We start from the raw sequence: 55558 nt of genomic DNA on the forward strand, positions 1-55558 counted from the left end.
AGGTGAAGGTCGAGGTTGCGATCGACGAGGCCCGACTGGACAGCGTGCTGGAAGCCATCTGCAACGCGGCCAACAGCGGCAAGATCGGTGACGGCAAGGTGTTCGTCACGCCGCTGGAAGACGTCATCCGCATTCGCACCGGCGAGCGCGGCTCCGACGCGGTCTGATCCCCGTCCCCTGACCCGACTTCCGATAAAAATATAGCGAGACACTTCCATGGTCGATATCAGTGAACTCAGCTACGCGCTGGACACCTTCTACTTCCTTATCTGCGGCGCCCTGGTCATGTGGATGGCCGCCGGTTTTGCCATGCTCGAGGCCGGCCTGGTCCGGGCCAAGAACACCGCCGAGATTCTGACCAAGAACATCGTGCTGTTCGCGGTCGCCTGCACCATGTATCTGCTGGTGGGCTACGCCCTGATGTACTCCTCCGACGCCGGCGGCTTCATCCCCAACTTCGGCTTCTTGATCGGCGCCGAAAACAGCGTCGATGCGGTGCTCGCAGGTGGTGAAGACGCACCCTACTACTCGGCCCGCGCCGACTTCTTCTTCCAGGTCGTGTTCGTGGCCACCGCCATGTCGATCGTCTCCGGCGCTGTCGCCGAGCGCATGAAGCTGTGGGCCTTCCTGGCCTTCGCCGTGGTCATGACCGCCGTGATCTACCCGGTCTCCGGCTACTGGACCTGGGGCGGCGGCTGGTTGTCCGAAGCAGGCTTCTCCGACTACGCAGGTTCCGGCATTGTCCACATGGCGGGTGCCGCTGCAGCCCTGGCCGGTGTGCTGGTGCTCGGTCCGCGCAAGGGCAAGTACGGCAAGAACGGCGCCATCTACGCCATCCCCGGTGCCAACATGCCGCTGGCGACCCTGGGTACCTTCGTCCTGTGGCTGGGCTGGTTCGGCTTCAACGGCGGCTCCGAGCTCAAGCTCTCCGACGTGTCTTCCGCCAACAACATGGCCCAGGTGCTGGTGAACACCAACGCTGCCGCCGCCGGGGGTGTCCTCGCCGCGCTGATCCTGGCCAAGATCTGGTTCCGCAAGGCCGACCTGACCATGGCCCTGAACGGCGCTATCGCTGGCCTGGTCTCCATCACCGCCGACCCGCTGTCCTCCACGGCCCTCGGCGCCACCCTGATCGGTGCAGTCGGCGGTGTCCTGGTGGTAGTCGCCATCGTGGTCCTCGACAAGCTGCGCCTGGACGATCCGGTCGGTGCCATCTCCGCCCACGGTGTGGCCGGTATCTGGGGTGTCCTGGCGGTCCCGCTGAACAACGCCGACGCCACCTTCGGCGCCCAGATGCTCGGCATCATCGGCATCTTCGCCTGGGTCTTCACCGCCAGCCTGGTCGTGTGGCTGATCATCAAGGCAATCATGGGTGTGCGTGTCAGCGAAGAAGAAGAATACGAAGGCGTCGACCTGGCCGAATGCGGTCTCGAAGCCTACCCCGAGTTTAACGTCGCCAAGAAGTAAGCCTGAGCTTACCCGCGACACCAGTGAGCTGGCGTGCTCCTCCTGGCCCCTTCGGGGGCCTTTTTTATTGCTGTTCGCCAGGGGTATGCTTTGTCACACTAGTCAGGACAGGCGCAACGGCGCGCCGCCAACGGGTTGGCGCCAGGCACGACCGACGCCGCCCCCACACGGACAGGATGAGGAACCCGCCATGAAACTGGTGACCGCGATTATCAAGCCATTCAAGCTCGACGACGTCCGCGAGTCGCTCTCCGAGATCGGTGTTCAGGGCATCACCGTCACTGAAGTGAAGGGCTTTGGCCGTCAGAAGGGCCACACCGAGCTGTACCGGGGAGCCGAGTACGTGGTCGACTTTCTGCCCAAGGTGAAGCTTGAGGTGGCGGTCGACGACGGTATGACCGAGCAGGTCATCGAAGCCATCGTCCAGGTCGCCAACACCGGCAAGATCGGTGATGGCAAGATCTTCGTCACCCCGCTGGAACAGGTCATTCGTATCCGTACCGGCGAGACCGACAAGGACGCTGTCTGACCGACGATGGCAGCTGTCTTTAGCCACCCCCCTTGAGCAAGTCATTCGCATCCGTACCGGCGAGACCGACAAGGACGCTGTCTGACCGACGATGGCAGCTGTCTTCAGCCACCCCGCTGGAACAGGTCATTCGTATCCGACCCGGCGTGACCGACAAGGATGCTGTCTGACCTCGACCGACAAGGACGCTGTCTGACGACGGCGACCGGTTCTCCCCGCCAGGTGGCGCCGCTCAGCCGCGGCGTCGCAACGGCTCCAGCAGGTCGCTCAGGCCGTTGTGGTCGATCTCGTGCATCAGCGCCAGCAGGCGTCCGATCTCTCCGGGGGGAAACCCGACCCGGGCAAACCACGCCAGGTAAGGCCCGGGCAGATCGGCGATCAAGGTGCCTTGATGCTTGCCGAAAGGCATCGGCAAGGTAACCAGGCGTTCCAGGTCCTGAGGATTCATCGCTGCTCCTGAGCGGGTGGGTGAGGGAAAGACGCACAGGGTACTGGCCTGCGGGCGGCGTCGCCATCGATTCGCCTCCCCATTGAAAGTCTCCCCCGTTGAAAGTCTCCCCCGTTGAAAGTCTTCCCCATCGACGCCATGGTTATTTCCAGGTATCGACAAGGAGGCCGACATGACCACACTCGTGATAGGTGCCAACGGCCAGATCGGCCGCCAGGTCTGCGCCATCGCCCACCGCCAGGGACATCCGATTCGCGCCATGATCCGTAGCGCCGAGCAACGCGACTGGTTCGAGCAACAAGGTATCGAGACGGTCGTCGCCGACCTGGAGGGCGACTTCGCCTCCGCCTTCGAAGGTTGCGATCAGGTGCTGTTCACCGCCGGCTCCGGCCCGAACACCGGGCCCGACAAGACGCTGTTGATCGACCTCTACGCCGCTACGCGGGTGGCGGACGAGGCCAGCCGCCAGGGGCTGGATCGCATGCTGATGGTCAGCGCCATGCGTGCCGAGCAGCCGCTGCAAGCGCCGGAGAAGCTCAGGCCCTACATGGCCGCCAAGTTCGCTGCCGATGCCTACCTGCGCAGCAGCAAGGTGGACCATGTCATCGTCAAGCCAGGCCGGCTCACCGACGACGACGCCACCGGCCGCGTGGCCACGTCGCTGGACGAGACCGGGGGCAACAACCAGATATCCCGAGCCAACGTGGCCCAGGCCCTGGTCTATCTATTGGGGCAACGAAAGATCCGTAATCACGAGACGGTGCTCCTGGACGGCGAACGCGAGATCGCCGAGGCTCTCGGCGACTGACCACCGCCACCCCGGCCAGGCGATTCAATCCGCCAGCACCAACGACGACGCCGATGGCAAGTGGCCATCGGCGTCGTCGTTTGCGGCGTTCTGTCGTGGGGTCTTACTTCTCCACGAAGGCACGCTCGATGACGTAGTCACCGGGCTCGCCCATGCGCGGGGAAATATTGAAGCCAAGCTCGTCGAGCAATGCACTGGTGTCGTCGAGCATGGCCGGGCTGCCGCAGATCATGGCCCGGTCCTGCTTGGGATCGATGGGCGGAAGCCCCTTGTCGTCGGTCAGCTTGCCGGTGCGGATGTGATCGGTCAGGCGGCCCATGGTGTGGAAGTCTTCACGGGTCACGGTGGGGTAGTAGACCAGCTTCTCGCTGATCTCCTCGCCCAGGTACTCGTGCGCCGGCAACTCCTTGGTGATGAAGTCGGCGTAGGCCAGCTCGTTGACGTGGCGCACGCCGTGCACCAGCACTACCTTTTCGAAGCGCTCGTAGACCTCGGGGTCCTGGATCAGGCTGAGGAAGGGCGCCAGACCGGTGCCGGTGGACAGCATGTAGAGATTGCGCCCAGGCAGCAGGTCGTCACATACCAGGGTACCGGTAGGCTTGCGGCTGACCATGATCTGATCACCCACCTGCAGGTGCTGCAGGCGAGAGGTCAGGGGACCATCGGGTACCTTGATGCTGAAGAACTCGAGGTGGTCCTCGTAGTTGGGGCTGGCCACGGAGTAGGCACGCATCAGCGGCTTGCCGTTGACCTCGAGACCGATCATCACGAACTGGCCGTTCTTGAAACGCAGGCTACGCTCACGGGTCGTGCGGAAGGTGAACAGGGAGTCGTTCCAGTGATGAACGCTCAGCACTTCTTCCAGGGCAAACTTGCTCATGCCAACTCCTTAAAATGCGTGGGCTTATTCCTGAAGCGAATAAAGCCCGATATCAAGTCTTGCGGATAATTCTAAGACCGGCCATATTATCTGTTAAATGGATTGTATGGATAACGCTTATCCAATTCATTGATATAGATGCCCATCGCCGACGTCTTTACCCCTATCGCGCCGGAGAGCCCGTGCCATGCGCTACACCCTTCGACAGCTGGAAGTCTTTGTTGCGGTCGCCCAGCACGAGAGCGTGTCCAAGGCGGCGCGCGCCCTGGCCCTGTCGCAGTCGGCGGCCAGTACCGCGCTGTCCGAACTCGAGCGCCAATTCGACTGCCAGCTGCTCGATCGCATCGGCAAGCGCCTCAAGCTCAATGCACTGGGCTTCCAGCTGCTGCCCAAGGCGGTCGCCCTGCTCGATCGGGCCGAAGAAGTGGAAGAACTGCTCAGAGGCCAGCAGGGCATCGGCAATCTGGATGTCGGCGCCACCCTGACCATCGGCAACTATCTGGCGACGCTGTTGATCAGCGACTTCATGCAGCGCCACCCCGGCAGCCGGGTAAGGCTACAGGTCCGCAACACTCGCTCGATCATCGATGCGGTTCGCCATCACCAGCTCGACCTGGGGCTAATCGAGGGGCAGTGCGAGGAGGACGAGGTCATCACCCAGCCCTGGGTCGAAGACGACCTGGTGGTGTTCTGTTCGCCCCGTCATCCGCTGGCCAACCGCGGGCCGGTGGAGCTCGACCGCCTGCTGCGTGAAGACTGGATCATGCGAGAGGAGGGCTCAGGCACGCGCCTGACCCTCGAACAGGCAGCCCGCCATCGACGTGGTCGCTTCAATATCCTGCTCGAACTGGAGCATACCGAGGGCATCAAGCGTGCGGTGGAGTCGGGGCTGGGAATCGGCTGTGTCTCACGCCTGGCGCTGCGCGACGCCTTTCGGCGTGGCAGCCTGACCCCACTGCCCACGCCGGAACTGGACCTGAGTCGGCAGTTCACCTTTATCTGGCACCGGCACAAGTACCTCACCGCAGGCATGCGCGAATTTCTACGCCAGTGCCGGCAGATGACGGAGGGGATCCAGCGCAGCGACGAGATCGATCTGCCGCAGGTGCCCTGAACGGAAACGACTAGCGCTATGCAGGAGAGAGCCCGCCGCGGACGGCGGGCGGCACAGATCAGCGCAGATCGTCGACGGCGTCGGTGATCTTGTCGCAGTCGGCCTTGGTCAGATCCTTGGAGAGGGAGTGGATGACCAGTTTGGCGGTGGGAGCATCGAGCTTGTCGCGCAGGTGGCCAAGAAAGCGCGGCGGCGCCACCATGATCAGCTTTTCCATGCTGTTGTCGACACGGGCACGATACAGTCGATCGGCTACCTCTCGGGCAAAGATGACTTCATGGTGCTGGGTCGCCACCTCCTCGCCGCCAGCCTGACGCGAGGCGGTAGCACTGGATTCATGAACGTCACCGCCCTTGTCGGTCACCAGATCGCCTTCGTGGAGCCGCCCTTCGGCGTGCACCAGGCTCTCGACTTCATTCAGCTTGCGTCCTGTCCGAGTGAAGATTCGCGCACGCGACGCATCGGCTACCACGATATAAGTCGTCGTCATGGTCGGTCCTCGCCTCCCTGTGTTCAGACTTCCCGGCACAATGACCGGTACAAAGTCACCATGGCAACGGACCCCGGCAGCGTCAACTGGTGGTTATTGGCGACACCGGCGTCGCCCTCCACGGACACTGACGAGCCCTGCCACCTTTGGGGTAGCATGCAGGCATCTGTTACACGCCCCGGCGGCCTGCGGCCCTGTCCGGTTATCGCCTTTGCCTGCGCCGCACCGCTGATACTCGCGGGCCGCCCATCCTGGCGCCCTGCGAGTTCCCCTGCTGGAGGACCTCGACCATGCGCCAGTTCTTCTTTCCCCGCGCCCCACTGGCCCGGCGCACCCTGCTGAGCTGTCATTTCATTGCACAGCTCGGCGTTCTCGCCGCCGGTCTGTGGTGGCTGATCCCCCGCACCCCCTGGGTCGCCATGACCACCTGGAGTGAGAGCTGGCCTCCCCTGGCGCTGGGCGCCGGCCTCACCCTGCTGACCATGGTCGCACTACGCCTGCTGGCCGAGCTGTGGTTGCTGCCCCATCACCTGGGCAGTCAACGGCCCGGCTTCGCCCCCGGCGCGGTGGTCACCCGCTCCTACGATCGTCGTCCGGCGGTGCATGATGACGACAAGGCCTGGACCTCCCAGGCCCGGCCGCTGGAGGACGACGACGCGGTGGTCGGCGATGCTCGGGTGACGCGCAAGGCCGAACCGCTGAGCAAACGCGGACATCGCGAGCCCGGCCTCGACCTGAACCGTTCGTCTACCGGCGAGCCCGAATCACAAAGGGTCCAGAAGCCGAGTCGCCAGGAGCCAAGTCTCTGACGCGGTCGACGCCTTGACCGGGAAGGCAATCAGCGGCGAGCGCGCTGGCGACCTCGACACCACAGCCAGACCGACCCGGCATCGAGCCCTGCACCCATGGGAAGTTGGCGACGACGTCCCAGACATCGCCGCCGAGTCACTTGGGAAGGCAGTCAGCGGCGAGTTCGCGGAAGGCAATCAGCGACGAGCGCGCTCGCGCCCTCGATGCACCAGCCAGACCGACCCGACACCAAGCCCTGCACCCAGGGTATTGGCGACGATGTCCCAGACATCGCCGCCAAGACGCCCGGGTACCGGGATCTGGGCGAACTCGATGGCGACGCCGTAGGCCACCGCCAGTGCCATGGACAGCCCGCTGCGCCCGCTCGCCAACGCCAGCAGTGTTGCCAGGCCGGCGTAGGCGATCAGATGGTTGGCCTTGTCCCAGGGCAGGTCTTCCGGCAATTCGCTGGCAGGCATCAGACTGCCCCAGGCGATGACCAGGGCGGCGGCGGCGGCCAGCCCCCACCACCACCGCACGAATGCAGACCGCCTGCCCGAGACTTCAGCCTGAGGCGATCTGGGCATGATAGGCCGGGCTCAACTCGTGCAGCGCCTCCATGAAGGCGGTGACGTTGTCGGGGTCGGTGAACTGGCTGATGCCGTGGCCGAGATTGAAGATGTGGCCCGGGCCGTGACCGTAGCTGTCGAGGATACGGCCGACCTCGGCACGAATCGCCGAAGGGTTGGCGAACAGCACATTGGGGTCCATGTTGCCCTGCAGTGCCACCTTGCGGCCCACCCGGCTGCGCGCGCTGGACAGTTCAGTGGTCCAGTCCAGCCCCAGGGCGTCGGCGCCGGTGTCGGCCAGATCCTCGAGCCACTGGCCGCCGTTCTTGGTGAACAGGATCACCGGTACCCGGCGCCCATCCTGTTCGCGAATCAGCCCCGCCACGATCTGTTCCATGTAGCGCAGCGAGAACTCGCGATAGGCCGGCGTGGACAGCGTCCCTCCCCAGGTATCGAAGATCTGTACCGCCTGTGCGCCAGCTCGGATCTGCGCATTGAGGTAGTCGGTTACCGCGGTGGCCAGGGTATCGAGCAGCTGATGCATCACGTCGGGGCTTGAGTAGAGCATGCCCTTGACGTGGCGAAAGTCCTTGCTGGAGGCGCCTTCGACCATATAGGTCGCCAGGGTCCAGGGACTGCCGGAGAAACCGATCAGCGGCACCCGACCGTTGAGCTCGCGACGGATGGTCGAGACCGCGCGCATCACGTAGTCGAGGTCGCGTTCGGCGTCGGGCGCCGTCAGCGCGGCCACGTCTTCTGCGCTGCGCACCGGCTTGCGGAACTTGGGACCCTCGCCGGTCTCGAAGTACAAGCCCAGCCCCATGGCATCGGGGATGGTCAGAATATCGGAGAACAGGATGGCGGCGTCCAGCGGATAGCGTTCCAGCGGCTGCAGGGTGACCTCACAGGCGCGGGCGGTATCACGACACAGGTCCATGAAGCTTCCCGCCTGGGCGCGCACTTCCTTGTACTCCGGCAGGTAGCGACCGGCCTGGCGCATCATCCAGACCGGAGTGCGATCCACCGGTTGACGCGCGAGAGCGCGCAGAAATCGATCGTTCTTCAGTTCCATGCAGGCGTCATCCAGGGAAAATGTGCGACTCATTGTACCGCAATGACTCCCGAACGCGTGGCCTCCTGCGACCCTGTGTCGTCGGCAAGGTGTCGTGAGCCTTGCACGACTTCCTGATAAACTGGGCGCCCCCTTGACGGCGCTGCCGTTGTTTCGACTCCGAGGTACCCCGTGACGATTCGCTTTATCGCCGCCTCTCGCCTGCCCACCCCCTGGGCGACCTTCACCATGCACGGCTTCGAAGACGAGGCCACGGGCAAGGATCATATCGCCCTGACCCTGGGGGAGATCGACGATGGCGCTCCTGTGCTGGGACGGGTGCACTCTGAATGCCTGACCGGCGACGCCCTGTTCTCGATGCGCTGCGACTGCGGCTATCAGCTTCAGGAAGCGCTCAAGCGTATCGCCAGCGAAGGCCGCGGTGTCATCCTCTACCTGCGTCAGGAAGGCCGCGGCATCGGCCTGCTCAACAAGATTCGCGCCTACCACCTGCAGGACCAGGGGGCCGACACCGTTGAGGCCAACGAGCGCCTGGGCTTCGCCGCCGACCTGCGCCGCTATGACCTGTGCGTGCCGATGCTCGAACACCTGGGTGTCGAGGGGCTCAAGCTGATGACCAACAACCCGCGCAAGGTCGACGCCCTGACCCAGGCCGGCGTTCAGGTGGTGGAACGCGTCGCCCTGACCACCGGGCTCAATCCCCACAACGAGCACTACCTGTCCACCAAGGCAGGCAAGCTCGGTCACATGATGGCGCTGGGTGACTTTACCCAGGCTGACGACGTGGATATCGAAAAAAAGTCATAGGCCGCGTAAGGAATCCGGCCCACCCTCGACTCAAGATCAAACGCAACATTACGCTCCATTGATCTTGACCTTCGAGGTGCCGACATGAAACTCAAGCTGCTTTCGATTGCCGCCATTGCCGCCGTGACCACACTTCCGCTGACGGCCCAGGCCGACGCCCGTGCCACCGACCTGGCCCGCGCGCTGAACAGCCAACCCCTGTCCATGCGCGACGCCATGCCCCAGCAGGGCCATGAAGTGATCAATGCCCACATCGCCAGCGACAGCACCGAAGCCCTGCGCAAGGCTCGCCTGCGGCTGCAGTCTCGCCATGTGGAAATGACCGACTTCATGCTCAATCTCGACCTCGGTCGCGCCGCCACCAAGTAACAGCAAGAAAAAAATGCCTTTGTTTTTGCACCGCTACAGACATACGACCGTTTTAATAGAGCCGCATTATCGAAGCCATAAAAGCGATTACCTGGCGCTTTCGATAGAACGCTAACAAAATACACACATCGACAGCGGGTGACGCCACCCGCTGATACCGGAAGGAGCTTCGACATGAAACCCACCTTGATCCTCGCTGCCCTGATCGTCGCCTCTCTGCCCGCTCTGGCCCAGGCTGCACCACCCAAGTACGCCCTGGCCCTGAACGAATCGCCCTTGACCGACCAGGCCCCGTTGGCCGATGACGTGCTGGGGCAGCAAGTCGCCGATGTCGAGCCTCTGGCTATCGGTGGTCAACGTATCGGCAACACCGCCGTCTCGACCCATGATGGCAAGACGCTGGCAAACGCCAGGCTGCAATTGCATCGCGACCAGGCCCAGGCCGCTCGCTTTCTGCAGCAGGACGGACGACGTGTCGCGGTGACCATCTAGGCTGCGCCGTGTAAAGGCGACTTAGGCCAAGGTCAAATCGGCATTTGACAATCCGTTAGCCTGTTAATATTATTACCGCAAGTTTTCATGCAGTACCCGTTGGATACATCCTTCGAACGCAGGACAGAGTCAGCAAGGTCCAGGCAGACAAGGATGACAAGCTGCAGAAAAGGCAGGCCCTGAGGGGCCAAAAAATGCCACCAAAATTAAAACGACCGTTTTATTTTGAATCGGTCGAATTCAAGAGAGACAAGGGCCACGAGGCCCAATAGGAGAGACACCATGAAAGCCACTACCAAGATCGCCGCTACTGCCCTGCTCGCCGCTGCCCTGCCGCTGACCGCCCAGGCCGACCGCGCCAGTGACCGTGCCCAGGCGCTCAACGCCGAGCCGCTGTCCAGCCTCAGTGTCGCCGCCCTCGACGCCGCCCATCAGGTCGGCAACGCCCATATCGCCGACAACGGCAGCAATGCGATGGCCAACGCCCGCCTGGAGCTGCTGCGCGAACAGGCCAAGCGTACCGACTTCGCCATGAGCGAGCATGACCTGGACCTGGCCCGTCAGGCCACCACCGGCTAATTTTTGTCGACCAGATTAAAACGACCGTTTGACTTGATGATGACCGGCAACGTCCAAATGACGCCCGGCGTCATCTCTAACAGACGATCGCGAAGGCCAGCAACACAGGCCCTTCGACAAAGACTGCAAGACGACCGCTGAAACCGACATACGCGATGGCCAAGGGCTCACCCAGAAGCCCATCAGGCCTACAGGAGAGACACCATGAAAGCCACTACCAAGATCGCCGCTACTGCCCTGCTCGCCGCTGCCCTGCCGCTGACCGCCCAGGCCGACCGCGCCACTGACCGCGCCCAGGAGCTCAACGCCGAGCCGTTGGCTCAGGTCAGCGCCAGCGCGCTGGAGGCCGCCCATCAGGTCGGCAACGCCCATATCGCCGACAACGGCAGCAACGCCATGGCCAATGCCCGGCTGGAGCTGTTGCGGGTTCAGGCCAAGCGCACCGACTTCGCCATGAGCGAGCACGACCTGGACCTGGCCCGTCAGGCCACCACCGGCTAAGCGCGCCGAGCCGATGGGTGCCCGCGGGTAAAGACCCCGGGAACCAACGCAGAGGCCCCGCCGACGTGATGTCGGCGGGGCCTTTTTATGTGCCGGGTCTTTTTGTGCTCGGCCTGGGGGAGGGCCTACCGGACACGGGGCCAGGTGCGGGACCAGGCACTCAGCGATCCAGCCGTCGAGCCTGCGTCAGCGTGTCTGAGGCGCGGAATCGACCTGCCGAGGCTGCCACAGCGCCTTCATCACCAGCGCGATGGTCAACATCACTGCGACACCGCTGATCGCTCCGATCCAGGTGGTACCGGTGACGCCGGCCACGAAGAAGGCCACCAGTCCTGCGACACCGGCTGTCACCGCGTAGGGCAGCTGCGTGCGCACATGGTCGATATGGTCGCAGCTCGACCCCGCCGACGACAGAATGGTGGTATCGGAAATCGGCGAGCAATGATCGCCGAAGATGCCGCCGCTCAGCACCGAGGCGATGGCCAGCGCCATGGGCAGGTCCATGGCCGCCGCCACCGGCATGGCGATCGGAATCATGATGGCGAAGGTGCCGTAGGAGGTGCCGGTGGTGAAGGCCACCACGGCGCCGATCAGGAACAGCAGCACCGGTACCAGGCTGGGCGGAATGCTGGCCTCGGTCAGGCTGACCAGGTAGTCGGCGGTGCCAAGCTCGGAGGTGACGCTGCCGATGGACCAGGCCAGCGCCAGGATGATGTAGACCAAGGTCATGCTCTTGATGCCCTCGACCACGATATCCATGGCCTCGCGGAAGTCGAACAGCCGCTGACTCATGCCCATGGCCAGCCCCGTCATCACCGCCACCAGGGTGGCGATCAGGATCGACTGACCGCCGTCGGCGTTGCCCACCGCAGTCACCAGGTCATTTTCCGGGAAGTTGCCGGTCCACAGAAACAGCGGCGGAATCATCGCCAGCAACACCCCGATCGGCACCAGCATGTTGCGCTTGCGAGCGGTGTCTTCCGGCGCCTTGAGCTCCATGGCGTCGGTCTCGGAAGGCGGCTTGGCGGTGTCTTCCATCAGCTTGCCGGTCTCCCGGGCGCGACGTTCTGCCCGCGCCATGGGACCGAAGTCCCACTGGGTGACGACGATATAGAAGATCATCCCCAGCGCCAGCCAGGCGTAGAAGTTCAGCGGAATCGAGGACAGGTAGATCAGGTACTCCGAGCCGCTCACCTCCATCTCGCCCAGCTGAGTGCCGATCAGCCCCATGACGAAGACCACCCAGGTGGACACCGGGCCCAGCAGGCACATGGGGGCCGAGGTGGAATCGACGATGTAGGCGAGCTTCTCGCGGGAGACCTTCATGCGATCGGTGATCGGACGCATCACGCTGCCCACGGTGAGGGCGTTGAAATAGTCCTCGAAGAAGATCAGCATGCCAAGGCCAAGCGTGCTGCCCTGGGCGCCACGGGCGCTGGCGACCTTGCGCGAGATGGCGCGGGCGATGGCGTGGGCGCCACCGGTACGCTGCAGCACGCTGATCAAGACCCCGAACAGGCCACAGTAGATCAGCACGGTGGCGTTCCACTCGTCGCCGATGCTCGGCACGATAAAGTCAGAAAAACTGTTGTAGAGGCCGGCGGCAGGGTTGTAGCCGGCGAGCATGGTCGCCCCGAGCCAGACGCCGCAGAACAGCGCGGGAATGACGTTGCGCGTCGCCAATGCCAGCAGGATGGCCAGCAGCGGCGGCAACAGGGATAAGAGTCCGAAGGACATCGGGAGTCTCCTGGGTTCTTGTCGGTCTTGGCCCGAGGGGATGACGCCGGACGGCGTCGTGCGGGCAGCGGGGCATCCTAGGCGCTTGCGGCACAAACGGCAACCGCGCTGTCACATCCCCGCAACCGCCGTTCCAGAAGTACAAGCCAGCGCCGGCCTGCAGCTAGCTGACCACCCTGAAAATTCCCCTCGGACATCGGGTGACGGAGCCGACAGATACCTCCATCACCCCGCGACCCGCCTCCCCAACACCGACAGCCGATACCCTCTCTGGAGATACACCAGGCATCGCCCCGACGGCCCTCGCCTCAGTCAGGACGCCGCGTCTCCACCTCCACCCCCTTCATGCCCTGTGCCGTGTAGCGCTCGCCGGCAACGACGTCAGGCGCCAGGCCAGTGCCACTTGGCCCTGGGGCCGTCAGGCCTGACCGCGGGCCTGGCGAATACGCTGGTAGGCGTTGCCGATCTCGACGGTGCGGGCCTCGGCGACCTCGCGCATGCTGTCGGGCAGGCCACGACTGGCCAGCTTGTCCGGGTGGTTCTCGCTCATCAGCTTGCGGTAGGCGCGCTTGACCTCGGCGTCACTGGCCTCGTCGCTGACACCGAGCACCTTGTAGGCATCTTCCAGCGGGCTCTGGCTCTCCTGGGTCGCGCCGGCACCGTGGGAGGCGCCGCCCCGCAGCATGGCCTCAATCTGGGCGATCTCGGCCTCGCTGCAGCCAAGCCCGCGAGCCACCCGCATCAGCATGCTGTGCTCGGCCGGGTGCAGCACCCCATCGGCGGCGATGGCGGAAAGCTGCACCTGCAGGAAGATCTGGCGCAGCGCACTGCGCCCGCGCGTCAGCCGGGCCACCCGTGCGATCTCGCCGTCGAGGTCGAAGTCACTGGCGCGCCCGCGCTCGAAGGCGGCGCGGGCGCTGGCACGGGTGTTTTCCGGCAGACGCAGACGCACCAGCAATTGCTCCAGGACCTGGCGTTCCTCGCCGCTGACCTGACCATCGGCCTGGCACACCGCCCCCATCACCGCAAAGGTGGAGTCCATGAACTGACGCTGCATCTCTGCCAGGCCCTTGCTGAGCATCAGACCGCCGCGCAGGCGCCCGCCCAGCCACCAGCCGATACCGCCGCCGATCAGCATGCCCAGCGGCCCACCGGCCAGGAAGCCCACTACCGCGCCAATCACGATGATGGTCAGCATAAAATCCTCTCTTGTGCGCTACGTCGCCAAGCGGCGGCGCCACGTCTTTTTCTGTTTCGGCCCTGGCCAACCGTTGCGGCTATGCCAGGTCCCGCCAAAGGGGTATGAGCAGGCAGCATACCATCGCCGTCGAGCCGGCGGCGAAGGTCCAGCCTTCGCTGTTTCATCGAATGGTCATCTGCAAGCGCGACACTGCACGCCATTTCAAGCCGCTCGGTTCACACTCCCATGCGACTCTCGATCACGCGCCTTGCCATCGTCGGCGCCATCGCTTCCGCCAGCATCAGCGTCAGTCTGGCCTCCAATGCTTCGGTATTCCCCTGGCAAGGCTTGCTGGGGGTGGACACGCCGCCATCTGACACTGCCAGGTCCGTCATCGAACGCCTGGTCGAAAGCGCCAGCCATCGCTGAGCCTGCTCCCATACGCCATCGGCCCCCTGGAGCGGGGGCCGATGGCATGACGGACATACTTGCGCCGTGCGCGACGCAGGCGCCCTCGCTCAGCGCTTTCGGTGCTTGTCCAGACGCCGACGAATCGCCGCCTCGATACCCTCGGCATCGAGGCCACAGTCGCGCAGCAGCTCCGCCGGCTTGCCGTGTTCGGCAAAGACATCGGGCAGGCCCAGGTTGAGCACCGGCACCGCGATACCCTCGGCCAGCAGCAGTTCGTTGACGCCACTGCCGGCGCCTCCGGCCACCACGTTTTCTTCCAGTGTGACCAGCAGGTCGTGGTTGCGGGCGGCCTCTAGCACGGCGTCACGATCCAGCGGTTTGACGCTGCGCATATTGATGTGAGTGGCGTCTAGCCGCTCGGCCACCACCCCGGCGGGGTCATTGAGGCTACCGAAGGCCAGCAGCGCCACGCCCTTGCCCTGACGCCGCGGCTCGGCCACGCCGATGGGCAGCGGTTCGAGGTCGGCGGGAATGGGCACACCGGGACCGGTACCGCGGGGATAGCGCACCGCCGCTGGCCCCGGATGATGGTAGGCGGCGCTGAGCATGGCGCGACACTCGGCCTCGTCCGCCGGCGCGAGCACCACCATGCCCGGTACGCAGCGCAGGTAGGTCAAATCCAGGGCGCCGTGGTGGGTCGGGCCATCCTCACCGACCAGGCCGGCACGATCGATGGCGAAGGTCACGTCCAGCTCCTGCACCGCCACGTCATGGATCAACTGGTCATAGCCGCGTTGCAGGAAGGTCGAGTAGATCGCCACCACCGGCTTCATTGCCTCGCAGGCCATACCGGCGGCCAGGGTCACCGAGTGCTGTTCGGCGATGGCCACGTCGTAGTAGCGCTCGGAGTACTCCTTGGAGAAACGGATTAAATCCGACCCCTCGCGCATGGCCGGGGTAATACCGATCAGACGTTCGTCGGCGGCGGCCATGTCACAGATCCAGTCGCCGAACACGCTGCAGTACTTCTTCTTCGGCGGCGCATTCGACGCGGTCGCCGGGGGCTTGGCCTTGGCGGCCTCCGGCGTCTCCAGCTTGGTGATGGCGTGGTAGCCGATGGGATCGGACTCCGCCGGCAGGAAGCCCCGGCCCTTGCACGTCTTCACGTGCAGAAACTGTGGTCCGTCCAGCTCACGCATGCTGGTGAGGGCATCGGTCAGGGCGTCGATATCGTGGCCGTCGATGGGCCCGACATAATTGAAGCCCATCTCCTCGAACAGGGTGGCCGGACTGACCATGCCCTTGACGTGCTCCTCGGTACGCCGCGCCAGCTCCAGCGCACCCGGCAGGTGGGACAGCACCCGCTTGCCGTTCTCGCGCATGCTCAGATAGGGCTTGCTGACCAGAATCCGTGCCAGGTAGCTGGCCACGCCACCGACGTTCTCGGAGATCGACATCTCGTTGTCGTTGAGCACGACCAGCAGGTTGGCGTTGACGTGGCCGGCGTGGGCCAGGGCCTCGAAGGCCATGCCCGCGGTCAGGGCGCCGTCGCCGATGACGGCACAGACGCGCCGCTCCTGCTTCTGCGTGCGCGCCGCCAGAGCCATGCCCAGGGCCGCCGAGATGGAGGTGCTGGAATGGCCGACGCCAAAGGTGTCGTACTCCGACTCGGCACGCCGGGGAAAGGCGGCCAGACCACCGTAGCGACGAATGCTGGTCATGGCCTCGCGGCGGCCGGTCAGAATCTTGTGGGGATAGGCCTGGTGGCCCACGTCCCACACCAGGCGATCGTGGGGCGTGCGGAAGGCGTGGTGCAGCGCCACGGTCAGCTCGACCACACCAAGGCCGGCGCCGAAGTGGCCGCCGGAAACGCCGACGCTATACAGCAGGTAGGCGCGCAGCTCGTCGGCCACGCGCTTGAGCTGCTCTGCGCTCATGGCACGCAGCGCAGCCGGGGTATCCAGAGTATCGAGCAGCGGTGTCGCCGGCCGCTCGGTGGGAATCGTGTCGAACAGCTTCATGTTAGCCCTGTGGTCGTCAGTGATCGCGCTCGATCATGTAGCGGGCAAGCCCGGCCAGAGGCGCCGCCGCCTCGCCCAGCGGGGCGATGGCGTCGAGTGCCTCGTCGATCAGCGCACCGGCCTTGGCTCGGGCGCCGTCAAGCCCGAGCAGGGCGGGATAGGTCGGCTTGTCGCGGGCCGCGTCGGCCCCCGAGGTCTTGCCGAGGGTATCGGTGTCGCCGGTGACGTCCAGCACGTCGTCATGCACCTGAAACGCCAGGCCCATGGCCGCAGCATAGGTGTCCAACGCCCCCAGACGCGAATCGTCCTCGGCCACCGCCACCAGCCCACCGAGGCGAACCGCGGCGCGAATCAGCGCACCGGTCTTGTGGCGGTGCATGGTTTCCAGCATCGCCAGGTCGGGACGTTCGCCCACCACCGCCAGATCCAGCGCCTGGCCGGCGGCCATGCCGTCGCGACCAGACGCCTTGGCCAGGGTCGCCACCAGGGCACCCAGGCGGGGCGAGCGAGAGCTCGCCAGCAGCTCGAATGCCAGCGTCTGCAGGGCGTCACCGGCAAGAATCGCCGAGGCCTCATCGAAGGCCTTGTGCACCGTGGGCTGGCCACGTCGCAGGTCGTCGTCATCCATCGCCGGCAGATCATCGTGGACCAGCGAGTAGGCGTGGATCAGCTCGATCGCGGCGGCGGGGATATCCAGCTCGTCGTCGTCGGCCCCCAGCGCACGCCCTGCGGCGTAGACCAGGATGGGACGCAGGCGCTTTCCCCCGACCAGCAGGCCGTGGCGCATCGCCGCCTCGAGCCGGGGTTCGACGACGTGGCGCTGTTCGAACAGCCCCTCGAGGCAGCGGTCTACCCGCGCCCGGTCTGCGGCCAAGCGGGCCAGCATGGTGTCAGCGTTCACCCGGTTCCTCCCCGATATCAAAAGGCGACAGCTGCATGCCACCGTCGGCGTTCTCCGTCAGGCTGCGCACCTTGAGTTCGGCCTCGTCGAGCCGCTTCTGGGCATCTCGCGTCAAGGCCACGCCCTGCTCGAAGGCCTTGAGCGACTCCTCCAGCGTCAGCTCGCCGGACTCCAGGCGCTCGACCAGTGTCTCCAGCTGGGTCATGGCCGAGGCGAAGTCGAGCGACTCGTCATCTTTCTGTGTTGGCTGGCGGTCCTGCGTTGCCATGCGCCCCTCCAGGCGGCGGGTCAAAGGCTGACCCGAGATTGCGAGTTCACGGCCGACGATGGGCCACCCGGGAAACGCAGGCTCGCTGACGACGTCCGGCCTTTCCCCAAAGGGCGACAGTATACACGCTCTCCCCCCGGGGTCGTCTGCCCTGGCCCTTATCCGCCGCCCGTGAAGCGCCCCTCGAAAGGACGGCGGTACATGCAGATGGCTCATGCTGCGGTGCAAGGATTTTCAACGTGAAAATGCCGCCCTGTGGTACTCTATGGACCCTGATTTTTCGCCTGCCCCACCACACAGCCGCTGGCTGCCGCCAACTCCAAGAGGTTGATTCGACCATGGCCAAAACGTCCCTGGACAAGAGCAAGATCAAGATCCTGCTGCTCGAGGGCGTCCACCAGAGTGCAGTGGACAATTTTCTCAACGCCGGATACACCAATATCGAGCATATGCCGACCTCGCTCGACGAAGAGTCGCTGATCGAGAAGATCCGTGATGTTCACTTCATCGGCATTCGCTCCCGCACCCAGCTCACCGAGCGGGTGTTCGCGGCGGCCGAGAAGCTGGTGGCGGTCGGTTGCTTCTGCATCGGTACCAATCAGGTCGATCTCACGGCGGCGCTGGTGCGCGGCATTCCGGTGTTCAACGCCCCCTACTCCAACACCCGCTCGGTGGCGGAGCTGGTGCTGGCCGAGGCCATCATGCTGCTGCGCGGGATTCCCGAGAAGAACGCCCGTGCCCACCAGGGCGGCTGGCTGAAGAGCGCCAAGAACAGCCACGAGGCCCGCGGCAAGACCCTCGGCATCGTCGGCTACGGCAGCATCGGCTCGCAATTGTCGGTGCTGGCCGAGGCGCTTGGCTTCGACGTCATCTACTACGACGTCATCACCAAGCTGGCCATGGGCAACTCGCGCCAGGTCGCCAGCCTCGAGGAGCTGCTCGCCCGCTCCGACGTGGTCAGCCTGCACGTGCCCGACCTGCCGTCCACCCGCTGGATGATCGGCGAGGAGCAGATCAGCCTGATGAAGCCCGGCGCCATCCTGATCAACGCCGCCCGTGGCAGCGTGGTAGTGATCGAGGCCCTGGCCGAGGCGATCAAGGAAGGCCGACTCAACGGCGCCGCCATCGACGTCTTCCCGGTGGAGCCCAAGGGCAACGCCGACGAGTTCGAAAGCCCGCTGCGTGGCCTCGAGAATGTCATCCTCACCCCGCATATCGGTGGTTCCACCCTGGAGGCCCAGGAGAACATCGGCGTCGAGGTGTCCGAGAAGCTGGTGACCTTCTCCGACAACGGCACCAGCATCACCTCGGTCAACTTCCCCGAGGTGGCACTGCCGGCCCACCCGGACAAGCACCGCCTGCTGCACATCCACGAGAACGTGCCCGGCGTGATGTCCGAGATCAACCGGGTGCTGTCGGAAAACGACATCAACATCTCCGGCCAGTACCTGCAGACCAACGAAAAGGTCGGCTACGTGGTCATCGACGTCGACAAGGCCTACGGTCCCCAGGCGCTCGCAGCCCTGCGCGAGGTGAACCACACCCTGCGCACCCGGGTGCTGTACTCCGAGACCAACTACGCCGACTGAGCGGCGGACGTAGCGCCTGCACGCGGCGAGCTATCCCGCGAGGCAGCTATCGCGCTCGGGATGACGATGAGGCGCCGCTCTCCTTCGGGAGGGTGGCGCCTTTTTACTCGTAGGCCTTTTTACTCGCTGCACGCTCACGGTCCCCGTTCCCGACCATCACAAGCCGACGCCCAAAAGCCTGTGGCGCAGCGAGAAAACGCCTATCCTGAGCGTCTTCCCGATGACCTCTTCAAAGGATGCACGATGCCAACCGGACTGGCCTATCTGATCGTGGTGCTGGTGTGGGCCTCCACCCCGCTGGCCATCAAGTGGAGCGCCGAGGCCGGCGCCCCCATCGGCAGCGTGATGCTGCGCATGGGCCTGGCACTGGTCGCCGGCGCTCTGATCCTGCTGGTACTTAGACGCGGCGTCCGCCTCGATCGCCGCGCCCTTGCCAGCTACGCCGCCGCGGTGCCGGGGGTGTTCGGCGCCATGGCGCTGAGCTACCACGCCTCCCAGTTTCTGCCTTCGGGCCTGCTGTCGGTGATGTTCGGCATGGCGCCGTTGATCTCCGGCTTCATCCTCCAGGCCCTGCCCGGCAGCACCCGGCTCAGGCGCTGGCACTGGATCGGCTGCGGCCTGGGGGTGGCGGGGCTGGCGGTGGTGTTCGCCGACAGCCTGACACTCGGCGGCGGCGCCCAGGTGCTGGCACTGGCCATGATGCTGTCGGCGGTGACCCTGTTCAGCGCCAGCGGCATCGCCGTACAGCGGGTGGCCGCCGGGCTCGACCCCTTGCAACAGACCGTGGGGGCGCTGGCCGGCTCCATGCCCTGCTTTCTGGTGTTATGGCTCGCCAGCGGTGAACCGCTGATGATTCCTCTCAGCCCCCGCGGGCTGTGGGCGGTGCTATACCTGGCGCTGTTCGGCTCGCTGATCGGCTTCCTCTGCTACTACTTGATCCTGTCTCGGCTGCACGCCGCCAGCGTCGCCCTGGTGACCCTGATCACCCCGGTGCTGGCGCTGACCCTCGGCATGCTGCTCAATCAGGAAACCCCTTCACCTTCGATGCTGCTGGGCGCGCTACTGATTCTGGTGGCGCTGGGTGCCTACCTGTTCGGGGATCGTCTGAGCCGGCGCCGAGCCGCCCGCGAGGCCGCCAGGCCCTGAAGCAGAGGGGCACTTGACAAGCCCAGGCGTCACGGCCATTTTGTACACAATAACGGTCATATATTGCGCACCACAATGGTACACAGGCCGCTCGATATCGGTGCAGCGCGAACCGTGAAACTGATGACGCTCACCGCCCTCGGCGGCTGTTTCTGAAGGCACCTGAACCAGGTATCCGCTACGCGACGAGCCCTCGCCCTCCTTGACCAAGGGACGGCGTCGGGAGCAGGGCACGATGCTTGGGTAACCCTTCGCTCGGCGAAGCCAACCCAGGAGAACTGCATGAGCTCACATCCCCCCGTCACTTGGATCAAGCATCCACTGGCCGCCAGCGACCCTGACGCGGCCGGTGGTGTCGTCGTTGAGGGCGGCCGGATCATTGAAGCCGTGGCCGCCGGCCAGACGCCCCGAACCCGCGTCGAGCAGACCTTCGATGCCTCCCGCCACGTGCTGCTGCCGGGCCTGGTCAACACCCACCACCACTTCTACCAGACCCTGACCCGGGCCTACTCGCCGGCGCTCAATAAGGAGCTGTTTCCCTGGCTCACCACCCTTTACGACGTCTGGGCCAACCTCGACGAGGCCCAGCTGGCGCTGGCCAGTGAGCTGGCGATGGTGGAGCTGCTGATGAGCGGCTGTACCACCGTCGCCGACCATCACTACGTGTTCTCCGGCGCGCTCGAGCACGCCATCGACGTCCAGGTGGAGACCGCGCGTCAGCTCGGCGTGCGCGCCGCCCTGACCCGCGGCTCGATGAGCGTGGGGCGCGAGCAGGGCGGGCTGCCGCCCCAGTCGGTGGTGCAGGACGAGGCGACCATCCTCGACGAGAGCACCCGTCTGATCGACGCCTACCATCAGCGCGGCGAGGGGGCCATGGTGACCCTGGCGCTGGCGCCCTGCTCGCCTTTCTCGGTCAGCCGTGAGCTGATGGTCGACAGCGCTCGTCTGGCCGAGCAGAAGGACGTGCGCCTGCACACCCACCTGGCAGAAACAGAGGACGAGACGCAGTACTGTCAGAAGCTGTTCGGGATGCGACCGCTGGACTACCTCGAGGCCACCGGCTGGCTCAGCGATCGCACCTGGCTGGCCCACGGCATCCACTTCAACGACGACGAGGTCGCCCGCCTCGGCCAAGCCGGCACCGGCATCGCCCACTGCCCCTCATCCAACATGGTGCTGGGCTCTGGCATGTGCCGCACCCTGGAACTCGAGGCCGCCGGCTGCCCGGTAGGCCTGGCGGTGGACGGCTCGGCCTCGGCGGATCACTCCAACCTGGCCGAGGAGATGCGCCAGGCGATGCTGATCGGCCGCCTGCGCTACTCGCCCAGCCAGGTACGTCACCAGGACGTCATCCGCTGGGCCACCGAAGGCTCCGCGCGTTGTCTGGGGCGCAGCGACATCGGCGGACTGAAGGTTGGCCAGCAGGCCGATCTGGCGCTGTTCCGGCTGGACGAGCCGCGCTTCTCGGGCGCCGAGAACCCGCTGGCCGCGCTGCTGCTGTGCGGTGCCCACCGTGCCGACCGAGTGATGGTGGCCGGCCAGTGGCGGGTGGCCGACGGCCAGCCGCTCGACGTCGATCTGGGCGAGCTGATGGCCCGCCACAACGCGGCGGCGGTGCGGCTAAGGCGCGCGGTCTAGGAGGCTCGGGGCTAGCCTGGACGCACACCTTCGAACAGGACGACGGGAAGACAAAAGGCAACAACAGCGAACGACGAACGGATCTCGAGCGCAGCGCGGCACCACGGGCCAGGGCCGACGCTGCCGCCCCCTGACAACGGTCGCCGTGCCACGGCAGTCAGCACAGACGGTCTGACACCTGTCACGGTCTCCGGGGTTTCGCCGCCGACGCTCCGACAAGGACGCCGGTGCTACAACGACAACAGGAGAAAACCCTGCCATGCCCACCCACGACTCCTCCGGGGACACCCTGGAAAGCGCATCTGTGCGCTCGACCCATGACGTCAACGCCATGCCGCCCCTGGGGCGCGCCATTCCGCTGGGCCTGCAGCACGTGCTGGCGATGTTCGTCGGCAACGTCACGGTGCCGATCATCATCGCCGGCGCCGCCGACCTGCCGGCGGACCAGACCGCCTTCATGATCCAGGCGGCGATGTTCGTGGCCGGTGTCGCCACCCTGGTGCAGTCGCTGGGGATAGGCCCCATCGGCGCCCGCCTGCCCATCGTCATGGGCACCAGCTTCGGCTTCGTCCCGGTGCTGATTCCCATTGCCGTGGGCATGGGACTTCCGGCGGCCCTTGGCGCGGCCCTGTGTGGCGGGGTCGCCATGGCCCTGGTGGGCATGTTTCTGCCGGTGTTCCGGTTTCTGTTCCCGCCGGTGGTCACCGGCACCTTCGTGGTCATGCTCGGCACCCTGCTGATGCCGGTAGGCTTCGCCTACTGGGGCGGAGGCTTCGGCGCCGCCGACTTCGGCGCCACCCACCACCTGCTGCTGGGGGCGCTGGTACTGGTGGTGACCCTGGGTCTGCACCAGTACGGCCGCGGTATCTGGTCCGAAGCGGCGCCGCTGATCGGCCTGATCACCGGTTACGTAGTGGCCACCATGTTCGGCTATATCGACTTCTCCACCATCGGTGACGCCGACTGGCTGTCACTGCCGGTGCCGCTGACCATCGGGCTTGAATTCCATCTGGCGGCGATCCTGCCGGTGGTGCTGCTGGCCGTGGTCACCTGCGCCGAGTCCATCGGCGACATCGTCGGCACCACCGCCGGCGGCATGGACCGCGAGCCGACCCACAAGGAGCTCTCCGGAGGGGTCATGGCCGACGGCCTGTCCAGTGTGTTCGCCGCGATCTTCAACGCCTTCCCCCAGATCAGCTTCAGCCAGAACGTGGGCATGGTGGCGCTGACCGGTGTGGTCAGCCGCTATGTGGTGGCCATCGGCGGCGCCTTTCTGCTGCTGGCGGGCCTGATCCCCAAGCTGGGTGCCATCGTTTCCAGCATCCCCAATTCGGTGCTGGGCGGGGCGGTACTGATCATGTTCGGCATGATCGCCAGCGCCGGGATCAAGATGCTTTCCCATATCGACTTCAACAAGCGCAACATGGTGATCATCGGGGTCTCGCTGTCCGCCGCGGTGGGCCTGCCGGCCCAGGAAGGGCTCTACGCCAACCTGAGCGACAACCTCCAGGCCATCATCGAGTCAGGGCTGATCCCCGGCGCGCTGTTTGCCATCGTGCTCAATCTGGTGCTGCCCAAGGCCGATCGGGTCTTCCGCGACAGCGTCTGAGACGCCACACCGTCCCCTCGAGGACACCATGACGCCACTTTCGGGCCCGCCACGCGGGCCCGCTTCGTTTCCCCAGGACAGAGACGCAGCCCAGGCTCAGCAGCTTCTGACCTCACGGTAGCGGTGACGCCTGTAGACCTTCACTCGCTGGCCCTCGAGCGTGGTCATGCCTTCCCACACGAAGCCCGCGTTCTGTGCCACTCGGCTCGACGGCACATTGGTGGGATCGACCACCGCCACCAGCGACTCGCAGTCGGTGATGGCAAAGGCGTGGGCCACCACCGCCAGGGCCACCTCGGTGGCAAGCCCTCTACCCCAATGATGCACGGCGTAACGATAGCCGATGGCCAACTCCCGCTCGCCGTCGAGGATCTCGTGATCGAAGCCGCAGAAGCCCATCAACGCTCGCGATACCGGGTGCACCACCGCCCAGTAGCCAAAGCCCTTGTCGGCGTAGCTCGCGCGACAGGCATCGAGAAAGCGACGGCTACCCGCCATGTCCTGCACACCGTGGAGCGAGTGACGCATCACCCGGGGATCGGCCAGCAGTCGGCTCAAGCCAGGCAGATCATAACGCTCGAACGGGCGCAGCCGGCTACGCGGCGTGGCCAGCACGTCGCCCTGCATCGGCCTGGGCCTCAGCCTGTCGTCCTGCATCATGCGCCTCTCGCGTCGTGGATCGCTTGTGCGAATGTACGCCATCCTCCACGGCCATGACCACGGACGCTGGCCGCCAGCAAGCCGCCCCTGTCGTCGTCCTGGCGCTACTCTGACGCCGCTCTGGCGCCGCCCTGGCGTCAACCAGGGAGGCCAGGCCACTCTTCCCCTTTGGTCGAAGCAGGCCCCGAAAAGGCGTCATCACGCGCTAGGCTTGCGAAGTTTTCCCTCGTTGGAGCCATGACGATGCCCGCCTCACCTTCCGCCCAGCCTGACACCGGTGACCTCGCCGTGGTGCGTCACGATGATCGTGGGGTCGTCCATCTGACCCTCAACCGCCCGGCAAGCTTCAATGCCCTGTCCCGGGACATGCTCACCGCACTGGATGATGCCTTTGCCGCAATCGACCCTGACCCTTCGTTGCGGGCGGTGGTGATCGCTGCCGAGGGCCGCGCCTTCTGCGCCGGCCATGACCTCAAGGAGATGCGCGAGCTCGGCGACGAGGACGCCTATCGACAGCTCTTCGCCCAGTGCTCCCGGGTCATGCAGCGCCTGCAGGACTGTCCGGTGCCGGTGATCGCTCGAATTCAGGGGCTTGCCACCGCCGCCGGCTGCCAGCTGGCAGCCAGCTGTGACATGGCGGTGGCCGCTCGCTCGGCGCGCTTCGCCGTCTCCGGCATCAAGGTCGGGCTGTTCTGTTCCACCCCGGCGGTGGCGCTGACCCGCAATATCGGTCCCAAGCAGGCCGCCGAGATGCTGTTTACCGGCGAGTTCATCGACGCCGATCAGGCGCTGGAGTGGGGCCTGGTCAACCGGGTCGCCGAGGACGACGCCCTCGACGACAGTCTCGAGGTGCTGCTCGACAGCCTGCGCGCCAAGAGCCAGGTGGCGCTGTTCACCGGCAAGGCCATGCTGGCCCGCCAGCGAGCCCTGCCGCTGGGCCAGGCCTATGCCTACGCAGGCGAGGTGATGGCCGCCAACATGATGGCCGAAGACGTGGCCGAAGGCATCGACGCCTTCGTCGCCAAGCGCGCCCCCCACTGGCGCCATCGCTGATCGCCGGACCAGGCTCAGCCAAGGCAGAGCCGCCTGTGGAAGCCTTTTCCGCAAACGCGACAAGCGGCCGCGCCAACAGGTATGCTAAGGACTGTGCCAAACGGTTGACCCAGGAGATGCAAGGTGACGGAAAGCAAGCGCAGAACGGCCGGCCGACCGGCCAGCGGCAAGGCCAGCGGAGGCCACAGCCAGTCGCTGGTGCGGGGACTCAACCTGCTGGAATTGCTGGCGATGCACCCGGGCGGCCTGGCGCTGTCCGACATCGCCGAGCAGGCCGATCTGGCACCGTCCACGACCCATCGCCTGCTGCAGGCCCTGCTGAGCCAGGGCTTCATCACCCAGGACGAGGAACTCGGCGTCTGGCGCATCGACGTCAAGACCTTTCGCATCGGCAACAGCTTTCTCGAGGCACGCGACTTCGTTGCCACCAGCCGCCCTTACCTGCGCCGACTGACCCGTGAGACCGGCGAGACCGCCAATCTGGGCGTACGTGAAGGCACCACGGCGGTGTTCCTGGCGCAGAGCGAATCGCCCCAGATGATGCGCATGATCACCCGTCTGGGCTCACGTGCCCCGCTGCACGCCTCGGGCGTGGGCAAGGCGCTGATGGCCTGGCTGCCCGACGATGACCTGGAGCGGGTGCTGGCCGAACGCGGTCTGGACCGCGTCACCGTCAACACCCTGTCGAGTCCATCCGAGCTGCGTCGCGCCATGGCCGAGATCCGTGAACGCGGCTACGCCTGCGACCGCGAAGAGCATGCCATCGGCCTGCACTGCGTGGCCGCCTGCATCCACGATGAACTGGGCACGCCGCTGGCGGCCATCTCGGTCTCCGGGCCGGTGGCGCGTATCCCCGACGAACGCCTGTCCCAGCTCGGCGAGCTGGTGCGCGCCACCGCCGCAGAAATTACCGCCCAGCTAGGCGGACGCATTCCCGCCGCCGAGGACTTCAAGCCCTGACACCCGGGTTCACCGGCTCCCCCAAGAGATCCCCCGATGACCGACGCCTGGCGCAAGTACAAGAGCGCACCGCCGCCCGGGACCGCCGTGCTGGAATCGACCAGCCTGGCCCCGGGCGAGAGCCGCTGCCTCAATCTCGAAAGCGACAACGGCCGCTTCCCGCTGATCCTCGCCCGCCACGCCGATGGCCGGGTACACGCCTACGTCAACGCCTGCCCCCATCAGTACCTGCCGCTGGACGGGCGCGGCAGCAACATCCTCAGCCGCGACGGCGAGCTGTTGATCTGTACCCACCACCAGGCCTGCTTCCGTCTCGACAGCGGCGAGGGCATCTCCGGCCCCGCCCAGGGCGAGGCACTGGACCCGGTACCGGTGGAAGAGGTCGATGGCTGGTGGGTGATCGGGGAGTGAGGGGGCGAATCTGCCCGTCGCAGTGGCGACTTGACCCTTATCCGCAGTGAGGACCTGCCCTCGATCCCGGCCCCAAGGCCAAGCATGGGATTGACGCCCTTGATGCACAACGACGCTGGTTTGACCCTCTCCTTATCGAGATCCCCGCCAAGACGCGCGACGAACCTGGATTGCTGGTTATCGGCTCGATCGAAGGCAAGCACTGTTCTGCCGTTGTAACGCCGCGCGACCGGGCTACGCATAATCTCTGTAAGGCGCTCGCGGAAGGAAGAGGTGGAGCTCCATGAAAGCCAGGACGCTTGATCAAAAAATTCGATGATGGCGAAGACGTCTCGGAAGCCCTCGGCCTGTCCAGGGCTCGGCGCCCCAATCAGACACAAGGACGGGGGCAACGTCGACTTTCCTGTGTGGATGATCGAGTCTCTCGACAAGGAAGCCAGCCGCCCGGGAGTGACTCGCCAATCGATCATCGAGGTGTGGCTGGCCGAGCGCCTGGAGCAGTGCGCGAACAGGCCCTAGCGATCCTGGTCGAGCTCGGGAGAACCCTGCGTCTCCATGGGATCGCCGGAGCGGTCCTGTGACCAGGGGCCACTGCCCTGCTCCAGTCGGTCGAGCTGGCGTTCGAGCTTGCCGATCACGCTTATCAATTGATGACACTCGCCCTGAGAGAGAGCGGCCACCACATCGGCCTCCCATTGCAAGGCATCGGGGATCAAGTCGGCCAGTAAGGCCTGGCCCGCCTCAGTCAGTCGCAGGTGCTGTACACGCTGGTCACTGGGCGAAGGCGTTCTTCGGATCAGACCGCGCTCCTCCAGGGCCTGTACGGCCCGAGAAATACGCACCTTATCCATGCGAGTAGCTTGGGCGATCTGCTTGGCCGATAGCTCATCCAGGTGCGACAACCACGCCAGCACTCGCCACTGGGCAATGGTCAACTGGTAACGTTCGGCGTACATCTGCGAAAGCGCCTGACTCAAACGGTCCGCCAGACTGTTCAGCCGGTACGGCAGGAACTGCAAAAGATCCAGATGCGGTAACCCGCTGCTGGTCGGTGTTTCTCGCTTACGCGAGCCCATGGCCTCGTCCCCGTGGTCAGCGTCCATCGCGACAGCGCCACGCCAGCGTGGCACGCCACCATCCGTCACTGACGATAACCGGGAACGCCAGAACCGGCAACGTAGCTCGCGACCTTACCATCAGCATCGCTTTCGCACTCACGCCTGGCTCTCGCGACAGGCTACTACCTGGTCTCTGCCGTCACGCTTGCCGACGTAAAGCGCCTTGTCGGCGCGATGAATCAGCACTTCCAGATTGTCCTCATCGGGCCGGGCTTCGACAATGCCGATGGTAACGGTGACCGCCGCCCCCCTCTCACCCCCCTCAAACGGCAGCGCCAGGTCGGCGACCGCTCGATGCAGACGTTGTGCGACCGGCAAAGCGTCACTCAAGGAGGTATCAGGCAATGCGACCACGAACTCTTCTCCGCCGAAACGCGCGATCAGATCATGGGAACGCAGTGACTCGGCACACACTCGGGCGATCTCCATCAGCACTCGGTCTCCATGACTGTGGCCCCAGGTGTCATTGATAGTCTTGAAGTGATCGACATCCAGCATAAACAGGCTGAAGGGCGCCTGTGCTTCCCGGGCAGACTCAAACATGCTCTGGGCCCGCTTCATGAAGTGCCGACGATTGGCGAGACCGGTCAAGGCATCGCGCTCGGCCAGCTGTCTCAACTGACCTTCAAGGGACTGACGATGCGCCATCTCACGAAGCAATTGTCGGTTTTGGTCGCGCTCTTCGCTCAATATCGCGAACTGCTTGCGCTGCAGGCGCTCTACCCGCAGCAAGGTGCAGAACCCGACCGCATTGGCCATGATCAACAACAGCGCCATGCGCAACACATCGACGGGCGAACTGTCGGCAAAGATGGCAGAGGCGCACAGAAAACCGATACCCAGATACAGGCTCGCCATCGCCACCACGGTGAGCAGGTTGGGAATCAGCAGATAAAAGGCCATGGTAGCAACGATGACAGCCATCATCTGCGTCGAAAGGGAGTCCGGACGTAGCGGAACAATCAGGATGATGCCCGTCGCCATAACCCACAACGGCAAAGCATGCAGCCAGAGGCGCTGCGAATAGCTTCCCCATCGACCAATCGCCCAAGCCAGAAAAAGACAGCTACCGACGACGACCACGCGCATGGCCAGCAACAGGTAGAGCTCGCGGCTCTGGCCGACATAAAAGTAATCGGAAATCGAGAACATGCCGAATATCAATGCGGCAAGCATCCAGGCCAGTCGTGACTCGCAGCGCACCCTCGGCTTGATCGCGCGGCGATACCAGGCTTCTCGCTCAGTTTCACGAAACTGTCCAGTTAACCAATGCACCAGATGGGGCATCTTTGCCATCGACACTTGCTGTTCTCCCTGTGCATAGGCTCGACGTCTGATGACCGATGCCCACTACCTTCGTCATGTCGAGATCGAAGGGACTTTTGTCCACTTCACGTTGACGGCGTCTTATTATTTTTTAAACAAACGCTTATATGACTTTAAGATAACTCAATAACACGATGATAACGTTACTTTTCGTGGCAGCACTGCCCAATTCTATGCTTTTCGCGGCAATGGCACAGCGTCTGTAATGCTCTCTCGAAGTCCACTTCACTTGCAGGGAAGTAGCCCCCATCTCGTATTGCGGCCTTCACACCCCGCTGGCTATCACGACGCCGATCCACACTTGCCCAACGTGGGTGGGCGCGGTCTAGGCGACCTTTCCCCTGCGCTCATACCGTCGCCTGGCCCCTTGGGGATAGTGTCTACACCGCACCCAACCGCCCAGTGAAGCTTCGCACCATGGCATTGCTATAGACGTATGTCTTAGCCCATCAATCTCATGTTTTTAGAGGATAAATCAGATGCCGGTGGGGTTGGCACCGTCTCTCTAGCGATAAGGCCTGGAATATAGTTTCAAATGAAACTATATTCCAGGCATGCCATAGCGATGATGTGACCGCCTCGACCCGAGCTTTATCACAGGACTCAGTATGCAGTGGGGCGGCGAGCATCCCGACACGACACCTCATCATCCTGAGCGGAGGATTTCCCGATGTCCCAACGTCTCGACCAGACGCCGCTTGCGTATCAAAGCGGTTTTCGTAATCACTTCGCCAGCGAAGCGCTGCCCGGCGCCCTGCCCCAGGGGCAGAACTCGCCTCAGCGCTGCGCCTACGGGCTCTACGCCGAGCAGCTCACCGGCTCGGCCTTCACCGCGCCGCGCAGCCATAACCTGAGAAGCTGGCTCTACCGCATCCGCCCCTCGGTGGCCCAGAGCGCCTACCGCCCGCTGGAGCACGGCGGTCTCGCCACCGCGCCGCTGTCACGTCCCGCCGCGGACCCCAACCAGATGCGCTGGGACCCGGCTCCCCTGCCCGAGGCGGCCACCGACTTCATCGATGGTCTTGCCACCATCGCGGTCAATGGCGACGCCGGCACCCAGGCCGGCTGCGGTGTCCATGTCTATGCCTGCAACCAGGACATGACCGAACGCTTCTTCTACAACGCCGACGGCGAACTGTTGATCGTGCCTCAGCTGGGCACCCTGCGCCTGCGCACAGAGTTCGGCGCGCTCGAGGTGGGCAACGGCGAGATCGCGGTGATCCCGCGCGGGGTCAAGTTCCAGGTCCGCATCAGTGAGGGCGACCAGGCCCGGGGCTATGTCTGCGAAAACTACGGCAGTCCCCTGGAGCTGCCGGGGCTCGGCCCCATCGGCGCCAACGGCCTGGCCAACCCGCGCGACTTCCAGTCGCCGGTGGCCGCCTACGAGGACCTCGAGGGCGACTTCGAACTGGTGGCCAAGTTCTCCGGGGCACTGTGGGCGACCCGGCTGGACCACTCGCCGCTGGACGTGGTCGCCTGGCACGGCAACGTGGCGCCCTACAAGTACGACCTGGCCAACTTCAACACCATCAATACCGTCAGCTTCGACCATCCGGATCCTTCGATCTTCACCGTGCTGACGTCGGCGTCGGACACCGAGGGCATGGCCAACATCGACTTCGTGATCTTTCCGCCGCGCTGGATGGTGGCCGACAACACCTTCCGCCCGCCCTACTTCCATCGCAACCTGATGAGCGAGTTCATGGGCCTGATCCACGGCGAGTACGACGCCAAGGCCGAAGGTTTCCTGCCCGGCGGCGCCAGCCTGCACAACTGCATGTCGCCCCACGGCCCCGACGCCGAGACCTTCGAGAAGGCCTCCGACGCCAGCCTCCAGCCTCAGTATCAAGGGGCGACCCTGGCCTTCATGTTCGAGAGCCGCTACGTCTTCCAGCCTACCGAAAAGGCGCTGGCCGCCGATTTCCGCCAGCGCGACTACGTGGATGTGTGGAAGGGACTCAAGTCCCACTTCGATCCGACGCGGCCCTGACCGACCTCTGCTTTGACCACAAGGAACCCTCTGATGAAACTGGCCACCCTCAAGAGCGGACGCGACGGCGAGCTGATCGTCGTCTCCCGCGACCTGACCCACGCCGTACGCGTGCCGCAGATTGCCACCACCCTGCAACAGCTCGTCGAAGACTGGGACGAGCTGGCCCCGCGCCTTGAAGAGATCTACCAGCGCCTCAACGACGGCGCCGCCGAGGAGGCCTTCGAGCTCGATCTTCAAGCGCTGCACTCGCCGCTGCCGCGTACCTATCACTGGGCCGACGGCTCGGCCTATCTCAACCATGTGCAACTGGTGCGCCAGGCGCGCAACGCCGAGATGCCGGAGACCTTCTGGACCGACCCGCTGATGTACCAGGGCGGCGGCGACAGCTTCATCGGTCCCTGTGACGATATCGAGGCGGTCAGCGAGGAACACGGCATCGACTTCGAGGGCGAGATCGCGGTGATCACCGACGATGTGCCGATGGCGGTGAGCCCCGAGCAGGCAGCCGGCCACATCAAGCTGCTGATGCTGGTCAACGACGTCAGTCTGCGCGGCCTGATCCCCGGGGAGCTGGCCAAGGGCTTCGGCTTCTTCCAGGCCAAGCCGGCCTCTAGCTTCTCGCCGATCTGCGTCACCCCGGACGAGCTGGGCGAGGCGTGGAAGGATGGCCGCGTGCACCTGCCGCTGACGGTCCATCTGAACGGCGACAAGTTCGGCGAGCCCGAGTCCGGCCCGGACATGATCTTCAACTTCCCGCAACTGGTGGCCCACGCCGCCCGCACCCGCTACCTGGGCGCCGGCGCGGTGGTCGGCTCCGGCACCGTGTCCAATCCGGACCCGGATGGCGGCCCCGGAAAGCCGGTGGCCGACGGCGGCGTCGGCTACAGCTGCCTGGCTGAGGTGCGTATGGTCGAGAAGATCCTGCACGGCGACAGCAAGACGCCCTTCCTGCGCTTTGGTGACCGGGTGCGCATCGAGATGTTCGACAAGGCCGGCCAGAGCATCTTCGGCGCCATCGACCAGCGGGTGGTGAAGTACCAACCCAAGGACTGAGCCAGCCCCCTTAAGTCCTGGGGCGGACGTCCACCACCGTCGACACCTCGGCCCTCGACGCCCGCCGTCCCCGGCGGGCGTCCCGCCACCGCTCGGGCCGCCACACGAGCATCGCGCCCGCCCCCGCCAATTTCTGGAACCTGCCATGCAACTCTACGGTTACTTTCGCTCTTCGGCGGCCTATCGCGTGCGCATCGTCGCCAATCTAAAGGGCATCACCCTCGACCATCACCCGGTCAATCTGGTCAAGGGCGAGCAGCGTGATGCCGACAATCTGGCGCGCAATCCCCAGGGCCTGGTGCCGACCCTGGTCACCGACCAGGGACAGGCGCTGACTCAATCCCTGGCGCTTTGCGAATACCTCGACGAGCGCTACCCCGAACCGCCGCTGCTGCCCGGCTCCGCCGAGCATCGGGCGCAGATCCGGGCACTGGCCCAGGCCGTCGCCTGCGAGATCCACCCGCTGAACAATCTGCGGGTGCTCAAGCACCTGACCGGCGAACTCGGGCTATCGGATGACACCAGGCTCGCCTGGTACCGCCACTGGGTAGCAACGGGACTGACCGCCGTCGAGGCGATGCTTGAGCACACCATGGGCGACTTCTGCGTCGGCAACGAGCCGACCCTGGCCGACGTCTGCCTGGTGCCCCAGGTGTTCAACGCCGAGCGCTTCGAGTGCGACCTCGCGCCCTTTGCGCGAGTGCGCGCGGTATCGGAGCGAGCGCGAGCGCTGCCGGCCTTCGACAAGGCGGCACCGGGTGTTCAGCCAGACGCTGTGTGAGATCGGCTACAATAAGCCGACTAAGGAAACACTGACGGAACGATGTTTGCCTCCAAGCAGCAGCATCGACACCGTACCTGACACCAAGGAGTTGCGTGTGCTGAACCCGACCTCCCGCGCCACCGTGGCCCTGCTGGCGGCGCTGACCGCCCTGGGCCCGCTGGCCACCGACATGTACCTGCCGGCCATGCCAGCCATGCGCGAGGCGCTGGGCACCGGAGCCGATCAGATCCAGCTGACCCTGTCGCTGTATCTGATCGGCTTCGCCATGGCGCAGCTGCTGTGCGGTCCGCTGTCCGATCGCTTCGGACGCAAGCCGGTGCTGGCACTCGGGATGGGGGTCTTTCTGCTGGCGAGCCTGGTCTGCGCCTTCGCGCCGAATATCGAGACGCTGCTGGTGGCGCGCTTCTTCCAGGCCCTGGGAGGCTCGGCGGGGCCGGTGCTGGGCCGCGCCGCGGTGCGCGACATCCACGGCCCCTTCGAGGCCAGCCGCATCCTCTCCTATATGGCCAGCGTCATGGCGCTGGCCCCGGCGCTGGCCCCGGTGGTCGGTGCGGGGCTACTGGTGTGGTTCGGCTGGGACGCCATCTTCCTGCTGCTGGCGCTCTACGCCGCCGCCATGCTGGGGCTGATCGCGATGATGCCCGAGCCGCTGCCGCTGGACCGACGCCAGTCGATCAAGCCCTCGGCGCTGGCCATCACCTTCCGCTCGCTGCTCGGCCAGCGCGACTTCGTCGGTTATACCCTGGCCAACGCGGCCGCCTTCTCCGGTCTGTTCGCCTTTCTGTCGGGTTCGTCGTTCGTGCTGATCGACTACATGGGGGTCAGCCCCGACGTCTACGGCTACCTGTTCGCCGCCATCGTGCTCGGTTTCTTCATCGGCTCGCTGACCAGCGCCAAGCTCAGCCGTCGCCGCAGCCGCCACCAGCTGCTGGTCGCCGCCAGCCTGATCGCCGCCCTCGGCGGCAGCACCATGGCGCTGCTCGCGCTGGCCGGGGTGCATACCCCCTGGGCGGTCATCGGCCCCCACATGGCCTACATGATCGGCTTCGGCATCATCATGCCGCAGACCATGGGCGGCGCCCTGGCACCCAACCCCCACTGCGCAGGCTCGGCCTCGGCGCTGTTCGGCTTTATCCAGATGAGCATCGCCGCCGGCGTCGGCGCCCTGGTCGGCCAGTTTCATGATGGCACCTCCCACAGCATGGCCATCGCCATCGGCCTGTCCGGCGTGCTGGCGCTGGTCTGCTACCACTTTATCGTCACCGACAAGGGCGACCTGGAAGCGCAGACGGCGTCGGCCTGACGACCAAGCGCTACGGGACCCTCGAACCTTAACGACAGCGGCCCCGCCTGTTTTCAGACGGGGCCGCTGTCGTTCCAGAGGAACGTATCTACTGACGCCAGGCGCGCACAAACATCCAGGTGCCGAGGCCCCAGGCGCCGTTGACCAGAAAGCCGATGGGGAAGATCGCCGGGTCGATGCCGCGCCCCTTGAGCGGGAACACCACCAGCATGGCCACCAGGGTCAGGGCGATGCCGCCGAACAACCCTGCCTTCCACCAGCCCCCCTGATCGATCCGCCTGAGCGCGAACACCAGCATCATCACAAGCCCCCAGACGCCGCCCCAGAAGCTTGCCGAGAACCAGGCCGGCACGCCCAGGGGGGCGGCGGGTGAGGTGGAATAGGGGGCAAAGGGGATCACCCCGTAGGCGTGCAACAGCCCCACTACCGGCTGGTGGAAGCACAGCACGGCGAGAAAGCCGGCAACGAAGGCCAGGACCAGATGACGGGTCATGCAAGACTCCAGAAAGTGCAGTGACTGGGTGGTAAAGGCACGAGCTTCGGTAACGCCTCGATCACCAAGGACGATGCCTCAGTCACGAGGATAGAGACCGCCCTCGCCCATCAGCACCGCCTGCCCGGCGATCTCGACGCTGACCTTGCCCTTGTCGTCCCGAGTGGCGCGGGCATGGATCTGGCTTGGGCGGTGCATCGCCTCGCCCTGGTGGATGCGCCAGTTGTTGCCCTGGCTCTTCGACTGCTGTCCCAGAAATCCCGCCAGCGCCGCCGCCGCGCTGCCGGTGGCGGGGTCCTCGACAAAGCTGCCGGCGTGGCGCGAGAACATGCGTGCGTGAATCTCGCCGGATTCCTTGGCCTCGCGCACATAGAAGTAGACCTGCTCCACGGCGCTGGGTGACACGTGGCGCTGCCAGGCTTCGCCATCGAGCGCCAGCCGCGCCAGCGCCTGGACGTTGACCAGTTCGACCAGGTGAAACGGCAATCCGCAGGAGGCCTGGACCGGGTCCGCGGCGACGTCATCGAGCTCGAGCCCGGCCAGCTCCGCTGCGCTGGACTGGCCCAGCGTGCTGGTGCCGACCTCCGGCGTGCGCGCCATCTTGAAGCGTGCCAGGTCGCCCTCATAGGTCACCTTAAGCGGCCCGCCAGCCAGATCCAGGATGACCGGGCTATCGGCGCTGACCTCGCCAGCATGCACCAGCCCCTGGGCGGCGATCAGATGGGCCACGCCAATGCTCGGATGGCCGGCAAACGGCAGCTCGCGGTGAGGAGTGAAGATACGTACCGGAAAATGCCGGCTCGCCTGGGCCCGCCCGACGAAGGCCGTCTCGGCCAGGTTCAGCTCGTTGGCGATGGCCTGCATGCGCTCCCCCGCGATACCGTCGGCGTCGAGAAACACCGCCAGTGGATTCCCGGCGAACGGTTGGTCGGTGAACACATCGAGCAGGTAGTAGCGGGTCAGGGACGGCAGCATAGGCGGCTCCACTTGGACTTGGTAGACCAGGGCCAGGCTACATGCGCCCGACACCGGTGGCGCCTTCCAGCATAGAGGCCCCGGCGTCCACCTTGCCAGCGCGCGAACGAGCAAACCCCTCTACGGCAAAGTCAACGCTAGAGCGTTGGCAAGCATCCGTCACCGCCTTTACGGCCTCCCTAATCTGATGAGGGGCACGGCAAGCGCTCTTCGAGGCTGAACTCAGTGTGCACCAGCGGTACACTAGCGCCCGTTCCCACTGCCGAGGCCGCCGTGATGTCCCACCTGCTCTCCATCGACTCCCTGTCCCGCGACGATATCGATCACCTGATGCGGGTGGCGGCCACCATGGAACCCGTCGCCCAGCGACGCAAGGTCACCCGGGTGCTGGAAGGCGCGGTGCTCGGCAACCTGTTCTTCGAGGCCAGCACCCGTACCCGCGTCAGCTTCCACACCGCCTTCTCGCGGCTCGGCGGCAGCGTCTGCGACACCACCGGCTTCACCTTCTCGTCGATGGCCAAGGGCGAATCGCTCTACGACACCAGCCGCGTGATGGCCGGCTACTGCGATGCCATCGTCATGCGCCACCCGGACCAGGGCTCGGTGGCCGAGTTCGCCAGCGCCACCCATGTGCCGGTGATCAACGCCGGTGACGGCCCCGGCGAGCACCCGAGCCAGGCGCTGCTGGACTTCTACACCATCGACAAGGAATTCAGCCGCCAGGGCAAGACCCTCAAGGGTGCCCATGTGCTGATGACCGGCGATCTGAAGTACGGCCGTACGGTGCACTCGTTGATCAAGCTGCTGGCGCTCTACGCCCCCATGCGCGTGACCCTGGTGGCGCCGCCGGGGCTCGAGATGCCCAACCACCTGATCGAGCGGGTCAGCCGCCAGGGCCTGGACGTGGAAGTACGCGAGAGCCTGGCCGGGGACTTCTCCGATGTCGACGTGGTCTACACCACCCGCATCCAGAAGGAGCGCTTCACCGCCGAGATGAGCGAAGGCTTCAACCTGTCGCGGGACTTCACCGTCCACCGCGCCTTCATGGACAGCCGCTGCAATCCGTCCACCATCATCATGCACCCGCTGCCCCGGGACAGCCGTCCGGAGGCCAATGATCTGGACGTCGACCTCAACGGCGACCCGCGCCTGGCGATCTTCCGCCAGACCGACAACGGCATTCCGGTGCGCATGGCGATCTTCGCCACCCTGCTCAAGGTCGAGCACCTGATCGAACGCGACCTGCGCGACGTGCCCTGGTTTGTGCCGGGCAGCGTCGGTGTCGACGACGCCAAGTTCTAGCTGAGGCGGTGCCGGGCGGGAGCCTGGCACCGGCGCCACAGGTTCAGGGGCGCTCCTGCCAGAAGCGCGAGAACAGCTCGGCCTGGGTGTTGATCCCGAGCTTAGCGTACAGGTGCTTCTTGTGGACCCTGACGGTCTCCACCGAGATGGACAGGCGTCGGGCGATCTCCTTGGTCGACCCGCCGCCCAGCATCAGCTGGCTCACCTCGCGCTCGCGATCGGTCAGCCCGAAGCGGGTCGCCGTCTCTTCGACGCCACCTCGGTGCGGATGCCAGGGATGGGGGCCGGGCGTCTCGCCGCAGCGCTCGAAGTGCATGCGCAGTCGCATCAGCTCACCGAGCCAGGGCTCGACCAGATGCAGCAGGCCGATTTCGCTGTGCAGGAAGGTTCGGGTGGAACCCAGCGACAGGCACAGGGTACGACCAGCGCCCAGTGACCGATTGATCTGCACCTCGTCACTGACGATATTGCGCCGGAAGTAACGCCGGTAGTACTCGGTCGTGGTGAACCGTGCCGGGGCCACGTCATCCAGCGTTACCAGGCCATCGAGGCCATTGTCACGGGCGGCGACGTAGAAGGGATCGAGCAGATACAGGCCGCGCTGGTAGTCCTCGAACAGGCTTTCATCGGCGCCGTCGTCCTCGTCGCTTTCGGCCAGGATCGTCGGCGGCTGGTCGGCGTGGAAGACCAGCGCCACCCAGGTGTTGTAGACGATGTGGCGCGCCAGGGTGCGGCTGACGGCCTCCCAGAAGTCTTCACTTTCCAGGCGTGCCAGCAGGCGCGCGAAGTCGCGATGCCAGCCCATCGCCTCGAGCATTCCCGTGGTTCCTTCCTCACTGTTCTGCGACATCTGACGGCGCCTCACCCTATGGGGGTAACCCTGCCATGGAATAGGCAGCCTCGGTGAATAGAGGATACTGACATTCTATAAAACGCCAACCGACAACAACGGCTGTGGAGTCTTCCATGCAGATAGCCCTGGCACAACTTCCCGGCATCGAGGGAAACATCGAGGCCAACCTGGACGCCGCCCTGAGCACCCTGGAACGCCACGGCGACCAGGTGTCGCTGGTGGTCTTTCCCGAAACGCATCTCAGCGGCTTCGCCGAACAAGACCACGTCGACGATCGTGCCCTGGCGCTCGATGGCCCGGAGGTGGCTCGTCTGATCCAGGCCAGCCGTGACCACGACTGCGCCCTGGCCATCGGCCTGCTCGAGCGGGCCGCCGATGGTGTCTACAACACCACGCTACTGATCACCCCGGAAGATGGCATCGCCCTCACCTATCGCAAGACCCACCTGTGGCCCGATGAGCGGGAGCTGGTCGGCCTGGGCCAGCGCATCGGTGTCACCCGCTGGCGCGGGCTGACCCTGGGGCTGATGATCTGCTACGACATCGAATTCCCCGAGACCGCACGTGCCCTGGGCGCGCTGGGCACCGACCTGATGCTGGTGACCAACGGCAACATGGACCCCTATGGGCCGGTACACGCCCGCGCCGCCCAGGCCCGCGCCCAGGACAACCAGTGCTTTGTCGCCATGGCCAACCGCTGCGGTGAGGGCGCCGGCCTGACCTTCGCCGGCCACAGCGCGGCGTATTCGCCGCTTGGCGAGACCCTGTTCGAGGCCGATCGCGACGCGGGGGTACACCTGGTATCGCTCGACCTCGAGCTATTGAATCGTGCCCGGCGGGACTATGACTACCTGGCCGATCGACGCGTCTCGCTGGACCTTCAGCGCGACGACGACTCACGAGGCCCCGGTTTCCGCCTCATCTGACCCGGCTTTCCTGACCATGATTGCCTGAACATGGTTGCCTGACCCGACTGTCCATCACCAACAACCATAACGCGAGCCCCAAGATGTCTCACTCCAAGCCCCAACTCGGCCTGTGGCAGGTCGTTCTATTCGGCCTTGCCTACATGACACCGATCATCGTCCTCGGCACCTTCGGCGTGCTGGCGGTGGTCTCCGAAGGCGCGGTATCCGGCGCCTACGCGGCGGCACTGATCGCCATGCTGTTCACCGCCCACAGCTATGGCCGCATGGCCAGCGCCTACCCGGTGGCCGGCTCCGCCTACGCCTATGTGCGCCACGCCATCAACGATCGACTGGGTTTCATGGCCGGCTGGGCCATCCTGCTGGACTACCTGTTTTTGCCCATGGTGATCTGGCTGATCGGTGCCGCCTATCTGCACTCGGCCTTTCCGTCCGTTCCGGTGCCGGTGTGGCTGATCGCCTTTATCGCGGTCACCACCTTCATCAACATCATCGGCCTCAAACTAGCAAGCCTGGTCAACAGCGTGCTGATGCTGGTTCAGGTGCTGGTGATCGCCGCCTTCGTCGCCCTGGCGGTGCACTACGTACTCGGCGACCCCAGCCAGCCGCTGTGGAGCCTGACGCCCTTCTTCGGCAGCGCCGACAGCCCCCAGATGCCACTGCTGATGGCGGGCGCCGCCGTCGCCTGTTACTCCTTTCTCGGCTTTGACGCGGTGACCACCCTGACCGAGGAGACCCGCGACGCCGAGCGGACCCTGCCCCGCGCCATCCTGCTGATCACCCTGCTGGGCGGCCTGATCTTCATCCTGGTGTCCTACTTCGTGCAGCTCGCCGCGCCGGGCTACCAGTTCACCAATGCCGACGCCGCCGCCTACGAGATCGCCCGCAATATCGGCGGAGACGTCTTCGTCTCGATCTTTCTGATCGGCCTGGTCGTCGGCCAGTTTGCCTCCGGCATCGCGGCCCAGGCCAGCGGCTCGCGACTGCTTTACGCCATGGGCCGCGACGGAGTCCTGTCGACCCGCCTGCTTGGGCGCCTGGGACGCTTCGGCACGCCTACCGGTGGCCTGATACTCAGCGGCGTGGTGGCGCTGCTGGCGTTGACCATGGACGTGCTCTCGGCGGCTTCCTTCATCAACTTCGGTGCCTTCCTGGCCTTCGCCCTGGTCAACCTGTCGGTGATCGCCCACTACTACATCAAGCAGGGCCGACGCGGCCTGGCCGACAGCCTGTACTTCCTCGTCGCGCCGACCATCGGTCTGCTGGCGATCCTGTGGCTGATGGCCAGCCTGGACCGCTCCGCGCTGATGCTGGGCGGGATCTGGCTGGCCTGCGGCCTGGCGTGGCTGGCCTGGCTGACCCGCGGCTTCCGCCAGGCGACACCGGAGCTAAGCCTGGAGGGTTGAACCTGCCTGGGTCGATTGCCCCGAAAAAAGCCCGAGGCCAAGGCCTCGGGCTTTTTGGATGCTTCACAAGTTCGGTGCAACAGTGGCGACCTCAGCGGCTCGGCAACCCTTCCTCCCGGGCAAAGAAGCCCTCCAGGATCAGCACCGCGGCGATGCCATCGACGCTTTCCTTGCGCGTCAGACAGGTTCCGCCGGCCCTTGGCGGCTCGGCAACCCTTCCTCCCGGGCAAAGAAGCCTTCCAGGATCAGCACCGCGGCGATGCCATCGACGCTTTCCTTGCGGTAATTTCCCCCGTGTCCCTGCTCCCGGGCGATGGCCTTGGCCTCCCGGGTGGTGCCGCGCTCGTCGAACATCTCGCACTCGACCCCGTAGCGGCCAAACAGCCGCTTGCCGAACTTGCGCGCACGGGTGCTCATCTCGCTCTCGCTACCGTCCATGTTGAGCGGCAGGCCGACCACAAAACGGTCGGGCTGCCACTCCTCGATCAGCGCGCTCACCCGTTGCCAATCGGGAATGCCATCCCGGGCCGGCAGCGGCTCGAGCTCCCTGGCGCTGCGCAACAGCTCGTTGCCCACCGATACGCCGATGCGCCGGGTGCCGAAGTCGAAGGCCAGGATCAGGCGCTCTCCCGGCTCACGCTTGCGACTGGCCATCAGCCGTGCCCGGCCTCGCGGGTCATCAGGTTGAGATCGATCCCGAGGATCCCGGCGCTGGCTGACAGGCGCTGCTCCGGCGGCGTCTCGAACAGCACGTTGGCGCGGCCTTCCACGGTCAGCCAGGCGTTGTCCATCAGCTCGTTCTCGAGCTGACCGGACTCCCAGCCGGCGCAGCCCAGGCACACCAGAAAGCGCTCGGGGCCCTCGCCCTTGGCCAGCGCCTGGAGCATGTCCATGGAGGTGGTCAGGGCGATATCGTCGGTGACCTGGATGCTCGAATCCCAGGGTTCGGCGGAGCCCGAGTGCAGGATAAAGCCACGATCCTTGTGCACCGGGCCACCGTAGTACACCGGGGCCTGGGCGTTGGCCGCTTCCTCCACGCTGATCTCGAGCTGCTCGAACAGGGCGTCGAGGGTCAGGTCGGTGGGCTTGTTGACGATCACGCCCATGGTGCCGTTCTCGTCGTGGTCGCACAGGTAGCTGAGCGTCCCGGCGAAGTTCGGGTCTTCCAGATGGGGCATGGCCATCAGGAAATGGTTCTTCAAGCTTTGCATGTGACTCCCAGGCGGTCTTGCGCGCCGTCCAGATGCGTGGCCAGGCCTCAGGGCGAGTCGTCGCCCCGACGGCCCGGCAGGATGCCCCCAGTGTACCATCCGGGGGCATGGCGCTCAGTGACTGTGGGGAAAACTCGACGTGATCGACGGTCTAGCCGCGCGCCGCCAGGCGACGCTCGATGGCGTCCATCAGCAGGCCGGCGATGTCTGTGCCGCGCTGGTCATCGATCTCGCGCACGCAGGTCGGGCTGGTGACATTGATCTCGGTGATGTAGTCACCGATCACGTCGAGCCCGACGAACATCAGGCCCTTCTCCTTGATCACCGGCTTGACCTGCTCGACCAGCCAGTAGTCGCGATCGGTCAGCTCGCGGCTGACGCCACGACCGCCGGCGGCCAGGTTGCCGCGGGTCTCGCCGGCGGACGGGATCCGCGCCAGACCAAAGGGCACCGGCTCGCCGTCCACCAGCAGGATACGGGTGTCGCCGTCCTTGATCTCCGGCAGAAAGCGCTGTGCCATGATCTGGCGCCGGCCGCGTTCGGTCAGGGTCTCGATCACCGCCCCCAGGTTCCGCCCCTCGGGGCCGATGTGGAAGATGCCGCTGCCACCCATGCCATCCAGCGGCTTCAAGATGACGTCGCCGTGCTCGGCCTGGAAGGCGCGGATCTCGCTGTCGCGACAGGACACCAGGGTCGGTGTGCAGCACTGCGGGAACTGCTGGGCGAACAGCTTTTCGTTGCACTCGAACAGCGGCCGGGTCGGGTTGACCACCAGCACGCCCTCGCGCTCGGCGAAGGCCAGCAGATGCACGGCGTTGAGGAAGTGGCCATCCACCGGCGGGTCCTTGCGCATCAGGATGACGTCGAGCTCCGCCAGCGGCCGCGACTCGACCTCACCCAGGTCGAACCAGTGCTGCGGGTCGCGGTGGACCTGCAGCGGGCGCTGGTGGGCATAGGCGCGGCCTTCCTTGAGGAACAGGTCTTCCTGTTCCATGTAGCAAAGCGACCAGCCGCGATCCTGAGCGGACCACAGCATGGCGAGACTGGTGTCTTTCTTGTAGGTCAGCTGGTCGATGGGGTCCATCACCACGCCGACACGAAGGGGGCGATTGGTCATTCGGGGGTCGTCCGCTAGCGGTAGATGCCGTCAAGTATGCCCGACACCCCAGGCACCACCAAGGTCAGTCGCTGTCGGCCGCTTGCCTACACCCGGCGACACGCCGATTCAGACTCACTTCAGTCGCCGTCGCCGTCGCCGTCGCTGGTCGCGGTGGCGCCTGAGTCCCTGGGCGCCAGGCGCACCCCGCTGTCCTCGATGATGATCAAGCGTCGCTTGTAGAGCCGACCGATGGCCTGCTTGTAGGCATTCTTGCTGACGCCCAGGCGCGCCTTGATCTCGGCGGCCTGACTCTTGTCCGACAGCGGCAGGTAGCCGCCAGCGTCGCGCAGTGCCTTGAGCACCTGTTCGCCGACCACGTCCAGACGGGCCGAGCCCGGCGGCAGTAGCGACAGGTCCAGCCGGCCATCCTCGCGCACCCGCTTGACGTAGCCTGTCAGGCGCTGGCCGCGGCGCAGCGGGCGGCTGATCTCATCGTGATAGATCAGCCCCCAGCAGCGGTGATCGACCACCGCCTTGACCCCCAGGTCGGTGGTGTCGGCGATAACCAGGGCGACCTCATCGCCGGCACGATGGTCATCGCTGTGATCGGTGATGTAGCGCTCGAGACGCTGGGAGGCCACCGGCCGCCCGCTGCGGTCCTCGCTGACCTTGACCAGTACACGCCGGCCCACGGCCGGCGTCAGGCGCTGTTCGCTGAGTGGCAGCAGCAGGTCACGCTCGTGGCCCCAGTCGAGAAAGGCACCGAAGTCGGTGACCTGCACCACCCGCAGATCCGCCACCTCACCCATGGCGACCTTGGGTGAGCCGTGGCCCTGACGAGATCGTCCCGACGAGGTCGACCGCGAGGACTTGCCGGCAGCACTTCGAGAGCGGCTGTTCGCAGGGTCGTTCGAGGCGCTGTTCGAAGAGCGATGCGAAGACGGCTTGTCATTGCTGGAGCGCGGTGGTGTACCACGACGGCGGGAATCTGACATGGGGAGGGGTTCCACAAGAATGTGCAGCCCCATTATGGCGACTGCCGCGGGCATATGATACCGCCCGCGGCACTTGCCTTGCTGACACCTGCAAGCTGACGCCTGCAAGCTCACACCCGCAAGCTCGCACCTACAAGGTCAGGTCCACAGACGGCCTGTACCCTGCCTTTGAGACGAACGCCTGTGCAACGACGCTCAGGTCGGCCAGCTGGGCCCTCGCTTGCTCAACCGCCGGGTGTTGGAGGATGTCTTGCGCCCCAAGGGTTTGATCGCCGCCGTCAGCACCTGGTCGGGGCTGCGGCCACTGATCGCCGCCCGCTGGGCGGCCATGGCGGCCTGGGTAAAGGCCGTCATCTTCTCGGTGACCATGCGCAGGTCCTCGCCGGGAGCCACCGACCAGAACCCTTTCATCCCCATCAGTCGCATGCCGATCACCATCTGGGCCTCGACCAGCATCTGGGTCATCTTCATCCCCATCATCCAGTAGCCAAGGGGCGTACCCCATTGAGCCATCGGGGAGGCTGCACGACGTCTCGCCATCATCCTTCTCCTTCATCAGCGGGCAGGAATACCCATTTCAGAGTAGTTGGGTAGACGCTATCCCTTACAAGCTACTCGATCCGGACGCCCAGCGCTCACCTCAATGACGGTGATTTTCTTCATCGACAGCGACTGATGGGAAAGGCTCAGCTCTCGCGCTTGCCATCCACCAGGCGGCTGACGTTCAGCGGGTTGCCATCCTTGAGCGCCTGCGGCAGCAGGGCGTCTGGCAGGTTCTGATAGCACACCGGGCGCAGGAAGCGGTAGATGGCGGCGCTGCCGACCGAGGTGGTGCGCGAGTCAGAGGTGGCCGGATAGGGGCCACCGTGGACCATGGCGTGGCACACCTCGACGCCGGTAGGCCAGCCGTTGGCCATCACCCGACCGGCACGCCGCTCGAGGATCGGCAGCAGGCCACGGGCCGCGTCGATGTCGCCGTCGTCCATCTGCAGGGTCGCGGTCAGCTGGCCCTCGAGGCCCTCGGCCAGTGCCTTGACCTCGTCCAGGTCGGCACACTCGACCACCAGCGAGGTCGAACCGAACACCTCGGCCTGCAGCGCCTCATCATTGAGGAAGTCGCTGGCCTTGGCCAAGAACAGGCCGGCCTGGCACTGGTTGGGTCCGTCGCCCTGGGGGCCGCGCGCCACTTCACGGGCCTTGTCGCTGCCGCCCAGGGTGTTGACGCCCTGGGTGTAGGCGTCGTGGATGCCCGGCGTCAGCATGGTCTGAGCGCCTGCGCCCTTGACCGCTTCGGCGGCGGCTTCGACGAAGCCGTCGAGCGCCTCGCCCTTGACCGCGATCACCAGCCCCGGGTTGGTGCAGAACTGACCGGCCCCCATGGTCAGCGAGCCGACGAAGGCCTCGCCCAGCTCCTTGCCACGGGCCTTGAGCGCCTCGGGCAGCAGGAACACCGGATTGATCGAGCTCATCTCGGCGTACACCGGGATCGGCTCGGGACGCGCCTGGGCGGTCTTCATCAGGGCGGTGCCACCGCTGCGCGAGCCGGTGAAGCCCACCGCCTTGATCCGCGCGTCGCTGACCAGGCCCTGGCCGACCTCGCGACCGGAACCGAACAGCAGCGAGAACACACCTTCCGGCAGTTCACAGCGGGCCACCGCCTTCTGCAGCGCGCGGCCGACCAGCTCGGAGGTGCCAGGGTGGGCCGAGTGGGCCTTGACCACCACCGGACAGCCGGCGGCCAGGGCCGAGGCGGTGTCGCCGCCGGCCACCGAGAACGCCAGCGGGAAGTTGGAAGCGCCGAACACCGCCACCGGACCCAGGGCGATGTGGCGCTGGCGCAGGTCGACCCGCGGCATCGGTTCACGGTTCGGCAGGGCCGGATCGTGCCGCACGTCGAGCCATTCGCCGGCGCGCACCACCGAGGCGAACAGGCGCAGCTGGCCGCAGGTACGGCCACGCTCGCCCTCAAGACGTGCCTGGGGCAGGCCGGACTCCTGCATGGCCCGCTCGATCAGGGCGTCACCGAGCGCCTCGATCTCGTCGGCGATGGTCTCGAGAAAGGTCGCACGGGCCTCGAGGCCGGTCTCGCGGTAGCTATCGAAGGCCGCCCAGGCCAGTTCGCAGGCACGCTCGACCTCGGCCTTGGAACCTGCTTTGTAGCCAGGCTCGAGGGTCTCGCCGGTGGCAGGGTTGACGGCGTGGATGGGCTCGCCCTTGGCCTCGATGGCCTGGCTGCCGATCAGCTGCTTTCCTTCCAATGAATACATAAAAACTCCTTGAAAATTTGCCTTAAAGCGACTCGATTACCGGCTTTGAAGCTGACACGCGCTTCAGCACATTGCTCAACGGGCGCGTGGTGATATCACACTCGATACGCATTTCATCACCATCTTCAAGGGCAATATCATCACCGAAGCTCAGTACCGCGGCGCCAAAAAAGTGAACATGCAACTGGTTCGGCTGACAAAATGTTGCATACTTGAAGTGGTGGTATTCAAGGTTACTCACCGAATGACACATGTGCTTTTCACCGCTCATGAAGGGGCGATGCCAAAGCTGTTCGCCACCCCGATGCAATGACACATTTCCCTTGATCTCCTCGGGGAGTTCGCCAACGAAGATCTCGGGACCGATGCTGCAATCGCGCAGTTTTGAATGCGCCAGATACAGGTAGTTCTGTTTTTCCGTCACATGATCGGAAAACTCGTTTGCCAGGGAGAAGCCGACTCTGAAGATGCGGCCTTGGTCATTGACGATGTAAATCCCGGCAAGCTCGGCTTCCTCCCCACCATCCAGGGCGAAGTCCGGCATCGTGATCTCGGCAAAAGGGGCGCGTAGCGTATGACCCGTGCCCTTGTAGAACCATTCAGGCTGCGCACCGACCTCGCCTGCTGCGGGCTTCCCTCCGGCGACACCCAGGTCAAACATGCGCTGAGTATCGGTGGGCTGTGCCGTCTTCGCCTCGACGTTCTCGCCTTCATGCATCTGGCTACGCGGAGCCGCGCTGCCAAGATGGGTCAGACCGGTCCCGGTCAACAGCAGGTTGGCAGGCTCGGGGTGGGTGATCGGTGCGCGAAGACGGCCCTCGCTGATGGCCTTGTCGTAGGACAGGGTGGCATCCGTGCGAAATTCGGACAGCACAGCGTCCAGCTTACGCTCCTGGTTCGCCGCATGAAGCGCAATGGTGTAGAGAGGCTGTGCCAGCAGTTCAAGCTCATCGCCGTTGACGATAGCCGCAACGACCTCGTTACTATCGTTTACCACTTGTACAATATGCATGAATATCTACCTTGTTAATTAATAAACGCAAGGGACAAGCCAGGAATATAAGTAATAACCAGCAGCGCAAGCAGCAGCACCAGGAAGAAGGGAAGCGAGGACCTCAGGAATTGCAAGGTATTCAGCCTGGCGATATTACAGCTCACGAACATCAGCACCCCGAGAGGCGGAGTGATCTGCCCGATCAAGAGATTGAAGAGCATGATGACGCCGAAATGGACGAGACTGATATCCAGAGCGTTCAGCAGCGGAATCAAGATCGGAACGAGGACGATGATCACGGCGATGGTTTCCATGAACATGCCGATAACCAGCAACGCAAGGTTAAGCAGCAACAGCACCATCAACGGATCGTCCGTCAGCCCTGTAATCCATGTAACCACCTCCTGCGGCGCTTGCAGAATGCTCAGCGACCAGGCCAAGGGGGCCGAGGCAGCGATAATAATCAGGATGGAAGCAGCTTCACGAGATGTTGAGACAAGCAGCCCGCCCATATCCTTCCAGCTTAATGTCTTGTAGACAAACTTTCCGACGAAGAAGGAATACGCGACAGCGACAGCGGCAACTTCGGTAACCGTAAAGATCCCCATCCGAAAGCCGACGATGATCAGCACGGGCATCAGTAGCGCCCATACCGACTTCTTAAAGTAGCTGGCCACGCGAGAACGTTGGAAGCCTTCATCCTTCGGGTATTGCTTGACGACGCTGATACCGGTGATAAGAAGGGTCAGCAGCAGGGCGATCAGAAGGCCTGGCAAGATGCCCGCAATGAAAAGATCGCCGATGGAGATATTGGCCTGCCAGCCGTACACCACCATCAGGATCGAAGGCGGAATGATCGGCGACAGCGTGGCAGAAGAGGCGGTCAGCGCAACCGAGAACCCCCGATCGTAGCCGTTTCGCTCCATCTGCGGGACCATGACCCGCGTGGTGGCTGCACAGTCGGCAAGAGAAGACCCGGAAATGCCCGCCATCAAGACGCTGGAGAGAACGTTGACGTGGGCGAGCCCGCCTCTCAAGTGGCCTACCAGCGACCGTGTAAAGTCAAAAAGCCGTTCGCTGATGCCACTCTTGTTCATGATGCCGCCGGCGAGCATGAACAGCGGTATTGCCAACAGTGGAAAGGATTCGACCCCGGAAGAAACCCGCTGAGCCAGAACATTCAGCGGAATATCCAGAGAAATAATGGATACGACAGAGGCGCCGAGCATCGCCAGGGCGATCGGCATACCAAGGAGGATCAGGGAAAAAAGTATAGCGAGTATAATAATCAGCATTTCACACCTATACATTTTCCATGTCGGTTTCGAATGCATTGAAAGAGCATTCGACCACAGCGTTCACCATTAAATGAAAAACACTGAACACAAAGAATATCGGCATCGCATAGGCGAACCAGGCAAGCGAGATCCCCAGAATAGGAGAGGTACTGCTGGCAACCGTCTGACAGTACTCGTATCCGAGGAACGCCATGGCGCCAAGAATCACGATAGAAAGGACGAGCATCAGGGTATGTACCACACTTCTTATGCTTCTCGGCATCGCAGCTACCACTGAATCTACGGTGATATGCTGCTTTTCAGCAAAAGCCACACTGGTTCCGACAAATGTCAGCCAGACAATCAATAGTTTCGACACACTTTCGCTCCAGACAAAGGGAGCACCAAGAATGTATCGAAATGCCACCCCCAGTGTGAGAAGCAGTGCCATCACACCGAGGATCACGCCGATGGACACCTTCTCGGTCGCAAGCAGACCGCTGTTCACTTTTACGAGAAAACTAGTCATGTATCACCATTGACCAATCGCCGCCTTGCCCAGCGCGTCAACTCGGCGAGGCAAGGCGGGAGGTAGCAGTAGTTAGTTGCGATAGTTTTCAATCGCGGTCATGACGCGACGATAGTCTTCTTCACCCCAGCGATCGACCAGGTTTTCCCTGGCTTGCACTGCGGCTTCCTCGAAGGAGGCACGGTCGATATCTTCGATGACGTTGATGTTGCCACCCGCACGAAGCTCTTCGAGCATGGAACCTTCACGCTCGGTCTGCAGCTCGTAGTTCTCCTGGGCAAGCTCTTGAACGACCTCTTGGAGAATTTCCTGATGGCTTTCCGACAGTGACTCGAACTTCTGCGAGTTCATCAGGACAACCTGGCTCTGCAGCATATGCCTGCTCATGACCAGTTGATCCTGAACTTCATAGAACTTGCGGGAATAGATGGTGGGAATCGGATTCTCCTGTCCATCGACAGTCCCCTGCTGGAGCGCCAGGTAGACCTCGCTGAACGGAATCGGGGTGGGTGAGGCGTCGAAGGCTTTTACCATTTCTACCCACGCCGGCGACTCGGGCACGCGCACCTTGAGGCCCTTCATATCCTCGACGCTATGCACCTCATCACCGTTGAAGGTGAGGTTGCGCCAGCCCCAGTACCAGGTCTTTGCCAGAGGTACCAGGTTATGCTGCTCCTTCAGCTCGTCAAAGATCGGCTGATAGGCCTCCCCCTCGAGGATATGTCTTGCTTCATCCCAGCTCTGGAAGATGAAAGGCGCGTTTGAAATCTCCATGGCGGGGAGAAGCGTACTGGCACCGGAGTACCCTGGCACGACAATGTCGATGGAGCCGTTCTTGGACTGCTGGAGCAGCTGTACCTCGGAACCTAGCTGCTCACTCGGGAAGACCTGAATCTTGAGCTCGCCATCGGTCCTTTCTTCTACCCGTTCGCCCAGCTCACCCAGCAATTCATAGCTAGCTTCACCAGGATTGAAAGTGTGGCCAAGTCGCAGCGTGGTCGCTGCGTGAGCGGTACCAGCGGCAAACACCATGGCGCCTGTTGAAAGCGTAAAGGTTGCAGCGGTCAATAATGCTTTTGCTTGTTTCATCGAGTCACCTGTTGTCGCTGTTTTTTATCGGCCCTGGTGAGGGCGACCGGGCAGCATGCGGGGCCAAAGCTAAAGCAAATGATCATTGCGCGCAATGACCATTTTGTGAGACTATAGTCTAATCGCCACGATTGCCAAAGCTGATAGGCTTTCCGCCAGTTTGTGATTTCTCTTCCAGAGGCCGTCCATGCAGCTAATTAACAACACGCCTGCTGTCATTCGTTTGCATCCCCAGGACAATGTCGGGGTCGCCACTCGTGCCCTGCCGAAAGGTATGCCGATTGACGACGATTCGAACCTGTCCTTGCAGAATATTGACGCGGGCCACAAGGTTGCCTTGAAGGCAATCGCTGCTGGCGACAGCATCACCAAATATGGCCAGGTCATCGGCAACGCCAGCAGTGACATTGCTCAGGGCGAGCATGTGCATACGCACAACGTTTCGATGCTCGAGCGGACCACTTCTCTGGAAGGATTTTCGCCGGCAGCGATGACCAACGCCGACGAGAGCGAGCGGCATTTCAATGGTTATCTACGCTCGGACGGCCAGACGGGAACAAGAAACTATATTGGCATCCTCTCCACGGTGAACTGCTCAGCAACGGTCGCAAAAATGGCCGCAGAACAGCTCAATGCATCCGGAGAGGTCGAAGCCCTGGGCTATGACGGAGTCGTTCCGGTAACCCATGGCTCCGGCTGTGCCATGAATACCGAAACAGAAGGCTTCGCCTTTCTGGAGCGCGTCATCGCAGGCTATGCAAGACACCCGAACTTCGCCTTCGTATTGATCATTGGTCTCGGCTGCGAGACCAATCAGGTCAAGCAATTGGTGGAAAAATCGGGATTGACCGATACATCTCGTCTCTACTACTTCAATATCCAGGATGTTGGCGGCACCAGGGCAAGTATCGAACTGGCGCGCGAGAAGATCCTCGATATGGCCCGTAGCCATCCAAGAGCCGAGCGCCAACCCAGCCCTCTCAGCAACCTTACCGTAGCGCTTCAGTGCGGCGGTTCAGACGGCTACTCGGGCATCACCGCGAACCCAGCCCTCGGCCACGCTGCGGACCTCATCGTCAAGCATGGTGGGAGCGTGATCCTCAGCGAAACTCCCGAAATCTATGGCGCCGAGCATCTTCTCCTGGATCGAGCCATCAGCAAGGACGTGGCAAGCAAGCTCCTGGATCGCATCGCCTGGTGGAAGCACTACACAGAGATCAATGGCGCCGAGCTGAATAACAACCCGTCTCCGGGAAACAAGGCCGGAGGTCTGTCGACGATCCTGGAAAAATCGCTGGGTGCCGTCGCCAAGGGCGGATCGACTAGTCTCAACGACGTACTTGAGTATGCCCAGCCACGCACGCAGCCGGGATTCAATTTCATGGACAGCCCGGGCTACGACCCGGTATCGGTGACAGGGCAGATCGCATCCGGTTCCAATATGGTGTGCTTCACGACGGGGCGGGGTTCGGTATCAGGCTACAAGCCGGCACCGTCCATCAAACTCGCGACAAATACCGCCATGTATGAACGCATGTCCGAAGACATGGATATCAACTGTGGCGTTATCGCTGACGGCATGGCGAGTGTCGAAGAGGTCGGCGAGATGATCTTCGAGCGGATCATCGCGGTCGCATCGGGCGAATCCAGCGCTAGCGAAACCCTGGGGTATGGCAACAATGAGTTCGTCCCGTGGATGGTCGGCGCCGTGACCTAGGTCGCCGCCTTGACTGCAGCGGCCATGGGTCACGGACACCAGCGCAACGAAAGCTTGCCGCGAGCGCCCCCTGCGCGTGACGGCGGTACGCAGCAGGCAGGGGATGCACGTCCAGCCGATGCAGTCCTTTACGCTAGCCGGCCAGGGTATTGCGGGCCCCGGGGGGGCCAAGGCCAAATGGGTCGAGGACAGTCTGTCCGACGACGAAAAGACCGCCCCTGCGAGGCCCGATGCCAGGCCATCAGTCTTACAGCGCTCGGCTTCAGGCCCTTTGGCGCTAGCGGTAGGCAAGCCGACGAACAATGATCTGAGCCAAGCGAATACGGTTTCTTGAAGGGTAGACCCCTCCATTGACACTATCGCCATCTCATCATGGCAAGCTTCAAGCGCAAGGCCGGAAAACCACCACAACAAAAGCTAAAAAGAATTGTTGCGACACGGTATTGGAGAGTCGAGATGGGTACGCTAAAGGATCAGCTCTACCACATATTAACCGAGAGCATGGAAAGCGGTAGCCTCGAAACGGGGCTTGTTCTGCTGGAAAGCAATATTTCCGAGCTTTTCAAGATTAGTCGGTCCCCTGTGCGTCAGACGCTGGAACGGCTTCACAACGAAGGAAAGATCAGCCGCTTTGATGGCAGAGGCTACCTGGTGGGGAGTCAGCCTTCGGACGTTATCAGACGCCAACTCACCGAGAAGGACTTCGCACAATCCAGCGGAAAGATGGCGGTCCGCCGGACCGACTCCTGGCGAAAGTTTGCCGAAGAAATCGAACGCGATATCGTTCTCTGCTCCATGCTAGGTCGTATGGAGCTAAACGAACTAAAACTGGCAAAGTTTCTCGATGTTAGCCGAACCACGACTCAAAAGATTCTACTTCACCTTCAGTCCCTGGGTGTTGTTGAAAACAACAAGTACAGTAGCTGGACAGTGGTACCACTGGATGATGACAGACTGCATCAGCTATACGAGGCTCGACAACAGCTTGAGCCCTTCATGATCGCCCAAGCCACCGAAAAACTGCCCAGTGCCGATATCAAACGCTACATTGACCGGCTCGATAGCGCAGAAAACCAATACCCGAACATCCGGGGAGAGCTTCTCGACGAGCTGGAAAACGACCTGCATCAACATGCCATGATAGCGGGGGGTAACGATGAAATCGTTACCATGCTTCAACGTACCCGCCCCATCCTCTTGATCAGCAAGCACCTTCTCGGGAGCAAGATCGACTTTCCTCAGAGCGATCCCTTCTTTGACGAGCATCGCGAAGTTTTCAGTTTGATGCTTTCGCGGAAGCCGACTCAGGCTCGCCATTCCCTGTTCAAGCATCTCACGGCGTCAGAGTCCAAGGTACAGCATCGTTTGGAGCAGTTTCGCGATAACCCGGAAGTCGATATCCCGGAATATCTTCGCAGCCCCGGCGGATAGAGAAGTCATTGCTGTAGGGGCTTGGCCGACGACGAATTATCTTTGACAAGCAGCGTCTACCAATGCCAGGTGCCCTGCCCCAACCGGCGCCTGGCTCTCGCCCACCTGTAGGGGACCTCCTTGTAGGCTTGCTACCGCCATGCTCCTCCAACCAGGTTCGCCATGCATCGGGTCGTTTTCTATTCCGGATTTGCATCAACAAAGCCAATTTCTAGACGGCGATGACTCTTGTCTACCCTCCCTTATAGCCGTCATCTTTCTGGCGATCTGAGCCGCTGGTGGCCAACAATAGTCCACCATTGTGTCTGTCGGTCAGGGTAGAGCAATAGTCCCCACCGCCAACCGGCACCTCTCACAACCATCTGTTATTGAATGATTTTATAGTCTTTTCTGCCTCTCTGCGGCCTCGCCACGGGTATCTTTTGCTTGGCCGACCCGAGCACTTATCGCTTTTTCTTCCGCGTGAATCCGTGGCTCACAAAAGAGCCATTTTTCGGCCGGGAACTAAACTAAAGTCTAAAAAACGTTCATTGTACGCAATGAACACAGCGTGCTAGATTCGTTACTCCCTACAATCCATAATTAGACGATCCAGGCATGCCAATGAAAGCCATAATCAACACAAAAACCGTCAAGACCGTCACCGCAACGCTGTTGCTCGCAGCCTCCAGTTCTGCCTTTGCTGCCTATCCGGAAAAGCCCATCACCATCATCGTCCCCTGGGCGGCCGGTGGAGGCACAGACGCCACCGCGCGGACCATTGCCACCGCACTCGAAGAAGAGCTTGGCCAGACGGTCAACGTCGTCAACCGCACAGGCGGCAGCGGCGTCGTCGGTCATAGCGCCATGGCCACGGCTCGCCCCGATGGCTACACGCTGGGCCTGGTGACTGGCGAGCTCAACATGATGCACTGGCAGGGGCTGACCAACCTGACCTACGAAGACTACACCCCGATCGGGCAGATCAACTTCGACTACCCGGGGATTCAGGTCCGCGCAGATGCTCCCTATGAGTCTCTGGAAGACCTGGTAGCAGCCATCCGGGAAGAACCCAAGGGAACCTTCCAGGCATCCGGTACCGGTCTGGGGGGCGTCTGGCACCTGGCCTTCGCCGGTTTCCTGATGGATCAGGGTATGGAAGCTGACCGCGTCACCTGGATTCCCAGTCAGGGCGCCGCACCGGCCATGACCGAACTTGCCGCTGGCGGCCTGGAGATCGTTCCGAGCTCTGTTCCTGAAGCACGTTCGATGATCGAAGCGGGACGTGCCAAGAGCCTGGGCGTGATGGGACCGGAGCGCATCGAGAGCTTCCCTGACGTTCCGACTATCCAGGAGGCGATCGGCAGCGACTATCTTGTCGGCGAATGGCGCGGCATTGCTGGGCCAAAGGGAATGGATCCCGAGGTCGTCGCTACGCTGGAGACCGCACTGGAAGCAGCTTACAACAGCGATACCTATCAGGACTTCATGTCCCAGCAGGGGTTCGGCACCGAGTGGCGTAACGCGGAAGAGTTCGGCCAGCTGATGGTTGAGATGGACGCGGTCTACGGTGAGATCATCGAGAACGTCGGTCTGGGCAAGTAAGGATTGCTAGATGAGAGATTTCATCTTGGGGCTAGCCTTCATGCTGTCGGGCTGCATCGTCATCTATGTAGCCCAACAGTACCCGACGATGTCTAGCCTGCAATTTGGGCCATCTCTGTTTCCCTCCCTCATTGGGGGAGGGTTTCTTATAGGTGGTTTGTTCCTATCGGTAAAGCAGGTCCCCATTTTAAAGACCCAGTATGCCAGTAACACTCCGGGCAATAACCGGCCGCTTCCTATCCGGTCGCTCCTGGCGTCACTTCTTCCCTGCGTGATGATTATCTTCTATATCCTCACCAGTGAATTCCTAGGCGCAGCGGTTAGCCTCGCCATTGGTATTTTCGTTCTTATGCTTTCCCGGAAGGCTTCGCTTCTTCTATCCCTGGCCGTATCCATACTCGCATCACTAACCATATATTTTATTTTCTCCACCTACCTAATGATTCCCCTTCCCGAAGGGTTGATGAGATTCTGGGGATAAGTCATGGATACCATTCTTCTAGGGTTACAGCTAGTCTTCAATGTCGAGACCTTGCTCGTCATTCTAGCCGCTTCCGTCTTTGGTGTTTTCGTTGGTGCCGTACCAGGTCTTACAGCTACCATGGCGGTGGCCTTGCTGGTACCGATAACCTTTTACATGGATCCGGTTCCGGCTATCGCGGCGATCGTGACCACATCTGCCATGGCGATATTCTCCGGCGACATTCCTGCGACCTATCTGAATATTCCTGGAACACCATCCTCCGCTGCCTATGTAGGTGACTCCCACCTTCTGGCGCGGTCCGGACGGGCACGGGAAACCCTTGGCGTCAACCTGGTTTGCTCGGTATTTGGTGGAATCTTCGGCACCATTATTCTTGTCTTCGTTTCTCCGTCACTGGCGGAGGTCGCTCTTCAGTTCAGTTCATTTGAGTATTTCTGGCTGGCCTTGCTGGGTTTGAGCTGCTCGATCTTTATCGCTATCGGCTCCAGGGTAAAGGCCTTCCTGTCATTGATGATCGGCCTTCTCTTGTCCACTGTCGGGCTGGACATGATGAGTGGTGCTCCTCGTTTTACCTTCGGCATCCCGGACCTCATGGCCGGGATCAACTTCATACCGGTCATGATCGGCATGTTCGCGCTCAACGAGTTGATGCTCTTCTATGGTTCACGTGGCGACGGTAGAGCAATGCCGTCGCTTTCCAAGGATAGCGTCTTCAGCCAAGTTCCAGGACACCTGAAGGCCTACTGGCCCAACATGTTTCGCGGAGGATCGATCGGTACCCTGATCGGGGCGCTCCCTGGCGCCGGTGCCGACATAGCCGCCTGGATTTCCTACGCCGTGGGCAAAGGTCG

General features: G+C 63.6%; 59 protein-coding genes (2 of these 59 running past the window's edge). 33 read left to right on the forward strand and 26 right to left on the reverse strand.

What is annotated here, in order from left to right; all coding sequences use genetic code 11:
* The 3 genes from KUV74_RS09715 to glnK all read left to right on the forward strand — a co-directional run.
* Nucleotides 1-167: the final stretch of a P-II family nitrogen regulator gene (locus KUV74_RS09715; protein ID WP_045993909.1), read on the forward strand. 172 nt of this gene lie to the left of the window's left edge; 167 of the gene's 339 nt are visible here — the last part of the coding sequence; its start codon lies off the left edge, out of view; it ends in the stop codon at nt 165-167.
* A 49-nt stretch (nt 168-216) separates the two neighbouring features.
* Nucleotides 217-1467 carry an ammonium transporter gene (locus tag KUV74_RS09720; protein ID WP_222516223.1) on the forward strand — a complete coding sequence of 417 codons (1251 nt, stop codon included), beginning with the start codon at nt 217-219 and terminating at the stop codon, nt 1465-1467.
* Nucleotides 1468-1657: 190 nt separating this feature from the next.
* Nucleotides 1658-1996: a P-II family nitrogen regulator gene (gene glnK / locus KUV74_RS09725; protein ID WP_045993907.1), complete on the forward strand. Its 339-nt coding sequence runs from the start codon at nt 1658-1660 to the stop codon at nt 1994-1996.
* 232 nt (nt 1997-2228) lie between these two features.
* Here glnK and KUV74_RS09730 read toward each other — a convergent pair whose 3' ends face one another.
* A complete protein-coding gene (locus KUV74_RS09730) occupies nt 2229-2444 on the reverse strand; it encodes a DUF3820 family protein (protein WP_045993906.1) in 216 nt (71 codons plus the stop codon).
* Between the two features lie 172 nt (nt 2445-2616).
* On the opposite strand from KUV74_RS09730, the gene KUV74_RS09735 reads away from it, so the two are divergent.
* Entirely contained in the window at nt 2617-3252 is a 636-nt protein-coding gene (locus tag KUV74_RS09735; RefSeq protein ID WP_124804498.1) for an SDR family oxidoreductase, read from the forward strand.
* A gap of 103 nt (nt 3253-3355) precedes the next feature.
* Here the strand turns inward: KUV74_RS09735 and KUV74_RS09740 are convergent, their stop codons facing one another.
* Complete coding sequence (locus KUV74_RS09740) at nt 3356-4132, reverse strand: ferredoxin--NADP reductase (protein WP_045993904.1); 777 nt, start codon at nt 4130-4132, stop codon at nt 3356-3358.
* A 187-nt stretch (nt 4133-4319) separates the two neighbouring features.
* Between KUV74_RS09740 and KUV74_RS09745 the strand changes: the two genes are divergently transcribed.
* Nucleotides 4320-5246: a LysR family transcriptional regulator gene (locus KUV74_RS09745; protein WP_045993903.1), complete on the forward strand. Its 927-nt coding sequence runs from the start codon at nt 4320-4322 to the stop codon at nt 5244-5246.
* A 58-nt stretch (nt 5247-5304) separates the two neighbouring features.
* Here the strand turns inward: KUV74_RS09745 and KUV74_RS09750 are convergent, their stop codons facing one another.
* Nucleotides 5305-5736, reverse strand: a complete 432-nt coding sequence (locus KUV74_RS09750) for a host attachment protein (RefSeq protein ID WP_045993902.1) — start codon at nt 5734-5736, stop codon at nt 5305-5307.
* Between the two features lie 290 nt (nt 5737-6026).
* Between KUV74_RS09750 and KUV74_RS09755 the strand changes: the two genes are divergently transcribed.
* Nucleotides 6027-6545 (forward strand): hypothetical protein, encoded by a 519-nt coding sequence (locus KUV74_RS09755; protein WP_045993901.1) that lies wholly within the window; start codon nt 6027-6029, stop codon nt 6543-6545.
* 177 nt (nt 6546-6722) lie between these two features.
* Here KUV74_RS09755 and KUV74_RS09760 read toward each other — a convergent pair whose 3' ends face one another.
* Nucleotides 6723-7064, reverse strand: coding sequence for a VanZ family protein (locus tag KUV74_RS09760; RefSeq protein ID WP_315900760.1), 342 nt, complete (start codon nt 7062-7064; stop codon nt 6723-6725).
* 25 nt (nt 7065-7089) lie between these two features.
* Complete coding sequence (gene hemE, locus KUV74_RS09765; protein ID WP_108131917.1) at nt 7090-8166, reverse strand: uroporphyrinogen decarboxylase; 1077 nt, start codon at nt 8164-8166, stop codon at nt 7090-7092.
* Nucleotides 8167-8337: 171 nt separating this feature from the next.
* On the opposite strand from hemE, the gene ribA reads away from it, so the two are divergent.
* The 5 genes from ribA to KUV74_RS09790 all read left to right on the forward strand — a co-directional run bounded on the left by ribA (nt 8338) and on the right by KUV74_RS09790 (nt 10914).
* Nucleotides 8338-8973 (forward strand): GTP cyclohydrolase II, encoded by a 636-nt coding sequence (gene ribA / locus KUV74_RS09770; RefSeq protein WP_045993900.1) that lies wholly within the window; start codon nt 8338-8340, stop codon nt 8971-8973.
* An 84-nt stretch (nt 8974-9057) separates the two neighbouring features.
* Nucleotides 9058-9342 carry a hypothetical protein gene (locus tag KUV74_RS09775; RefSeq protein ID WP_045993899.1) on the forward strand — a complete coding sequence of 95 codons (285 nt, stop codon included), beginning with the start codon at nt 9058-9060 and terminating at the stop codon, nt 9340-9342.
* A 174-nt stretch (nt 9343-9516) separates the two neighbouring features.
* The gene (locus KUV74_RS09780; RefSeq protein WP_222516225.1) at nt 9517-9834 is read left to right on the forward strand and encodes a hypothetical protein; all 318 of its coding nucleotides are present in this window, start codon (nt 9517-9519) and stop codon (nt 9832-9834) included.
* A 282-nt stretch (nt 9835-10116) separates the two neighbouring features.
* A complete protein-coding gene (locus tag KUV74_RS09785; protein WP_108131883.1) occupies nt 10117-10413 on the forward strand; it encodes a hypothetical protein in 297 nt (98 codons plus the stop codon).
* Nucleotides 10414-10617: 204 nt separating this feature from the next.
* Nucleotides 10618-10914: a hypothetical protein gene (locus KUV74_RS09790; protein ID WP_222516226.1), complete on the forward strand. Its 297-nt coding sequence runs from the start codon at nt 10618-10620 to the stop codon at nt 10912-10914.
* 186 nt (nt 10915-11100) lie between these two features.
* On the opposite strand, the gene KUV74_RS09795 is transcribed toward KUV74_RS09790, so the two are convergent.
* Both KUV74_RS09795 and djlA read right to left on the reverse strand, forming a co-directional pair.
* Nucleotides 11101-12651, reverse strand: a complete 1551-nt coding sequence (locus tag KUV74_RS09795) for a Na+/H+ antiporter NhaC family protein (protein WP_108131884.1) — start codon at nt 12649-12651, stop codon at nt 11101-11103.
* Nucleotides 12652-13069: 418 nt separating this feature from the next.
* A complete protein-coding gene (gene djlA, locus KUV74_RS09800; protein WP_108131885.1) occupies nt 13070-13849 on the reverse strand; it encodes a co-chaperone DjlA in 780 nt (259 codons plus the stop codon).
* Nucleotides 13850-14077: 228 nt separating this feature from the next.
* Between djlA and KUV74_RS09805 the strand changes: the two genes are divergently transcribed.
* Nucleotides 14078-14260 carry a hypothetical protein gene (locus KUV74_RS09805; protein ID WP_108131886.1) on the forward strand — a complete coding sequence of 61 codons (183 nt, stop codon included), beginning with the start codon at nt 14078-14080 and terminating at the stop codon, nt 14258-14260.
* A gap of 89 nt (nt 14261-14349) precedes the next feature.
* Here the strand turns inward: KUV74_RS09805 and dxs are convergent, their stop codons facing one another.
* The 3 genes from dxs to KUV74_RS09820 are packed head-to-tail and all read right to left on the reverse strand — an operon-like array spanning nt 14350 to nt 17432.
* The gene (dxs, locus tag KUV74_RS09810) at nt 14350-16263 is read right to left on the reverse strand and encodes a 1-deoxy-D-xylulose-5-phosphate synthase (protein WP_222516227.1); all 1914 of its coding nucleotides are present in this window, start codon (nt 16261-16263) and stop codon (nt 14350-14352) included.
* 16 nt (nt 16264-16279) lie between these two features.
* Nucleotides 16280-17149, reverse strand: coding sequence for a (2E,6E)-farnesyl diphosphate synthase (gene ispA / locus KUV74_RS09815; RefSeq protein WP_045993952.1), 870 nt, complete (start codon nt 17147-17149; stop codon nt 16280-16282).
* A gap of 4 nt (nt 17150-17153) precedes the next feature.
* Nucleotides 17154-17432: an exodeoxyribonuclease VII small subunit gene (locus KUV74_RS09820; RefSeq protein WP_045993891.1), complete on the reverse strand. Its 279-nt coding sequence runs from the start codon at nt 17430-17432 to the stop codon at nt 17154-17156.
* A 338-nt stretch (nt 17433-17770) separates the two neighbouring features.
* On the opposite strand from KUV74_RS09820, the gene serA reads away from it, so the two are divergent.
* The 4 genes from serA to KUV74_RS09840 all read left to right on the forward strand — a co-directional run bounded on the left by serA (nt 17771) and on the right by KUV74_RS09840 (nt 23414).
* Nucleotides 17771-19021: a phosphoglycerate dehydrogenase gene (gene serA / locus KUV74_RS09825; RefSeq protein WP_222516228.1), complete on the forward strand. Its 1251-nt coding sequence runs from the start codon at nt 17771-17773 to the stop codon at nt 19019-19021.
* Between the two features lie 243 nt (nt 19022-19264).
* The gene (locus tag KUV74_RS09830) at nt 19265-20167 is read left to right on the forward strand and encodes a DMT family transporter (RefSeq protein ID WP_108131888.1); all 903 of its coding nucleotides are present in this window, start codon (nt 19265-19267) and stop codon (nt 20165-20167) included.
* Between the two features lie 282 nt (nt 20168-20449).
* Nucleotides 20450-21805 carry an 8-oxoguanine deaminase gene (locus tag KUV74_RS09835; RefSeq protein WP_222516229.1) on the forward strand — a complete coding sequence of 452 codons (1356 nt, stop codon included), beginning with the start codon at nt 20450-20452 and terminating at the stop codon, nt 21803-21805.
* 259 nt (nt 21806-22064) lie between these two features.
* Complete coding sequence (locus tag KUV74_RS09840; RefSeq protein ID WP_052704445.1) at nt 22065-23414, forward strand: uracil-xanthine permease family protein; 1350 nt, start codon at nt 22065-22067, stop codon at nt 23412-23414.
* A gap of 96 nt (nt 23415-23510) precedes the next feature.
* On the opposite strand, the gene KUV74_RS09845 is transcribed toward KUV74_RS09840, so the two are convergent.
* Nucleotides 23511-24074: a GNAT family N-acetyltransferase gene (locus KUV74_RS09845; RefSeq protein ID WP_222516230.1), complete on the reverse strand. Its 564-nt coding sequence runs from the start codon at nt 24072-24074 to the stop codon at nt 23511-23513.
* 243 nt (nt 24075-24317) lie between these two features.
* Here KUV74_RS09845 and KUV74_RS09850 point away from each other — a divergent pair, with 243 nt between their 5' ends.
* From KUV74_RS09850 to KUV74_RS21055, 5 genes are all read left to right on the forward strand, one after another.
* Entirely contained in the window at nt 24318-25127 is an 810-nt protein-coding gene (locus KUV74_RS09850; RefSeq protein ID WP_045993886.1) for an enoyl-CoA hydratase, read from the forward strand.
* 123 nt (nt 25128-25250) lie between these two features.
* On the forward strand, nt 25251-26087 hold the full coding sequence (locus KUV74_RS09855; protein WP_108131892.1) for an IclR family transcriptional regulator: 837 nt from the start codon (nt 25251-25253) through the stop codon (nt 26085-26087).
* 36 nt (nt 26088-26123) lie between these two features.
* Nucleotides 26124-26498: a Rieske (2Fe-2S) protein gene (locus KUV74_RS09860; RefSeq protein WP_045993884.1), complete on the forward strand. Its 375-nt coding sequence runs from the start codon at nt 26124-26126 to the stop codon at nt 26496-26498.
* Nucleotides 26499-26632: 134 nt separating this feature from the next.
* Complete coding sequence (locus KUV74_RS21050) at nt 26633-26785, forward strand: hypothetical protein (RefSeq protein ID WP_409996588.1); 153 nt, start codon at nt 26633-26635, stop codon at nt 26783-26785.
* A gap of 124 nt (nt 26786-26909) precedes the next feature.
* Nucleotides 26910-27017, forward strand: coding sequence for a hypothetical protein (locus tag KUV74_RS21055; RefSeq protein ID WP_409996585.1), 108 nt, complete (start codon nt 26910-26912; stop codon nt 27015-27017).
* Here the strand turns inward: KUV74_RS21055 and KUV74_RS09865 are convergent.
* The gene (locus KUV74_RS09865) at nt 27014-27574 is read right to left on the reverse strand and encodes a MarR family winged helix-turn-helix transcriptional regulator (RefSeq protein ID WP_261395285.1); all 561 of its coding nucleotides are present in this window, start codon (nt 27572-27574) and stop codon (nt 27014-27016) included. The genes KUV74_RS21055 and KUV74_RS09865 overlap by 4 nt on opposite strands.
* Nucleotides 27575-27712: 138 nt before the next feature.
* Nucleotides 27713-28912 (reverse strand): sensor domain-containing diguanylate cyclase, encoded by a 1200-nt coding sequence (locus tag KUV74_RS09870; protein ID WP_222516231.1) that lies wholly within the window; start codon nt 28910-28912, stop codon nt 27713-27715.
* Nucleotides 28913-29612: 700 nt separating this feature from the next.
* Here KUV74_RS09870 and hmgA point away from each other — a divergent pair.
* From hmgA to KUV74_RS09890, 4 genes are all read left to right on the forward strand, one after another.
* Nucleotides 29613-30932 carry a homogentisate 1,2-dioxygenase gene (hmgA, locus tag KUV74_RS09875; RefSeq protein WP_222516232.1) on the forward strand — a complete coding sequence of 440 codons (1320 nt, stop codon included), beginning with the start codon at nt 29613-29615 and terminating at the stop codon, nt 30930-30932.
* Nucleotides 30933-30965: 33 nt separating this feature from the next.
* Nucleotides 30966-31988: a fumarylacetoacetate hydrolase family protein gene (locus KUV74_RS09880; RefSeq protein WP_222516233.1), complete on the forward strand. Its 1023-nt coding sequence runs from the start codon at nt 30966-30968 to the stop codon at nt 31986-31988.
* A gap of 145 nt (nt 31989-32133) precedes the next feature.
* Nucleotides 32134-32769, forward strand: coding sequence for a maleylacetoacetate isomerase (gene maiA / locus KUV74_RS09885; protein WP_222516234.1), 636 nt, complete (start codon nt 32134-32136; stop codon nt 32767-32769).
* A 97-nt stretch (nt 32770-32866) separates the two neighbouring features.
* The gene (locus KUV74_RS09890; protein WP_222516235.1) at nt 32867-34075 is read left to right on the forward strand and encodes a multidrug effflux MFS transporter; all 1209 of its coding nucleotides are present in this window, start codon (nt 32867-32869) and stop codon (nt 34073-34075) included.
* 88 nt (nt 34076-34163) lie between these two features.
* Here KUV74_RS09890 and KUV74_RS09895 read toward each other — a convergent pair whose 3' ends face one another.
* On the reverse strand, nt 34164-34568 hold the full coding sequence (locus KUV74_RS09895; RefSeq protein ID WP_222516236.1) for a hypothetical protein: 405 nt from the start codon (nt 34566-34568) through the stop codon (nt 34164-34166).
* A 78-nt stretch (nt 34569-34646) separates the two neighbouring features.
* Entirely contained in the window at nt 34647-35543 is an 897-nt protein-coding gene (locus tag KUV74_RS09900; RefSeq protein ID WP_222516237.1) for a PhzF family phenazine biosynthesis protein, read from the reverse strand.
* A 273-nt stretch (nt 35544-35816) separates the two neighbouring features.
* Here KUV74_RS09900 and pyrB point away from each other — a divergent pair, with 273 nt between their 5' ends.
* Nucleotides 35817-36845, forward strand: a complete 1029-nt coding sequence (gene pyrB / locus KUV74_RS09905) for an aspartate carbamoyltransferase (protein ID WP_108449436.1) — start codon at nt 35817-35819, stop codon at nt 36843-36845.
* A 43-nt stretch (nt 36846-36888) separates the two neighbouring features.
* Here pyrB and KUV74_RS09910 read toward each other — a convergent pair whose 3' ends face one another.
* A complete protein-coding gene (locus KUV74_RS09910; protein ID WP_222516238.1) occupies nt 36889-37695 on the reverse strand; it encodes a helix-turn-helix transcriptional regulator in 807 nt (268 codons plus the stop codon).
* Between the two features lie 116 nt (nt 37696-37811).
* On the opposite strand from KUV74_RS09910, the gene KUV74_RS09915 reads away from it, so the two are divergent.
* Both KUV74_RS09915 and KUV74_RS09920 read left to right on the forward strand, forming a co-directional pair.
* On the forward strand, nt 37812-38624 hold the full coding sequence (locus KUV74_RS09915) for a carbon-nitrogen hydrolase family protein (protein ID WP_045993850.1): 813 nt from the start codon (nt 37812-37814) through the stop codon (nt 38622-38624).
* An 83-nt stretch (nt 38625-38707) separates the two neighbouring features.
* The gene (locus KUV74_RS09920) at nt 38708-40030 is read left to right on the forward strand and encodes an APC family permease (protein WP_222516239.1); all 1323 of its coding nucleotides are present in this window, start codon (nt 38708-38710) and stop codon (nt 40028-40030) included.
* Between the two features lie 177 nt (nt 40031-40207).
* Here the strand turns inward: KUV74_RS09920 and ruvX are convergent, their stop codons facing one another.
* The 10 genes from ruvX to KUV74_RS09970 all read right to left on the reverse strand — a co-directional run bounded on the left by ruvX (nt 40208) and on the right by KUV74_RS09970 (nt 49491).
* A complete protein-coding gene (ruvX, locus tag KUV74_RS09925) occupies nt 40208-40684 on the reverse strand; it encodes a Holliday junction resolvase RuvX (RefSeq protein ID WP_222516240.1) in 477 nt (158 codons plus the stop codon).
* Entirely contained in the window at nt 40684-41241 is a 558-nt protein-coding gene (locus KUV74_RS09930; protein WP_045993847.1) for a YqgE/AlgH family protein, read from the reverse strand. The genes ruvX and KUV74_RS09930 overlap by 1 nt, the downstream gene beginning before the upstream one ends.
* Nucleotides 41242-41392: 151 nt before the next feature.
* The gene (gshB, locus tag KUV74_RS09935; RefSeq protein WP_108131902.1) at nt 41393-42358 is read right to left on the reverse strand and encodes a glutathione synthase; all 966 of its coding nucleotides are present in this window, start codon (nt 42356-42358) and stop codon (nt 41393-41395) included.
* 119 nt (nt 42359-42477) lie between these two features.
* On the reverse strand, nt 42478-43149 hold the full coding sequence (locus KUV74_RS09940) for a S1 RNA-binding domain-containing protein (protein ID WP_231498552.1): 672 nt from the start codon (nt 43147-43149) through the stop codon (nt 42478-42480).
* Nucleotides 43150-43530: 381 nt separating this feature from the next.
* Nucleotides 43531-43875, reverse strand: a complete 345-nt coding sequence (locus tag KUV74_RS09945; protein ID WP_083970522.1) for a hypothetical protein — start codon at nt 43873-43875, stop codon at nt 43531-43533.
* Between the two features lie 146 nt (nt 43876-44021).
* Nucleotides 44022-45602, reverse strand: coding sequence for an aldehyde dehydrogenase (NADP(+)) (locus KUV74_RS09950; RefSeq protein ID WP_222516242.1), 1581 nt, complete (start codon nt 45600-45602; stop codon nt 44022-44024).
* Between the two features lie 22 nt (nt 45603-45624).
* On the reverse strand, nt 45625-46614 hold the full coding sequence (araD1, locus tag KUV74_RS09955) for an AraD1 family protein (RefSeq protein ID WP_108131919.1): 990 nt from the start codon (nt 46612-46614) through the stop codon (nt 45625-45627).
* 14 nt (nt 46615-46628) lie between these two features.
* Nucleotides 46629-47891, reverse strand: coding sequence for a TRAP transporter large permease (locus KUV74_RS09960; protein ID WP_052704569.1), 1263 nt, complete (start codon nt 47889-47891; stop codon nt 46629-46631).
* Between the two features lie 7 nt (nt 47892-47898).
* Nucleotides 47899-48402 carry a TRAP transporter small permease gene (locus tag KUV74_RS09965; RefSeq protein WP_222516243.1) on the reverse strand — a complete coding sequence of 168 codons (504 nt, stop codon included), beginning with the start codon at nt 48400-48402 and terminating at the stop codon, nt 47899-47901.
* 72 nt (nt 48403-48474) lie between these two features.
* Nucleotides 48475-49491 carry a TRAP transporter substrate-binding protein gene (locus tag KUV74_RS09970; protein ID WP_083970693.1) on the reverse strand — a complete coding sequence of 339 codons (1017 nt, stop codon included), beginning with the start codon at nt 49489-49491 and terminating at the stop codon, nt 48475-48477.
* 187 nt (nt 49492-49678) lie between these two features.
* On the opposite strand from KUV74_RS09970, the gene KUV74_RS09975 reads away from it, so the two are divergent.
* The 5 genes from KUV74_RS09975 to KUV74_RS09995 form a co-directional block, all read left to right on the forward strand.
* Nucleotides 49679-51208: a UxaA family hydrolase gene (locus tag KUV74_RS09975; RefSeq protein WP_045995212.1), complete on the forward strand. Its 1530-nt coding sequence runs from the start codon at nt 49679-49681 to the stop codon at nt 51206-51208.
* Nucleotides 51209-51580: 372 nt separating this feature from the next.
* Complete coding sequence (locus tag KUV74_RS09980; RefSeq protein WP_231498553.1) at nt 51581-52639, forward strand: GntR family transcriptional regulator; 1059 nt, start codon at nt 51581-51583, stop codon at nt 52637-52639.
* Nucleotides 52640-53242: 603 nt separating this feature from the next.
* Nucleotides 53243-54223 (forward strand): tripartite tricarboxylate transporter substrate binding protein, encoded by a 981-nt coding sequence (locus KUV74_RS09985; protein ID WP_045995210.1) that lies wholly within the window; start codon nt 53243-53245, stop codon nt 54221-54223.
* 10 nt (nt 54224-54233) lie between these two features.
* The gene (locus KUV74_RS09990) at nt 54234-54704 is read left to right on the forward strand and encodes a tripartite tricarboxylate transporter TctB family protein (protein WP_222516244.1); all 471 of its coding nucleotides are present in this window, start codon (nt 54234-54236) and stop codon (nt 54702-54704) included.
* 3 nt (nt 54705-54707) lie between these two features.
* Nucleotides 54708-55558: the 5' portion of a tripartite tricarboxylate transporter permease gene (locus KUV74_RS09995; protein ID WP_045995208.1), read on the forward strand. 664 nt of this gene lie beyond the right edge of the window; the window shows 851 of its 1515 coding nt (coding positions 1-851); its start codon is at nt 54708-54710; its stop codon lies beyond the right edge, outside the window.

The organism is Halomonas sp. DP1Y21-3 (genome assembly GCF_019801245.1).
Taxonomy (GTDB): Bacteria; Pseudomonadota; Gammaproteobacteria; order Pseudomonadales; family Halomonadaceae; genus Halomonas; species Halomonas litopenaei.

Bases quoted from the DNA above. Each gene is read 5' to 3' on its own strand.
- KUV74_RS09720 (WP_222516223.1), top strand. From the start codon at position 217: ATGGTCGATATCAGTGAACTCAGCTACGCGCTGGACACCTTCTACTTC.
- glnK (WP_045993907.1), top strand. From the start codon at position 1,658: ATGAAACTGGTGACCGCGATTATCAAGCCATTCAAGCTCGACGACGTC.
- KUV74_RS09730 (WP_045993906.1), bottom strand. From the start codon at position 2,444: ATGAATCCTCAGGACCTGGAACGCCTGGTTACCTTGCCGATGCCTTTC.
- KUV74_RS09735 (WP_124804498.1), top strand. From the start codon at position 2,617: ATGACCACACTCGTGATAGGTGCCAACGGCCAGATCGGCCGCCAGGTC.
- KUV74_RS09740 (WP_045993904.1), bottom strand. From the start codon at position 4,132: ATGAGCAAGTTTGCCCTGGAAGAAGTGCTGAGCGTTCATCACTGGAAC.
- KUV74_RS09745 (WP_045993903.1), top strand. From the start codon at position 4,320: ATGCGCTACACCCTTCGACAGCTGGAAGTCTTTGTTGCGGTCGCCCAG.
- KUV74_RS09750 (WP_045993902.1), bottom strand. From the start codon at position 5,736: ATGACGACGACTTATATCGTGGTAGCCGATGCGTCGCGTGCGCGAATC.
- KUV74_RS09755 (WP_045993901.1), top strand. From the start codon at position 6,027: ATGCGCCAGTTCTTCTTTCCCCGCGCCCCACTGGCCCGGCGCACCCTG.
- hemE (WP_108131917.1), bottom strand. From the start codon at position 8,166: ATGGAACTGAAGAACGATCGATTTCTGCGCGCTCTCGCGCGTCAACCG.
- KUV74_RS09775 (WP_045993899.1), top strand. From the start codon at position 9,058: ATGAAACTCAAGCTGCTTTCGATTGCCGCCATTGCCGCCGTGACCACA.
- KUV74_RS09780 (WP_222516225.1), top strand. From the start codon at position 9,517: ATGAAACCCACCTTGATCCTCGCTGCCCTGATCGTCGCCTCTCTGCCC.
- KUV74_RS09785 (WP_108131883.1), top strand. From the start codon at position 10,117: ATGAAAGCCACTACCAAGATCGCCGCTACTGCCCTGCTCGCCGCTGCC.
- KUV74_RS09790 (WP_222516226.1), top strand. From the start codon at position 10,618: ATGAAAGCCACTACCAAGATCGCCGCTACTGCCCTGCTCGCCGCTGCC.
- KUV74_RS09795 (WP_108131884.1), bottom strand. From the start codon at position 12,651: ATGTCCTTCGGACTCTTATCCCTGTTGCCGCCGCTGCTGGCCATCCTG.
- djlA (WP_108131885.1), bottom strand. From the start codon at position 13,849: ATGCTGACCATCATCGTGATTGGCGCGGTAGTGGGCTTCCTGGCCGGT.
- KUV74_RS09805 (WP_108131886.1), top strand. From the start codon at position 14,078: ATGCGACTCTCGATCACGCGCCTTGCCATCGTCGGCGCCATCGCTTCC.
- dxs (WP_222516227.1), bottom strand. From the start codon at position 16,263: ATGAAGCTGTTCGACACGATTCCCACCGAGCGGCCGGCGACACCGCTG.
- ispA (WP_045993952.1), bottom strand. From the start codon at position 17,149: ATGCTGGCCCGCTTGGCCGCAGACCGGGCGCGGGTAGACCGCTGCCTC.
- KUV74_RS09820 (WP_045993891.1), bottom strand. From the start codon at position 17,432: ATGGCAACGCAGGACCGCCAGCCAACACAGAAAGATGACGAGTCGCTC.
- serA (WP_222516228.1), top strand. From the start codon at position 17,771: ATGGCCAAAACGTCCCTGGACAAGAGCAAGATCAAGATCCTGCTGCTC.
- KUV74_RS09830 (WP_108131888.1), top strand. From the start codon at position 19,265: ATGCCAACCGGACTGGCCTATCTGATCGTGGTGCTGGTGTGGGCCTCC.
- KUV74_RS09835 (WP_222516229.1), top strand. From the start codon at position 20,450: ATGAGCTCACATCCCCCCGTCACTTGGATCAAGCATCCACTGGCCGCC.
- KUV74_RS09840 (WP_052704445.1), top strand. From the start codon at position 22,065: ATGCCCACCCACGACTCCTCCGGGGACACCCTGGAAAGCGCATCTGTG.
- KUV74_RS09845 (WP_222516230.1), bottom strand. From the start codon at position 24,074: ATGATGCAGGACGACAGGCTGAGGCCCAGGCCGATGCAGGGCGACGTG.
- KUV74_RS09850 (WP_045993886.1), top strand. From the start codon at position 24,318: ATGCCCGCCTCACCTTCCGCCCAGCCTGACACCGGTGACCTCGCCGTG.
- KUV74_RS09860 (WP_045993884.1), top strand. From the start codon at position 26,124: ATGACCGACGCCTGGCGCAAGTACAAGAGCGCACCGCCGCCCGGGACC.
- KUV74_RS21055 (WP_409996585.1), top strand. From the start codon at position 26,910: ATGATCGAGTCTCTCGACAAGGAAGCCAGCCGCCCGGGAGTGACTCGC.
- KUV74_RS09865 (WP_261395285.1), bottom strand. From the start codon at position 27,574: ATGGGCTCGCGTAAGCGAGAAACACCGACCAGCAGCGGGTTACCGCAT.
- KUV74_RS09870 (WP_222516231.1), bottom strand. From the start codon at position 28,912: ATGGCAAAGATGCCCCATCTGGTGCATTGGTTAACTGGACAGTTTCGT.
- hmgA (WP_222516232.1), top strand. From the start codon at position 29,613: ATGTCCCAACGTCTCGACCAGACGCCGCTTGCGTATCAAAGCGGTTTT.
- KUV74_RS09880 (WP_222516233.1), top strand. From the start codon at position 30,966: ATGAAACTGGCCACCCTCAAGAGCGGACGCGACGGCGAGCTGATCGTC.
- maiA (WP_222516234.1), top strand. From the start codon at position 32,134: ATGCAACTCTACGGTTACTTTCGCTCTTCGGCGGCCTATCGCGTGCGC.
- KUV74_RS09895 (WP_222516236.1), bottom strand. From the start codon at position 34,568: ATGACCCGTCATCTGGTCCTGGCCTTCGTTGCCGGCTTTCTCGCCGTG.
- KUV74_RS09900 (WP_222516237.1), bottom strand. From the start codon at position 35,543: ATGCTGCCGTCCCTGACCCGCTACTACCTGCTCGATGTGTTCACCGAC.
- KUV74_RS09910 (WP_222516238.1), bottom strand. From the start codon at position 37,695: ATGTCGCAGAACAGTGAGGAAGGAACCACGGGAATGCTCGAGGCGATG.
- KUV74_RS09915 (WP_045993850.1), top strand. From the start codon at position 37,812: ATGCAGATAGCCCTGGCACAACTTCCCGGCATCGAGGGAAACATCGAG.
- KUV74_RS09920 (WP_222516239.1), top strand. From the start codon at position 38,708: ATGTCTCACTCCAAGCCCCAACTCGGCCTGTGGCAGGTCGTTCTATTC.
- ruvX (WP_222516240.1), bottom strand. From the start codon at position 40,684: ATGGCCAGTCGCAAGCGTGAGCCGGGAGAGCGCCTGATCCTGGCCTTC.
- KUV74_RS09930 (WP_045993847.1), bottom strand. From the start codon at position 41,241: ATGCAAAGCTTGAAGAACCATTTCCTGATGGCCATGCCCCATCTGGAA.
- gshB (WP_108131902.1), bottom strand. From the start codon at position 42,358: ATGACCAATCGCCCCCTTCGTGTCGGCGTGGTGATGGACCCCATCGAC.
- KUV74_RS09940 (WP_231498552.1), bottom strand. From the start codon at position 43,149: ATGGGTGAGGTGGCGGATCTGCGGGTGGTGCAGGTCACCGACTTCGGT.
- KUV74_RS09945 (WP_083970522.1), bottom strand. From the start codon at position 43,875: ATGGCGAGACGTCGTGCAGCCTCCCCGATGGCTCAATGGGGTACGCCC.
- KUV74_RS09950 (WP_222516242.1), bottom strand. From the start codon at position 45,602: ATGTATTCATTGGAAGGAAAGCAGCTGATCGGCAGCCAGGCCATCGAG.
- araD1 (WP_108131919.1), bottom strand. From the start codon at position 46,614: ATGCATATTGTACAAGTGGTAAACGATAGTAACGAGGTCGTTGCGGCT.
- KUV74_RS09960 (WP_052704569.1), bottom strand. From the start codon at position 47,891: ATGCTGATTATTATACTCGCTATACTTTTTTCCCTGATCCTCCTTGGT.
- KUV74_RS09965 (WP_222516243.1), bottom strand. From the start codon at position 48,402: ATGACTAGTTTTCTCGTAAAAGTGAACAGCGGTCTGCTTGCGACCGAG.
- KUV74_RS09970 (WP_083970693.1), bottom strand. From the start codon at position 49,491: ATGAAACAAGCAAAAGCATTATTGACCGCTGCAACCTTTACGCTTTCA.
- KUV74_RS09975 (WP_045995212.1), top strand. From the start codon at position 49,679: ATGCAGCTAATTAACAACACGCCTGCTGTCATTCGTTTGCATCCCCAG.
- KUV74_RS09980 (WP_231498553.1), top strand. From the start codon at position 51,581: ATGGCAAGCTTCAAGCGCAAGGCCGGAAAACCACCACAACAAAAGCTA.
- KUV74_RS09985 (WP_045995210.1), top strand. From the start codon at position 53,243: ATGAAAGCCATAATCAACACAAAAACCGTCAAGACCGTCACCGCAACG.
- KUV74_RS09990 (WP_222516244.1), top strand. From the start codon at position 54,234: ATGAGAGATTTCATCTTGGGGCTAGCCTTCATGCTGTCGGGCTGCATC.